This window comes from Flavobacterium flabelliforme, from assembly GCF_017948675.1.
GTDB lineage: Bacteria > Bacteroidota > Bacteroidia > Flavobacteriales > Flavobacteriaceae > Flavobacterium > Flavobacterium pygoscelis.
Map to the genome: position 1 here is coordinate 1153429 of NZ_JAGFBU010000001.1, position 57671 is coordinate 1211099.

Genomic DNA, 57671 nt, shown 5'->3' on the forward strand with positions numbered 1-57671 from the left:
ATATCCCAATTTAAAATATAAACCAAATCAGCCGCACTGGTAAGCACATTTGCTTTTTGGGTTTTAATTAAATTATTACAACCTTGACTGTACTTATCGGTAACTCGACCTGGAACGGCAAATACGTCACGGTTGTAATCATTTGCCATAGTTGCAGTAATCAAGGAACCTCCTCTATCCGCCGATTCGATTACAATAGTTGCTTCGCTCATTCCCGCTACAATCCGGTTTCTTTTCACAAAATTCTCTTTCTCAGGATTTGAGGAACTCCAAAACTCCGTCATAAAACCACCATTTTCCTCGATCTTTGCCACGTATTTTTTATGCGTTTTGGGATATATTTGGTTCAGTCCATGTGCCACTACTCCTATAGTTTGTAAATTATACTCCATTGCTAGTTGATGCGCAACAATATCAACACCGTAAGCAAATCCGCTGACGATTATAGGATCTAATGGAGCTAAATCTTCAATTAATTTTCTACAAAAATCGGTTCCGTATGAAGTGATTTGTCGCGTTCCTACAATGCTAATTATTTTTCTGTTTTTTAGATCAATATTTCCAGATATAAATAATAAAAGAGGTCCATCGATACAATGTTTCAACCGTTCTGGATAATTCTCGTCTTGAAAATGGGAATCACTAATATTATTTTCTTTGATGAATTCAATTTCTTGATTAGCTTTTTCAAATACCGATTTGTCTTTTAAATTTCTCAACAGCACTGCTCCTACTCCATCAATTCCAGCAAGTTGTGATGACTTTGCTTTAAAAACAGCTTCGGCACTTCCTAGATAAGTCACGAGTTTTTTGGCCATAATATCACCAACTCCCTCTATTTTTTGCAAAGCCAGTAAATAAAATAAATCTTGTTCGTTCATGCTAATTATTTGAGTGTGAAATGTATAAATTTTTATGCGAATTGTTAATAAAAATTGTGAATAAAATTTTGATAACTATTTTGCTTGACTAACTTTGTATCTATGAAAATTGAACTATACATCGCACAACTTCTATACCGTTATCAATGTGTAACTGTTCCTGGTTTTGGAGCTTTTTTGACCGAAATACAATCGGCTCAATTAAATCAGAACTCGAATTCTTTTTCTCCGCCTAAAAAGAGAATTGCTTTTAATGCTAATTTAAAAAATAATGATGGTTTGTTAGCGAGTCATATCGCACTAGCAGAGAAAACCTCTTATGATTATGTGTTGAGTGCTATTCAGCGCGAGGTTTTTAATTGGAAGATGACTTTAGAGAAAAATGAAATCCTTGCAATTAAAAATGTAGGCTCAATTCGTTTGAATGCCGATAGAAACATGATTTTCACTCCCTACGATCAAGCGAATTATCTAACGAGTTCTTTTGGTTTAGCTCCTTTTATTTCTCCACTTGTTAAGAGAGAAAATTTTGAAAAAGAAATACAAAAAACAGACAACTCTACAACAATCTCTTTGAGAACAGTAGATTCTAAAACAGATCCATCATATTTAAAATATGCCGCTATTTTTGTTTTAGGTATAGGCATTGCTGCTAGCCTAGCTTATCCTATGTATCAAAACCAAATCGCATCAGAAACGATAGTGGTTAAAACAGCTGTACAAAAACAAGTTCAAAATAAAATTCAAGAAGCTACTTTCTTTATAGAAACTCCAGTTCCTGCCGTTACTCTTTCTGTAAAATCAGATAAAGAAGTAAAAATGCCTTATCACATCATGGCTGGTGTGTACCGTGAGGAAAAAAATGCCGACAAAACTTTGCGAAATCTGACTCGTTTGGGATACAACGCCAAACGTATTGCTGCAAATAAAAATGGTTATTATCCTGTTTTATACGGAAGTTACGCGACTTTTGCAGAAGCAGAAAAAGCGAAAAAAGAAATCAACGAAAAGCATAATCCTGATGCTTGGATTTTGATAGAATCGCTATAAAAAATTCAAGTTAAAAAAACACCTTCAAAAATCTTTTACTTTTGAAGGTGTTTTTTTTGCTCAAACTATTTTAAAACGTGAATAAAATTAGAAACATGATTTAAAATTCAAAATAAAGCATTTTTAATCCCGCAGGGGGCAAAAAACCAACATCTTTATTACTTAGTGGCTTTTAATAAATTTTACCCTTAAAACAGCTGTTTTGAAGCTTATCGTATACCTAAAGGACTGCTTTGTTAGACTCAGCAGTTATTTAAAAAAACACTACCGAAATTTACTTTGTAATTGTAGCTTACAGCGTCTCATATTTCAATTGAAAAAAAAGTAAATTAACTTTATTAGTATTCATTAGTTGCAATAAAATATTATTTTAAAAAAAACCAAGTAATTCTTTTTGGATCTACTTTAAAATTTAATTCAAACTCGCTTTGTACATTCTGGCTTCGTTCCAGGTAAATTTTTCACTATTATTTTCCATTAAAGTATTAAGCGATTCTTCTTTATAACCTTTGAAAGCGGCGGCTAATGTTTGAATTTTATCAGCAGGCAAAACCTCAGAAATCGATACCGCTTTAGTTTGTATCAATTGTACAAAGTGAGAATAGATCGTTTGTTTAGTCAGCACTCTAATTGTCGCAATATCATCTATAGATTTCTTCTCTACCCATAATTCATAGGTTTCTTGAACCGTTGACTTTTTAGGCACTTTTGTTTTAGATTTTTTCGACGTATAACGCTCTAAATCTTTGTCATCATCAATCAAAGTAATATTCAATTTTTTGAATTGCTCCTGAATAGCAGTTGTTTTATGGCTTATGTATTTTTTTATTTCTTCTGAGGTCAATTTCTCTTTAGAAATCGTTTCACCTGCAACTACAGTTTCTATCAATAATTTAGCTTTCATTAACTGCAAAACGGCTTTGGTTTGCCATTCTTCCAAAATGATAAGTTCCTCGTAATACGTTTTTGCTTTTTTAGTTCGCTTTACTTCTTCAATTTTCCATAAAATTTCAAAAACCAAATCATCCATAGGTTTCATAAAATAGCTTAACGCTGCTTGAATGCGTTCTGAAATATGATTCATATCGACTGTTTCCTGACTAAAAAGTTTATTTAATTGAGAAACAAATTTTCTAGAAGGATCCAAAAGTTGTTCTATAACTTCTAACTGCTTGGCTGCCCAAGACGCTTGTTTAGATTTAACGGAACTTTCACCGTTTTCGTTATAACTAAATTTGTGATTGCGCCATTCCTGGGCTAAATCGATCCAATTAAAACTATTAATCAAGTAATTATGAATAAAATTTTTGGTTTCAAAGTGCAGTGCATTCTTTAAAAAATCATCAGAAGCTTTGTTTAGCGAATAGTCCATTACATCTTGATCGTTTGAAATACCATTCATTTGCAAAGGAGAGAGCAAAATAAGCCCTTCTAAGGAACGCAAACGCGATAATGCCACGTATGCCTGTCCTGGAAGAAAAACCTGCGAAACATCGAGCGCAGCTTTGTCAAATGTTAAGCCTTGACTTTTATGCACTGTAATGGCCCAAGCTAATTTTATTGGATAATGTACAAAAGTACCTAAAACTTCTTCTTCGATTTCCTTTGTGGCTTCATCTACTTTGTAGCGAATATTTTTCCACTCGTATTTTCCAACCTCAATTGTTTTATTTTCTTCTGGAAAATGAACTAATATTTCTTCATTAGAAAGTGACTTGATAACACCCATCTTTCCGTTGAAATAGTCTTTTTCTGCTGAAAGATCATTTTTGACAAACATTACTTGTGCTCCCACTTTTAATTGTAATTGTTGTTCCACGGGGAAAATTTTATCAGGAAAATCACCAACAATATCAGGATTATAAACGACTAACTTTCCCTCTAAATCAGCTAAAGCCTGCGCATTCATCGTGTCAGCTTTATTATTATGGGTTGTCAAAGTAATATAGCCTTTATTAGCTTTTAAGTCAAAATCGGGTTTTACATATTTGTTTAATGTTAAAATATCCTGTTGCGAAATTTGATTGTTTCGCAAATTGTTTAAAACCGAAATAAAAGTATCGTCTGTCTGACGGAAAATTTTAGACAATTCGATATACAACGGTGGATTTTGTTGAATTACGTGGGAATGGAAAAAGAATTTTCCGCGGTAATAAGTTTTCAGAGTGCGCCATTCCTCGTCTCGAATTACAGGCGGTAATTGTAACAAATCACCAATAAACAAAACCTGAACACCACCAAAGGGCGTCGATTTTTTGCGAACGGTTTGCATCATAAAATCCATGGCATCCAGCAAATCGGATCGCAACATACTTACTTCATCAATAATCAATAATTCCATGTTTCGAATTACCGATTTCTTTAAGCCACTCATTTTAAAATGCCTGCGCAAAGTGGCTTTGGTTTCAAATTTGGTGCTATCCGAAAATTGCGGTGCCGAATTATCTGGAATAAATCCACCGAAAGGCAACTGAAACATCGAGTGAATGGTTACTCCACCAGCATTTAATGCGGCTATCCCAGTTGGCGCTACCACAACAGTATTCTTGTGTGTAGTCTGGATAATTTCGCGTAAAAGTGTTGTTTTACCAGTTCCTGCTTTTCCGGTTAGAAAAACAGAGCGATGGGTTTGATTGATAAATTGTAAGGTGTAAGCTGCGGCTTCTGAAATGGTTTGCATTAGGCGTATATATAATTAGCTAAAGTATTGAAAATAAGGAATTAAATTAGCATTCTATGTAAAATATTTGTGTTTTGTATTCGAGTTTTTAGCCCCGATAGTAACGTAAATCCTCGAAATTTAGAAATTTATTTTTTCTAGACAGAAAAGAGCACTTATAGAAGCTCCTTTTATGGCTAAGAAAAAAAATTTCTAAAAGAGAGATTGAAGTGAATAGCGGGAAATAGCTTCAAAAAAAAACCTTCAATCTAACTATAGATGAAGGCTTTTTTACGAATTAATATAAAAACTTATTTTTTAACTTCTTCCTTTTTTTCTTCTGACTTGTATTTGTCATTCAAGGACTTAATCACTTCTTTGGTAATGTTAAATTTATCCTCTGCGTATAAAATTGAAGCCGCATCGCCCGTACCATAGATGTAAGCATATCCTTTTTCTTTTCCGTATGCTTTGATGAATTTCTTCACGCCACTTACTAGAGAATCCATTTCTTTACCACTTTCTTGTTGCAACTCTTGAGATAATGCTTGTTGTGCATATCCTAATTGTTGCTCTCTTTTTTGTAATTCAGCACCTTTCTTTTGTGCCCATTCTTGACCGTTAGCTTGTGCTTGTGATTGAAAATTGGCTGCTTCTTGTTTGAATCTTTTTATTTCAGCGTCTAACTGTCTTCCTTTTTCTTCTGCTTTGGTTTTATATTTTGCTTCAAGGTCTTTTGCCTCTGTATATTCTTTCATTAATTCAGAAGTATCTACGTAAGCCGTTTTTACTTCTTTAGCTGCTTCTGCAGGTTTGTTACAAGCAACAACTGAAATTGCTAATGCGATAAGGATTAATGCTTTTTTATTCATGTCTTTATTATTTGTATTTTGGTATTTGTGATTAATCAATTTCATTTTTGATGAATTTCTGGTTTTTTATGTATCGTTGACAAAAATATAAAAAAATAGATAGTATTAACAAAAACTTTCTAAAATGGTGTTTATTTATACTATAAGATTTTATTATTATAAATCAGAAAAACATAATTTTTTATTATTAAAAACGGCTTTTTTAGCGCTTAATTAAACGATTTATTTAAAAAAAACATATCTAATACTGACCAGTGAGCCGAAAAGCCCTTAAATGGTCTTAAAATCATTTTAAGTCGTTTTTTAAGACATAAATATGCGATGAATATTCAAAATTCTTCTTTGCTTTCCAATTAGACTGTAATCCGATGATAAATGCTTTTATAAAATTCATTTTACCATTTTTATACTTTTCCGAAAGTAGACTCACATAATAGGAATCAAATTTCATAGGAAGTGTTTTTACTAATTTCATTTCCTCCTGTTCGAACAATAATTTTATTGCTGTTTTAGAGAAATGCCAAAAGTGAATTGGTACATCAAAAGCGGCCCAAAACTTTCCGTAATGTTTTGCGTCGAAAGATTTAAAATTAGGTACAGCAATTATTAAAGTTCCATTGGGTTTTAATAATCGTTTTAATTCTTTGATTTGAGAATCTAAATCTGGTACGTGTTCTAAAACGTGCCACATCGAAATTACATCAAAAGAATTATTTTCTAATTCGCTAGTATTACCAACAAATGAAACCCCTTTCTTTTTTGCAATTGCTTTTGCCTTTTCACTTGGCTCTACTCCTATTGCTTGCCAACCCTCTTGTTGAACGAATGATAAAAAATCTCCAGTTCCTGCACCAATATCCAAAATACTTCCTTTGGCAGGTTGTACTGAATTGATCAAATTTAATTTATTTTTTAAAGCAATACTCTTAATGAAATGATAACATTTTTCAAATAAAGATCTTTTGCTATCGGTGTGCGAAATATAGTCGACACTCTCATAATACTTACCTAAATTTTCTAAACTAGGTTGCGGATGTGTAATTAACATATCCAACTTCTCATCGTAATATAAATCAAAATCTTCTTGAGATACTGAATAATCTTTGACCGATAAGAAATGCTTTTTACCTGAAATGTCCATTAATTGCTACGGATTTTAAAATTTGTTTTTAAAGTAAATCCCGAAAGCATATTAATGCTTTCGGGAAAAAATTATTTATTTATTATGCTTTTATTTTTAAAGTTTTTGAAGATAGTTTCACGTGGAACAAAATGATTAGAGATATAAAAAAATTAAAATCGGAATGAAGAAAAAAAATCATAATTATTAATTATATTATTTTAAATCTGATATTAAATCAAGAATCCAAAATCAAAAATCCAAAATCAAAAATCTGCAATCTACAATTCCTATCTTCCCATATAAATCAACAGCACCGAAACATCACTAGGCGACACTCCACTTATTCTTGAAGCTTGTGAAATAGTAACCGGTCTAATTTTACTTAATTTTTGTTTGGCCTCTATAGACATAGATTTGATTTTATCATAGTCAAAATTCTCAGGAATTTTTACATCTTCCAATCGGAGGAGCTTATCGGCATTATTTCTTTCTTTTTCAATATAACCCGAATATTTCACTTGAATTTCTGCCTGCTCAATTATCTCTTGATCCAAATCATTTTCGGCAATATAGGTTCTTACTTTATCAAACTTCAACATATCGTCTATGTCAATTTGTGGACGCGAGAAAACTTTAAACATCTTATCACCTTGCGTGATCAATGCGGTTTCTTTGGCTTCTAAAATTGGATTGGCTTCGGCAACCGTTACACTGGTATCTTTAAAAAAGGCAACCATTTTTTCGGACTCCTTTAATTTATGCTCCATACGACGCAAACGCTTTTCTGAAGCTAAACCAATTTCATAAGACATTGGCGTTAATCTAAAATCAGCATTATCTTGTCGAAGTAACGTTCTATATTCTGCACGTGACGTAAACATTCTATAAGGCTCTTCAGTTCCTTTGGTAATTAAATCATCAATCAAAACTCCAATATAAGCTTCATCTCTTTTTAAAATCAAAGGTGCTTTTTCATGTAATTTTAAATGCGCATTTATACCTGCCATCAAACCTTGAGATGCAGCTTCTTCATATCCCGTAGTCCCATTAATTTGTCCAGCAAAATATAAACCCTCAACCAATTTAGTTTCTAAAGTATGTTTCAATTGTGTTGGTGGAAAATAATCGTATTCAATCGCATAACCAGGACGAAAGAATTTGACATTCTCAAAACCTACAACTGTACGAAGCGCTTTGAATTGAATATCTTCAGGAAGTGAAGTCGAAAATCCATTTACATAAACTTCGCAAGTTTTCCATCCTTCTGGTTCTACAAACAATTGATGTCTTTCTTTATCTGCAAAACGATTAATTTTATCTTCAATAGAAGGGCAATATCTCGGACCAAGACTTTTTATTCTACCATTAAACATTGGCGATCGATCAAAACCTTCTCTTAAAACATCATGAACTGCTTGTGACGTATAAGTCATATGACACGATCTTTGATGAATCAACGGAGAGGTTACATCCGAATAAGAAAATTTATCTGGCTTAGCATCTCCCTTTTCTTCATTCATTTTAGAATAATCTAAAGATCGTCCATCAACTCGTGGAGGCGTTCCTGTTTTCATTCGTCCAGATTCAAAACCTACAGCAACCAAATCTTCGGTAATTCCGTAAGCAGCACTTTCCCCTGCTCTACCACCCCCAAATTGCTTTTCACCAATATGAATCAATCCATTCAAAAAAGTTCCATTAGTTAACACAACTGACTTTGATCGGATTTCCAATCCTAATGAAGTTTTTATACCTTTTACTTTACCATTTTCGATAATCAAACCTTTGACCATCTCTTGGTAAAAATCCAAATTAGGCGTTCCTTCTAACATCATTCTCCATTCTTCAGCAAAACGCATGCGATCACTTTGAACTCTTGGAGACCACATTGCTGGACCTTTTGACTTGTTTAACATCTTAAACTGAATAGCCGTTCTGTCTGAGACAATTCCAGAATACCCACCTAAAGCATCAATCTCTCTTACTATTTGTCCTTTTGCGATACCACCCATTGCAGGATTACAAGACATCTGTGCAATGTTTTGCAAACTCATCGTAACCAACAAAGTCTTTGAACCTAAATTTGCGGCTGCCGCCGCAGCCTCTGAGCCAGCGTGACCAGCGCCAACAACTATCACATCATATTCCTCTAAAAACATCTGTTATGGATTTTAACCTTATTAAACCAAGGTTGTAATTTTGAAATTATTATCATTGTTCCACGTGAAACATAAAGCATTTAAAAAGGTAGAAATTCATTACATGTTCCACGTGAAACAAAGAATAACTATCTATGAAATTATGTTCCACGTGAAACATAATTAAAAAAAGATTTGATTTCTATTTACTGTTTCACGTGGAACAGCGCGATTGTATCATCTTCCTTTTGTCGCATTATTGCTTCGTCAGATTCTGTTTTGTCTTTATATCCGCAATAATGTAAAATACCGTGGGCTAAAACTCTCTTGATTTCTTCGTCGAAAGTAACGTTAAAATCTAGAGCATTGTCTTTAACTCTTTCTACAGAAATAAAACAATCACCGTTTATTTCATTTCCTACTGAATAGTCAAAACTTATAACATCTGTAAGCGTATCGTGGTTTAGATATTCAACATTGATTTTGTGAAGGTATTCATCATCACAAAAAATATAATTTATCTCTCCTTCTTTTTTGCTTTCAGATGCAATAACACGTGACAACCACAAAGCAATAGCTTCTTCATTGTCTAAACTAAATTCTGTTTCGTAATTAAAATTGATCATTTTTTATTAAAATATTCTTGAACCTTTTGATTAAAATTCGAGCGCAAAGGTAATGATTGTCTGTTTAATATCTCTATACTGTTTAAATATTCTAAAAGCGCAGGTGGCAAAGCATTAGATTGATTATAAAACTCTTTTTTATTGGTTTCCGATTGCCTTTTGTTTTCTTCTCCTTGTTGTTGTACAGCCGTATTTAATTTTAATAAATCTTGCTTTAGATTAATTATTTTTTGAAGGGTTTCGTTTTTAAAACCTTTGTTTAAAAGTTCTTTTTCAATTTGCTTCATCTTATCAATGCTGTTTTGTCCAGCACCATTTAAACCTTGTTTGTTTAATTCCTTTTCTAAAGCTTCACGCAATTGCTTTTGCTCTTTATAGATTTGCATGATTGCTTCTGCATCTCCTTCGCCATTTTCTCCCTCTTTTCCTTTATTGCCATTATTACCTTTATTAGAATCTGACGGATTATTTGATTTATTTAATCCATCTTTTATTTTATCACCTAACCCTTCTTGCTTTTTAATAATATCTGATAATTGCATTCCTTGTCCTTGCCCCGGTTTTGGAGATCCTGAACCAGGCATTTGCATTTGCATAGAACTTAATAAATCACTTAAAAAATCAGCAAGTTTATTGGCTGCAGCAATACTATATTGTTGGTGTGATAATCCTTTTGGAAGTTGCGCATCCGTAAAACTCGTTAGCGCCTTGTCAACATTATAAATCACATTACCTATTTCCTTGGTAATATCATCCGCTATTTTGGGATTACGCAAAGACATGGCAAATAAACTATCATCAACATGTTTAAACTGCATTTTTAAATCTTGTTGAATCTTTATGTTTTTGTTAAAAGAAGGTGATCCCGATTTATATTTTTTAAATTGGTTCATTAAACTTTCCTGCGATAAAGAATAAGCTAATAAATTATCTAATACTTGACGCAACATTACAATATCTTCCTGTAATTGTTCTTGTTTAGAATCGGCTAAACCCTCAGCCATTTTTTGCGCCATTTCTTTCATCTTTTGAGCAGCATTTTTTTGGTTTGATTTGGCTTTGTCTTTCCTCTCATTCTTTAATTGATCAAGTGCTTTTGACAACTCTTGTTCTATACTCTTTTCTTTATTTGTATCATTAGGCAATTCAATTGGTGCTTTCAAATCCTTGTTGTCTTTAGTTAAGTCTTTAAGATTTTCAAGGATTTTATCGAAATCATTATTAATTCCTTTTTGTTGATCCAGATTGTTTTCCTTGTCATTATTAAGCATCTGCTCCTGTTTCTTAGCAAGCGTATCTAACTTCTTTGCTAATTGTTCCGCTTTCTTTTCGACATAAAACTTCTTGGTTAACTCGACCAATTGCTCTAAATTCTTGTTTTGATTTTTGGTGTTTTGTTTGAACTTATCCAATTTAGATAAAAATTCTTCGTTTTGGATTTTATCATTTAAGTCTTTTAATTCATCCAGGAGTTTTTTATTTTTTTCTAATTCCTTTTCTGTTTGATCCATTCTTGATTTCAATTCTTCCTTAAATTCATCTTTAGGATTTGTTTTGAAATTATCTAAATTCTCATTTAATTTTTTGGTAAAGTCTTTCATCATTTCATCTTGTTTCATTTGACGTTTGATGAAATCATTAATTTTTTGTTGTTCATTAAAATCAAGATTTACTTTTTCTTTACCAGATTTTTGCAATTTGTCCATTTCTAAAATCTGCTTATCTTGATTTTTTAAAGACTTTTCTAAACTGTTTATATTATCATTTTGCTGTTGCAAAACTTGATCTTCCTTTTCTTCTTCTGTAGCAATTCGGTTAGAAAATACTGTTGATTTAGAACTTTTGAAATTATGTAAAACATCATTATCAAAAACTTCAAAATAATAATCATAAGACACTCCTTGTTCCACTGGTAAATTACTTGGGAAAGAAAAAACAAATTGATCAAAATTTGTTTTCTTGGTTGGCAAAGTTCCCCGTTTTATAGTTTGCGGTTTATCTCTTTGATAATACACTACCTGAAGTTTAGAAAAACCATAATCATCTGAAATTTTTCCCAATACATAATTCTTAGAAACCTTTAAACTGTCTGGAGCATTGCTAACATTGATCATAGGAAATTGATCTTTTACTATAGAAAGCTGATAATTTAGCTTTTCATAGTTTTTTACATTGCTATTCGATGTAATAATTTGATAATCTGTATTTTGAATAATATTTTTAGATAAAACAAACCGATTCTCTAGATTAGAAAAAGAAATCTTAGTATTGTTACTAATCCAATCGGCATTTTGGGTAGCAACAGTATTAATTTTCCATGTAACACGAGTTCCCTCGGGAATAATAGCATTACCAGTTCCTTTAATAATTTCCGATTTCTTATTTAAATAAGCTGGAAAAGTAAGAAGCATTTCAAAATTAGCAATAGCCGGAACAGTGATTACTTTTAAAAGATAATCAGGGCTTTCGACTGTATTCGCTTTTAAATAAAAAGAAGTATTTTTTATTGGTTTGTTAATTTTAAATTCAAAAATACCTGACTTATTAGATTCCATAAAATAACTTTCATCATCGATAAAAATCATTACATTTTCTGGAACAATCTTTCCTAGGGTTTCTACACGAATAGTAAAGTCTTTTCCTTCTTGCATTGATAAACTAGAATTAAGTAGAACAAATTGGAAAGGAGCTGGTGGCAAAAACACAGAATTAAAATGCACCACCCTATTTAAACTTTGAGAAATTATAGTCGTGTTTCCAGAAAAATAGAAAAAGGATAAAAGAAGAATTGGAAGAATAGCTAAAGGAAAAAATTTCTTGTTGTTATTAAAATTAATAGCGTTACCAAAAGGGATTGGTTGTAGCAGATTTGCTTTTTGTTCTATAGAAGCTAATAACAATTCAGATTGCTCTTGCTTTGGAGATGCATTTGAAAGTTGCAAAAAATTAGTCAACTTATCATTCACTTCTGAGAAATGATTTCCAATTATAGAAGAAGCTTGTTTATAGTCTATACCCTTTTGAAGTTTAAATAATTTAAAAACTGGGAACAATATAAAACGAAAAAGAAGATAAAGTTCAACTAACACAAAAGTCCAAAATAAAACAGTCCTTCCTACTGGTTGTAACCAAAGAAAATACTCAATAAAAAGAGTGAAAAGGAAATACAACAATCCTAAACCAACAAACAAAATAGTTCCTCGAATTAATTCGTTGGTATAAAACTTCCTAATGAAAGCTTCTAATTTTTGATAAATAATATGCTGTTGTTCCAAAATAGTTGATAATTATATATAACCAATAAAAGTAATAATTTTAATTAGATATTGAACAAATAAGAAAAACTGTAAAATTTAAAAAATACAACAAATTAGTATTCTATTAGAAATGAATTCATTTTACAATTTTATACTTAGAATCGTATCTTTACACCAAAATTATCAAAGATGTCTCAACAAGTTCGTGTGCGTTTTGCACCTAGTCCAACTGGACCTTTACATATTGGCGGAGTTCGTACCGCATTATTCAACTATTTATTTGCCAAAAAAAACAATGGTGTTTTCTTCTTGCGAATAGAAGATACAGATCAAAACCGTTATGTTCCAGGAGCAGAAGAATATATATTGGAAGCCTTAAAATGGCTTGGAATTTCTCCAGACGAAACCATGGGTGTAAATGAAAAATTTGGTCCCTACCGTCAAAGCGAAAGAAAAGATTTATACCAACAATATGCTAAGGATTTAATTAATTCTGGAAATGCGTATTATGCTTTTGATACAGCTGAAGCGCTTGATGCTATTAGAAAAGAAGAAGAAGAACAAGGAAAAACTTTTATATACAATCATCATAATCGTGAAAAACTAGATACTTCATTAATAATTTCTAAAGAGGAAACAGCTCAAAGAATTGCTAATGGAGAACATTATGTAATTCGTTTTAAAACTCCAGTAAATGAAACATTGCATTTACATGACATTATTCGTGGAGATATAAAATTTGAAACGAATCTTTTAGATGATAAAGTATTGTTTAAAAGTGACGGAATGCCAACATACCATTTGGCTAATATTGTAGATGATCATTTAATGGAAACTTCACATGTAATTCGTGGAGAAGAATGGTTACCGTCAATGCCTTTACATGTTTTATTGTACAGAGCTTTTGGATGGGATGCTCCCATATTCGCTCATTTACCATTAATAATGAAACCAATTGGTAACGGAAAATTATCGAAACGAGATGGTGATAAATTAGGTTTTCCTGTATTTCCATTAGATTGGAAAACCGAAGAAGGAATTTCTTCTGGTTACAGAGAAAAAGGATTTTTCCCTGAAGCAGTGCTTAACTTTTTAGCTTTATTAGGTTGGAACGACGGAACCGAAAAAGAATTGTACAGTCTAGAAGAATTAGTAAATTCTTTTGATTTGAATAGAGTTCATAAAGCGGGTGCAAAATTTGATCCAGAAAAAAACAAATGGTTCAATCATCAATATTTAATGAAGCAAAAACATTCTGATCTAGCAAAAGCCTTCGCTCCTATTTTAGCAGAAAAAAATATCCAGGTTACAGATGATAGTTTGATTAGAATAGTTTCTTTGATAAAAGAACGTGCACATTTCGTATCGGAATTTTGGGAAATGAGTGATTTCTTTTTTGAGGCTCCAACAAACTATGAGGAGAAAGCAACTAAAAATTGGAAGTCAGACACTCCAGCTTTAATGCAAGAGTTAATTTCAGTTCTTGGAGAAATCACAGATTTTACATCTACTAATATTGAAACGATAGTAAAAGACTGGATGACAAAAAATGAAATTGCAATGGGTAAAATAATGCAACCTTTCCGATTGAGTTTGGTAGGTGCTCTCAAAGGTCCTCACCTATTTGATATTGTAGAAATCATAGGAAAACAAGAAACCATTAAAAGAATAGAAAAAGCAATTACTACATTATAACAATATTAGCCCTGAAATTCAGGGCTTTTTTTTGGATTTAAAATGGATAAAATCGAGCTAATTTTTTAAATAATTATTAACATCAGAAACCTAGTTTTAATTTTGTAAATTGTCAGTTAATTTTTAACTAAAATAAAAACAATATGAATGTCGCATTAATTATCCTATTTGTGTTTGGGTTGTTTATTCTGTTATCTTCTTTTTTCACAGTAAGACAACAAACAGCTGTTGTTATAGAACGTTTTGGTAAGTTTTTAAGTATCCGACAATCTGGTTTACAATTAAAAATTCCCGTAATAGATAGAATTGCAGGACGTGTGAATCTTAAAATTCAACAATTAGATGTGATCATCGAAACTAAAACTAAAGACAACGTTTTTGTGAAACTTAAAGTTTCCGTTCAATTTATGGTTGTAAAGGAAACGGTTTATGATGCATTTTATAAATTAGAATATCCACACGACCAAATTACCTCTTACGTATTTGATGTTGTTCGTGCAGAAGTTCCAAAATTAATCTTAGATGATGTTTTTGAAAGAAAAGATGATATTGCAGTAGCAGTAAAAAGAGAATTAAATGAAGCAATGACTACTTATGGTTATACAATCATCAATACTTTGGTAACTGATATTGATCCCGATATTCAAGTAAAAAATGCGATGAACAGAATAAATGCAGCCGATAGAGAGAAAACAGTTGCTGAGTTTGAAGCAGAAGCTTCGAGAATTAGAATTGTGGCTAAAGCGGAAGCAGAAGCAGAAAGTAAACGTTTGCAAGGTCAAGGTATTGCAAATCAAAGAAGAGAGATTGCAAAAGGATTAGTAGAAAGTGTTGATGTATTAAACCGAGTAGGAATTAATTCTCAGGAAGCTTCTGCTTTAATTGTTGTTACTCAGCATTATGATACACTACAAGCTATTGGTGCTGATGCTAATTCTAACTTGATTTTACTACCTAATTCCCCACAAGCTGGTAGTGACATGCTAAATAATATGATCGCGTCATTTAGTGCTTCTAATCAAGTGGGCGAAATGATGAAAATTAGAAATGACAAATCTAATCCTAAAAAACAAAATAGAACTGATTACAAGTTGCCAGAAGCTCCTAGTAACCCTGAAACAGAAGAATAAATTAAAATAGTATTTAAAAAGAAAATAGAGGCTTATAAGCCTCTTTTTCTTTTGGTAAACCAATTCTTTATAAACGGAATTGCTTTATTAAGTACAAACGGAACACTTGCAGAAACAAGAGCTCCATAAGGAATAGCTGAACTGTAAGTACTAATTAAATCACTTACAATATTTTGAGGTGTTAAGTTTTCCTTTGTTTTCTTTACACCAAAAACCAATTTTTCATAACTAATTTCCTTTTCAATCTTTAAAATTTCGAGTTCTCTATCTATTTGAGAATAAGACGTATATTTTTTGATTCCCATAATTTAGTCGTTAAAAAATATTTCTGAAAATTTCTCTAAAATAGGTCCTTCAACAATTTTGTCTTTTATTAAAAATAACAAACTAGTAATTAAAAGATATATACCACCAATAATTAAAAAACCTAGAGGATAATTATCTAAAGATTTTCCAATTGCCAATGCTCCTGCTATCGAACAAAATAATAATACCATACTCAAACACAATAAAATCAAGGAGAATTTAAGAATCATTGTAGTTGATTTCATCGCTACTTTAAAACCCCATAACTTATAGTAGGAAACATTAGTTTTAATATAAGCATGAATTTGTTCCTGAATTTCCTCTGTATTTTCTTTTAATTCTTCAAAAGCCATATAGTTTGTATTGGGTATATTAAAATAGTTAAATTAAATTATTTTTGAAGTTTTGCATTTTGCTTTTTCAAATCCGATAATTTATTTTCAAGAAAAGAAATTACATCTTCTGTTTTATGACTCATGTTTGAAACTAAATCTTGATATGTATCTTCAAGATCAAATTTGGCAGCATTTAATTTTTTACTAAACTCTGACGTTACCGAATCTAATTTGTGATGCAAATCACTTTTAGCATCATCAAAACCATCTTTAACTTTTTTTCTAGTTTTAGATCCTTTATCTGGAGCATATAAAATTCCTAAGCCTGCTCCAACGGCTACTCCTACTAAAATTGCTGCTAATGTATTTCCTGAATTTTTAGACATAATTATATATTTTAAAAGTTTGTTCTATAAAGTTACAAAATTATTAACAAGTTCCCGTTAACAAGTCGTTAAAGTATATATATACAAACTATAAAGCCAATACAAACCGTTTAATAAACGCAATTTACAACACGATATTCTTTGCTAATTATTTTAAAATAATGCTTTAAATTTAATCTATGAAGGTCGTTTTTAATCAAAACTACTTATTAAAAATAAAATAGTAATAATAAATTACAATAATAAAAAAAAGCTTTCTTAAAGAAAGCTTTTTATAAATAAAATCTATTTAATAGATAAACATTATATTTTAAGATGTGTTAATAATTGTAACACTTTTTCATTTTTTTCAATCTTTTTTAATTCCGAAAGTTGGTTTTCAAAAAGATTAAAATTAGTAAGATCAACTTGTAAATTTTCAATCGCTAAAATTCGAACAGCAGCCAATTGACTTTTTAAAGACATCGTATATAACTTAGTCAACGTTTCCGCATCAATATCTTTTACTTTTACTTTATCAGAATGTTGTAAAATCAAATTAGAAAATAATAAAGCGTTGTTATCATTCTTAATATTTTTGACAACAGTTTGAATAATTAAACTGTAATTATCGATACTTTTGATGTTAGCAATAATAGAATTTAAAATCAAAAGTGCATTATTCTCCTCTTTTTCTTTAACGTATTTATTGATTTCTTTTTGGGTATTCATCAATAAATTTTCTTCTTTCTTACCTTTTTCCTCCCAAGCATCCTTTAAGCCAACCGTTTTATTAAAGATAATTTTATCTTCGGTCGAATCTTTATCCACATTAAAATATCCTAAACGTTGAAACTGGAATTTTTCTCCTGCTTGTACAGTAGCTAAACTTGGCTCTACAAAACCTTTTATAACTTCCAGAGAATTTGGATTCATAAATTCTAAGAAATTTTTCTCTTTATGACTGTCTGGTGCTTCATCAATAAACAAACGATCATACAAACGAACTTCAGCTTCAATAGCATGTTTTATAGTCACCCAATGCAAGGTTCCTGCAACTTTTCTTTGGCTTGCTTCGCTCCCACTTCCACTTCTACTATCTTCATCGTAAGTAACATGAATTTCTGTAATAGTACCTGATGCGTCTTTTACAACATGTTCACCTTTAATAATATAAGCATTTTTAAGACGGACTTCTTTACCCAAACTCAAACGGAAAAATTTAGCTGGAGCTTCTTCTAAAAAGTCTTCTCTCTCAATATATAACTCTCTTGAAAAAGGAACTTTTCTAAAACCAGCACTTTCATCTTCTTGATTATTTTCTGCTTCAAGCCATTCTTCTTTATCTTCAGGATAATTAGTAATTACAAGTTTAATTGGATCTAAAACAGCCATTACTCTTGGAGCCGTTTTGTTTAAATCTTCACGCAAACAAAATTCTAATAGGGAAAAATCGATTACATTTTCTCTTTTGGCCACGCCTATAATTTCACAAAATTTACGAATAGAAGCTGCAGTGTACCCTCTTCTTCTTAATCCAGAAATAGTTGGCATTCTTGGATCATCCCAACCATTTACTATATTTTCTTGAACTAACTGCAAAAGTTTACGTTTGCTCATTACCGTGTAATTCAAGTTCAAACGGGCAAATTCGTATTGATGGGGACGCACTTTATTTGCATCATAAATTTGGTCTAAAAACCAATTGTATAGTTCCCTGTGCATTACAAATTCTAATGTACAAATAGAATGTGAAATTTGCTCTATATAATCACTTTCGCCATGCGCATAATCGTACATAGGATAAATATTCCAATCATTACCAGTTCTATGATGATGACGATGTAATATTCTGTACATCAAAGGATCTCGCATCAACATATTGGTTGATTTCATATCAATTTTAGCACGTAAAACGTGACTTCCTTCTGGATGATCACCGTTTTTCATGGCTTCAAATAAAGCTAGATTTTCTGCTATAGTGCGATTTCTATAAGGACCATCAACACCAGGTTGTGTAGGCGTTCCTTTTTGAATCGCCATATCTTCAGAAGATTGACTGTCTACATACGCTTTACCATTTTTGATCATTGCAACAGCCCATTCATACAACTGCTGAAAATAATCGGAAGAATATAATTCTTCTGTCCAATCAAATCCCAACCATTTCAAATCTTCCTTAATAGCGTCAACATATTCCTGCTCCTCTTTGGCTGGATTGGTGTCATCAAAACGTAAATTAACTGGCGCATTGTACTTTAAACCTAAACCAAAGTTCAAACAAATGGATTTGGCATGACCAATATGTAAATATCCATTAGGTTCTGGTGGAAAACGGAAACGTAATTTATCTTTTGGAAAACCATTGGACAAACTATCCTCAATGATTTGTTCTATAAAATGGAGTGATTTTTCTTCGGTTGACATATTTTTTTCTTAATTTTAGCAAAGATAAAAAAGTTTACAGTTATCACTTTACACTTTGCAGTTTTCTTTCAGAACTGAATTTTTCAACAAACAATATATTAAATAAAAAATGGGAATTATTAAACTAAAAAATATTAGAACCTACTCCTACCACGGTTGTCTAATCGAAGAAGGAAAAATTGGATCTGATTATATAGTCAATCTAGAGGTCAAAACGGATCTAAGAAAATCAAGCATATCAGATGATTTGAAAGATACCGTAGATTATGTGCTTTTAAACAGCATTGTGGTAGAAGAAATGGCAATTCGTTCTGATTTATTAGAACATGTAGCGCATCGAATTATCAACCGTGTTTTTAATGAAATTCCAGAAGTTTCTAGAATAATTGTTGGAGTTTCTAAATTGAATCCTCCTATTGGTGGTGATGTTGAAGCGGTTACGATTGAAATGGAAGAATACAGAAGTTAATATTAATTATTGTTGAGTAGCTATTTTAGATTTCATATTTTAAAGGAAAATAATTATCTGTTTTATTTAGAATTTGAAATTTGGAATTTGATTTTTTTATAGTACATTTGCAAACCAATAAATAATTGGCGTCGTGGCCGAGTGGCTAGGCTGGGCTCTGCAAAAGCTCCTACTCCGGTTCGAATCCGGACGATGCCTCTAAAACCTTCAAGGAAACTTGGAGGTTTTTTTTATGTCTAATTTTTAAGAAAAATTAATTAAAAATAGTGTTCGAATCCGAACGATCCCTCTGAAACCTTCAAGGAAACTTGGAGGTTTTTTTATGTCTAATTTTTAAGAAAAATTAATTAAATATAGTGTTCGAATCCCGACGATGCCTCTAAAACCTTCAAGGAAACTTGGAGGTTTTTTTTATGTCTAATTTTTAAGAAAAATTAATGAAAGATAGTGTTCGAATCCCGACGATGCCTCTGAAACGTTCAAGAAAACTTAGAGTTTTTTTATGTCTAATTTTTAAGAAAAATTAATTAAAGAAAGTGTTCTAATCCCGACGATGCCTCTGAAACCTTCAAAGAAACTTGGAGGTTTTTTTAGGTCTAATTTTTAATAAAAATTAATGAAAGATAGTGTTCGAATCCGGACAAAGCCTCTGAAACCTTCAACGAAACTTGGAGGTTTTTTTAGGTCTAATTTTTAAGAAAAATTAATGAAAGATAGTGTTCGAATCCGGACAAAGCCTCTGAAATCTTCTATTAAACTTGGAGGTTTTTTTAGGTCTAATTTTTAAGAAAAATTAATTAAAGATAGTGTTCTAATCCCGACGATGCCTCTGAAACCTTCAACGAAACTTGGAGGTTTTTTTTATGTCTAATTTTTAAGAAAAATTAATTAAAGATAGTGTTCGAATCCGGACGATGCCTCTGAAACCTTCAAGGAAACTTGGAGGTTTTTTTTATGTCTAATTTTTAAGAAAAATTAATTAAAGATAGTGTTCGAATCCCGACGATGCCTCTAAAACCTTCAAGGAAACTTGGAGGTTTTTTTTATGTCTAATTTTTAAGAAAAATTAATGAAAGATAGTGTTCGAATCCCGACGATGCCTCTGAAACGTTCAAGAAAACTTGGAGGTTTTTTATGTCTTATTTTTAATAAAAATTAATTAAAGATAGTGTTCGAATCCCGACGATGCCTCTAAAACCTTCAAGGAAACGTGGAGGTTTATTACTATATTTTAGATAATTTGAAATAAAACTTTTTTAAGTATTTTTCACCTTACAAGCTTATTAAAAAGAGTATATAAATTGTTAGTAAGTTCCAATATTTCGATTATAATTAATTAAGTATCTAATATTCAACTATTAAATAGTGAGTATAAAAAAATCCTAATTCTGAATAATTATTCAGAATTAGGATATAGTGTTATTAATAAAACTTTTAAAAGCTTATTTATCAATTTTTTCTAAGGCATGTTTTACCATTTCTTTTTCTTTTGGAAACCAACCTTGTGTGATTAAAACTGTTCCAAAAACCATTAAAACAATACTGATTCCTTTTTTAATTTTTAAAATATTTACTGGTGTCAATTTATTCTTTAACTGTTTTGCCAAGATTATTTTGATACAATCAACAATTAAATAAGACAAAATTACGGTTACAAAAAAAGTTATCATTCTTGAGTTTTGCATTTCTAGTTTTGGTCCTACCGAGATAATTACTGCCAACCAAAAACCAAGAACTCCTATGTTTATAATATTCAAAAAGAAACCTTTTACGAATAAACTTCCATAGTTCTTTTTTATAATCTCTTTATCAATCAAATCGGTATTGATTTTCTGTTCATTTTTTAATTTAATAAAAGATATCAAACCATAAACTAACATTAATATTCCTCCAAAAATAAAAAGAGCAGGCTTGTCTTTTAAGTTTTGAATTAATCTGAAACTACCTAAATAAGCAATTCCGATAAAAACAATATCTCCTAAAATTACACCTAAATCAAAAACTAAAGCGGCTCTAAATCCTTTTAAAATACTAGTTTCTAGCAAAATAAAGAATACAGGACCTATCATAAAACTTAAGAAAATTCCCCAAGGAATACCTGCTAAAATATCGTTTACCATCAAAAATGTACATTTATTACCAACAAATCTAATGTAATTTACTAATTTTTCTCCAAAATTGTTCCACCAATAAAAATTTCTTGGTTAATTTGTTTTGGTTTTCCATAGATAAAAATAGAGCCTCCAGCTTTTACTTTAGCCTCAACCAAAGTACTAGCATTAATTTCAGCTTGTCCTCCTGCAGAAACTGTAATAGTAGTTTGAGAAGTATTTAAATCTTTAGCATTTAGAATACCTCCAGAAGTAATAGCTACATTTTGATTGGTAGATTTACCTGAAAGAGAAATAATTCCGCCTGAATTTACTTTTACACTTACCTTTTCAACATCAACATTTAAGCTTAATTCACCACCCGATTTTGCATTCAACTCTAAACTAGTTTGTTTAAAATCATTCGCACTAGTTATAGAACTTCCCTCACTTACTGCAATACTTTCTAGATTTTTATAATATAATTTCACCACAATATCATTCCCAGATAATAGCTTTGGAAAAGGCATTCTTATTTTTAAATCTCCATTTTTATTGACCGTTTCAACTTCTGCAGCACGTGATCCAGTAATTTCTAATTTGTTTTCGTTTGCAGCTATCAACTGAACTGAAATTTTATCAAAAACTTTGACTTGATCAAAATCACCTAGGTTTCTACTTACTTGTGCATGTGTAAATTGTGCTAAAAGCACCAATGCAATAATTACTACTTTTTTCATTTTTTTATTTTAATGGTTCTTCCACTCTTCTTAAAAAATTAAAGTCCAATTGTTTTTTTACTAAATCGGCATTTTTTACTTTAACGTAAATTTCGTCTCCTAATTGTAATAATTTACCAGAAGTTTCACCTTTTAGCGCATATTGTTTTTCATCAAAGGTGTAATAATCATCTTTAATATCTCTAATTCTACACATTCCTTCACATTTATTTTCGATAATTTCGACATAAATACCCCATTCCGTAACACCAGAAATAACACCCAGGAATTCTTCATCTTTATGATCTTGCATGTATTTAACCTGCATGTATTTGATAGAATCGCGTTCTGCATTGGTTGCCAAACCTTCCATGGTTGAAGAATGCAAACATTTAGTTTCATAGGTTTCTTCATCTACAGATTTTCCTCCATCAAGATAATGCTGTAACAATCTATGCACCATAATATCTGGATAACGACGAATAGGCGACGTAAAATGAGAATAATAATCAAATGCTAAACCATAATGACCAATATTATCTGTAGAGTATTTGGCTTTACTCATACTTCTAATAGCTAATGTATCAATAAGATTTTGCTCTTTTTTACCATTTACTTGCTCCATTAAGCTATTCAATGATTTAGAAATATCGCCTTTATTACGGAAATCTATTTTATAACCAAACTTTGCAATTACCGTTTGCATGGCAATTAACTTGTCTTCGTTGGGCTCATCGTGAATTCTATAAATAAAAGTTTTCTTTTGTTTTCCTATATATTCAGCTACTTTTCTGTTGGCCAATAACATAAACTCTTCAATTAGATGATTGGCATCTTTAGAAACTTTAAAATAAACACCTTGAGGTTCTCCGTTTTCATCTAAATTAAACTTCACTTCTACTTTATCAAAAGTGATCGCTCCTTCGGCCATTCTCTTTTTTCTAAGAATTTTAGCGAGCGCATCTAATTTTAGCGTCGCTTCTACAATATCTTCAGAAACTTTATAAGAACTACCTGTAATAGAAATTTCTTCTGGAATTGTATCGTCTTTAGTCTCTATGATGTATTGTGCTTCCTCATAAGCAAAACGTTGATCAGAAAAAATAACTGTTCTTCCAAACCATTGATTCATTACTTGCGAATCTTCATTGATTTCAAACACTGCAGAAAAGGTATATTTCTCTTCATTTGGACGCAATGAACAAGCAAAGTTTGATAATACTTCGGGTAACATGGGCACTACTCTATCTACTAAATATACAGAAGTTGCTCTTTGATACGCTTCATCATCTAGGATTGTTCCTTCTTGAAGATAATACGAAACATCGGCAATGTGAATACCAATTTCATAATTCCCATTTTCTAATTTTTTGAAAGATAAGGCATCATCAAAATCTTTCGCATCTTTTGGGTCGATAGTAAAAGTCAACGTATCGCGCATGTCACGACGTTTGGCAATTTCACTTTCGGTTATAGAGGTATCTATTTTTTGTGCAAAGGTCTCTACTTCAATAGGAAATTCTGATGGCAAACCATATTCGGCAAGAATAGCATGAATCTCAGTATCATGTTCTCCTGGTTTTCCTAACACTTTTATAACAGATCCAAAAGGACTGTCTGCTTTGGCTGGCCAATCTTCAATATGAACTAAAACTACATCTCCTTGCTCTGCCTCACCTATTTTATCTTTTGGAATAAAAATATCAGTATACATTTTTGGATTTGCAGTAGAAACAAAAGCAAAATTGGCTTGTATATCAATTACACCTACAAAATCAGTTTTGTGTCTTTCTATAACCTCAATAACTTCACCTTCTGGTTTTTTACCTTGTCTTTTATTGTAAACATAAACTTTGACAATATCTTTATCTAAAGCATGATTCAGATTATTGGTCGGGATAAATACATCTTCGTCAAGATCAGCACAAACAAAATAGGCTGTTTTACGACCAGTCATATCAATTTTACCTTCGTAATAATCTTTACTAACTGCTTTAATTAAATATTTTCCTGGTTCTGATTCAATAATTTTATTTTGTGAAGCTAAAATCTTTAAATCTTTTATAATTTGATTTCTACTTTCGGTATCATCAAGCTCTAGCTTTGCTCCTATTTGTTTATAATTGAATGCTTTATTAGCACTTTGCGATAATATTTTTATTATTTTATCGGAGAAATCTTTCCCTTTTTTTATCGGCTTTCTTAATCTTTTACTCATAAATTCTTTTCTTAAAAGTCTAAAATTACAAAATAGTAAACTGTTATCGATAAAGATAAGCCATATTTAAAGAAAATATAACTTTACAGAATAGTTGTATCTTTATAAAAAGTATAAATATGGAAGAATTCAAAACAGTGGCAATTTTCAATTATTCACATGAAATCGTTGTCCTGAAACATTTATTAGATCAAGAAGAAATTCATTATTTTTTTGAAAATGAAATTATGTCCTCTTTTGCACCAATGTATTCAAATGCTTTGGGCGGAATTAAACTTAAAATTCATCCAAACGATTTTGAAAAAGTGCAAGAGTTATTGGATAACCTAAATAACAATTTGACCATCGTTTAAAGTAGTGCTCATTCTCAAATAATTTTTTTGAAAGTTTATTTTTTTTGAAAGTTGTCAACATATATTAATATAAACAAAAAGAAAATTTAAATTTAAAATCTTTCTTGGTTGTTATTATAGCTTGTTAATAGTTGCAATAAATTTATTTTAAAAAGCATTGAAATCAAGTTTCAAGAGGTTATATTGAGTTATCAACATACTTATATTTTTATAAAGTATTCGTTTCTAAGCTTTTTTCAATAGTAATTAACAATCGTTGATAACCCTTTTTATATTGAATTTGTAAATAACTTCAACTATCATTTTTTGTTGATAACCTACTTTTTAATATTGATAACTATTCTAAAAAATAAGCTAACTAAATTAGGATTTCTAATGTCGGTTTTGGATTAGGTATTTTTTATTGATATCCAAAAAAAACTTCTAATATTCTATCCTAAGTTATGAACAATAAATGTTAATTTAAGGTTAACTGAATATCAAGTAGTTAGCTTTCACTATTAACAATGCAAAATTTTAACATATTTATTTTATAATTAACATTGATTATCAACTATTTATAGAACCGATATAATTGTTGATAACTCATAATCTAATGGTTTACTGCTGCTTAAGTTGTTTATTATAACTAAATAATATTATTGTACATATAATTAAAGTCTTGCTTAAAATAACCCTCATTTTTATTGAATAGTATAGACTTACTTTATTTAAATTTGCAGCACACAACTTAAAAAATAGAGTATGAAAATCTCAATAGGAAATGATCACGCAGGACCAGATTACAAAAAAGCAATTGTAGATATGCTTCAAGCAAAAGGATATGAGGTAACTAATTACGGAACCGATACTACAGCAAGTGTTGATTATCCTGATTTTGGTCATCCCGTTGCAACAGATGTTGCCGAAGGAAAAGCTGATTTTGGAATTATTATTTGCGGAAGCGGTAACGGAATTGCGATGACGGCTAACAAACATCAAAAAGTTCGTGCTGCTTTGTGTTGGATGAAAGAAATTGCAGCTTTAGCGCGTCAGCATAACGATGCCAATATTATTAGTATTCCTGCACGTTATACTTCTATTGCACAAGCAGTAGAAATGGTTGAAACTTTCTTAAATACTGATTTTGAAGGCGGAAGACATCAAACTAGAGTGGATAAAATTTCTTGCTAAAAAAATTGCGGTGCTTCGCACCAAATAAATAGGAGCTCAGTTGATAAAACTGGGCTTTTTTTATGCTCTTTCAATGAATTAAAAATATAAGTAAAACCAATAAACCCTTTTGTTTACAATTATTTGGATAATAGATAATTATAGACAAAATATGTTAAAAGCAACTGCATTAAAACAATAAACCAAAACTTTAGTAAGTAACTTTTTTTAGAAGTTTTATGTCTAAAAATAAGCATTGCTAATCCAGAACCAATTGTTCCTCCAAGAAAAACAAATGAGAGTAGTGCTTTTTCAGAAATGCGGCTTTTGTTTTTTTTAGCTAAATTTTTATCGTAGCCAATTTGTATAAATGATAAAGTACTAATTACTAATAGATATAGAATAAATACAAACATTTTTGTTCTTTTTATAAAGTTTAGAATATTTTAAAAATAGCTTTAATTTAAGAATAGTAGATGGTTTATTTTAAATATCCCATAAAACTTATTGTTACAGGAATCTTAATTTAAATAATAAGCATTTTTTAAATTAAGGAACGCTCTTAATTTAAAAACAGTGTAAAAATTAAATTAAGAACTATATTTGTTTTAAAAAAGTTTTAGAAATGAAGAATTACAAATCAGGCAATTTTGAAAATCAAGGCTATTATAAAAGTTTTCAACCCTCCTTTATTGATAAAATTTGGTTGCTTGAAGATATGGAAATTCAACAATTACTCTCAAAAGCTGATAGACAATTAGGAAGATTGGATATGTATTCAGAATATATTCCAAATATTGATATGTTTATCAGCATGCACGTCCTTAAAGAAGCTACACAAAGTAGTAAAATTGAAGGAACACAGACCAATATTGAAGAAGCGTTATTAGATATAGAAGATATAGTTTTAGATAAAAGAGACGACTGGGAAGAAGTTCAAAATTATATTGAAGCTATGAATACTGCGATCAAACAGCTGGAGACTTTACCGTTTTCTACTCGCTTGATTAAGGAAACTCATAAAACATTGCTTCAAGGAGTTAGAGGTCATAATAAACAACCTGGTGAATTTCGAACAAGTCAAAATTGGATTGGTGGTGCTTCTATAAATGATGCTACTTTTATTCCGCCAGTTCATAATTCGGTGTCAGAACTAATGAGTGATTTAGAAAAATTTGCACACAATGAAGATTTTTATTTTCCTGATTTACTTAAAATTGCTTTAATTCACTATCAATTTGAAACTATTCATCCTTTTTTGGATGGTAACGGAAGAGTTGGACGGTTGTTGATAACACTTTATTTGGTTGATAAAACTATTCTAAAAAAGCCAATTTTATATTTATCTGATTTTTTTGAAAGAAACCGACAGTTTTATTATGATAATTTGATGAATGTAAGAACCAAAAATGATTTAAAACAATGGTTTAAATTTTTCTTGGTTGGTGTTATTGAAACGGCTAAAAGTGGAATTGAAACCTTTGATGCTGTTTTAAAATTGAAAAAAGAAATAGAAGATAAAATTAAAAAAACTGGGAATAGAAGCCATCACTTACTGAGTATTATGGAAGTTCTCTATCAAAAACCAACAGTTAATGTATTTAAAATTGTAGATATTACAGGTGTTTCACAAGCTACAGCTTATAAAATTTTAGAAGAATTAGTAAGTATGGATATTCTAAAAGAAATAACTGGTGGCAAAAGAGGCAAAGTATATGTATTTAAAAATTATATAAAATTATTCAATTAAAATTCTAATGACTAACATACAATTTATAGCAAAGTTTGTAGCTACCACAGCTATTAACATCCAAAATACGGTTCAATTATTACAAGAAGATTGTACAATTCCCTTTATTTCTCGCTATCGAAAAGATACAACAGGAAATCTAGATGAAGTTCAAATTGAAAATATAGCTAAGTTTCAAAAGGAATATGAAGTTATTGTAAAACGTAAAGAGGCTATTTTAAAATCTATTGAAGAGCAAAAAGCACTTTCCCCTGAATTAAAATCTAAAATTGAAACAAGTTTTGATTTACAGGAATTAGAAGATTTTTATTTGCCTTTTAAAAAGAAGAAAAAAACAAAAGCTGATGTGGCTCGTGAAAACGGATTAGAACCTTTAGCTAAAATTATTATGGCTCAACGAAATGACGATATCGATTTCTTGGCAACAAAATATTTGAATGACAATGTAATTAATGAAGAATTGGCTTTGCAAGGAGCTAGAGATATTATTGCAGAATGGATTAACGAAAACATTTATGTGCGTAAGCAATTGCGTAGATTGTATCAAAGGAAAGCTAATATTACCACAAAAGTTGTAAAATCTAAAAAAGAGGACGAAAATGCTCAAAAATTCAATCAGTATTTTGATTGGTCAGAGCCTTTAAGTAAAACACCTTCCCATCGATTATTAGCGATGCTTCGAGCTGAAAACGAAGGTTTTGTAAAAATGAAAATCGAAGTAGATACGGAGGAAGTTTACGATTTAATTGATGAAATAATTTTAAAAAAACAAAGCAATTCAACTTCTCATGTGCAGCTTGCTATTGAGGATAGTTTTAAACGTCTTTTAAATCCTGCTATTTCAAATGAAAGTTTGCAAGAAGCAAAGGTTAAGGCTGATGCCAATTCTATTCAGGTTTTTGCTAATAATTTAGGACAGTTATTATTGGCACCGCCCTTAGGAGAAAAACGAATTTTAGCGATTGATCCAGGATTTAGAAGTGGTTGTAAAATTGTTTGTTTAGACGAAAAAGGAGATTTGTTATACAATGAAACAATTTATCCGCACGCACCACAAAAAGAGGAAGCGATGGCGATGAAAAAAATTCGTTCGATGGTGAATTCCTATAAAATTGATGCTATTTCTATAGGAAACGGAACCGCATCTCGTGAAACAGAATTTTTTATTAAGAAAATTGCTTTTGATAAACCCGTACAAGTTTTTATTGTCAGTGAAGCTGGTGCTTCAGTATATTCAGCCTCTAAAATTGCCAGAGACGAATTTCCTAATTATGATGTTACGGTTCGAGGTTCGGTTTCTATAGGTAGACGACTTTCGGATCCGTTGGCTGAATTGGTAAAAATTGACCCAAAAGCGATTGGTGTTGGACAATACCAACATGATGTAGATCAAAATAAATTAAAAGAAGAATTGGATAATACCGTAATTCGTTGCGTGAACTCGGTTGGAATTAATATCAATACTGCCAGTAAACACTTATTGAGTTATGTGAGTGGAATAGGAGAGAAGTTGGCCGAGAATATCGTTCAATATCGATCGGAAAATGGCCCATTTACAGACAGAAAGCAACTTAAAAAAGTGCCTAGATTAGGAGAAAAAGCATACCAACAAGGTGTTGCATTTATCCGAATTTCGAATGCTAAAAATCCGCTAGATAACTCGGCAGTCCATCCTGAGGCTTACGGAATTGTTGAAAAAATGGCTAAGGATTTAAAATTGACAGTCAATGATTTAATTGCTAATCCTGAAAAAACAGCTTTAATAAAACCAGAAAATTACAGTACACCAGAAATAGGGTTACTAGGGTTAAAAGATATTATTAAAGAACTCGAAAAACCAGGATTAGATCCTAGAAAGTCGGCTAAGGTTTTTGAATTTGATCCCAATGTGAAATCAATAAAAGATATAAAAACAGGAATGATTTTGCCAGGAATTGTCAATAATATTACCAATTTTGGATGTTTTGTTGATATTGGTGTGAAAGAAAGTGGCTTAGTTCACATTTCACAACTCAAAGCGGGTTTTGTAAGCGATGTAAATGAAGTAGTAAAATTACACCAACACGTTCAGGTAAAAGTTACTGAGGTTGATGAGGATAGAAAAAGGATTCAGCTAACGATGATACTATAACCAACAAAAAAATCCAAATTACATAAGTTTATCTTATGTAATTTGGATTTTTTAAGTATTGAAATTAAAGAAATTTATTCTTTTGTTTCGTCTTCTTTTTTATTTGCTGGTTGGTCATCCTTAGCGGCATTCTTGAATTCTTTAATTCCGCTTCCTAAACCTTTCATTAATTCTGGAATTTTTTTACCTCCAAAAAGTAATAAAACAACAGCTAATATAACCAGGATTTCTGTAACACCTAATCTTCCCATGATTGAATAATTTATTGCCGCAGCAAATTTGTACTAAAACGTTGGGCAAAGGTATATAGAATTCCTTAATGGAAAAGTATTTTAATGCATTTATTTGGTTTCAAAAGCGTTAAAAATTTATTAAAAATAAATTTAGGTAAGAGCATTGTGACAAACACTTACGAATACAATCAACAACAATAATTGTTATATTTGTTCAATAATAAAATACGATGCCTAAAAAGAAGCTCAAGAGACGTAAAATCAAAGAAAATTTATTCAATAAAAGACGTTTAATTATTTTAAACGAAGATACTTTTGAAGAAACATTTTCTTTTAAACTTACCTTGATGAATGTGTTTATATTTGCCACTTTAGGAGCGGTAATTATTATTACGGTGACTACTTTTATTATTGCTTTTACACCTCTTAGAGAATTTATACCCGGTTATTCCTCTTCTAAACTAAAAAAAGATGCTACTGAATTGGCTTTAAAATCGGATTCTTTGACTACCGCATTAAAGAAAAATGAAGCCTATATTTTATCGATTAAAAAAGTACTTACAGGTCAATTAGAATATGCCAAATTTAATAAAGATTCAATACTAGCCTCTACTGATGAATTGGTTGAACCCGAATTATTAAAAGCCTCTAAGGAAGAATTAGAATTAAGAAAAGAGGTTTCTGAAGAAGAAAAAACTAGTTTATTAACTAAAAAGCCAGTTTCTAAGAAAGAAAAGAATAAGAAATAAAACAAGCAATATCCTCTGCCTTTGTGCCTTTTTGGCAAAACTAAAATAACTATGTCTATAAAATCTATCGCAGCAAAATTGTTTGCACAAAAAATATACAATAAAACACAAGTTTGGGTTAATAATCCTGTGGAAACACAAAAAAAAGTTTTTTTGCATTTAATCAAAGAGGCTAAAAACACACAGTTTGGTAAAGATCATGATTTTGAAAAAATAAAAACTACAACTGATTTTGCTCAACAAGTTCCCGTTCGGGATTACGAAGCATTAAAACCTTATGTAGATCAAGTGGTTAACGGAGCTGAAAATATTCTTTGGAAAGGCAAGCCGTTATATTTTGCCAAAACTTCAGGAACTACTTCTGGTGCCAAATACATTCCGTTAACAAAGGAATCCATGCCATATCATATTGAAGCGGCTAGAAATGCCATTCTGCACTATATTCATGAAACGGGAAAATCTGATTTTGTTGATGGAAAAATGATTTTTTTACAAGGAAGTCCAATTTTAGAAGAGAAAAATGGAGTGAAACTAGGTCGTTTATCTGGAATTGTAGCTCATTTTGTTCCCAAATACCTTCAAAAAAATAGAATGCCTTCATGGGAAACCAACTGTATTGAAGATTGGGAAACCAAAGTAAATGCAATTGTAGAGGAAACTTTTGACAAGGATATGTCTGTGATTTCAGGAATTCCTTCTTGGGTTCAAATGTATTTTGAAAAATTGCAGGAAAAAGGAGGGATGCCTGTTGGTGAAATTTTCAAAAACTTTAATTTATTCATTTATGGCGGTGTCAATTATGAACCCTATCGCGCTAAATTTGAAAATTTAATTGGAAGAAAAGTAGATAGCATCGAGTTATTTCCAGCTTCTGAAGGTTTCTTTGCTTATCAAGATTCGCAGAAAGAAAAAGGAATGTTATTGCTTTTAAATGCTGGTATTTTTTATGAATTTATAAAAAGTGATGAATTTCATTTAGATAATCCTAAACGGTATACGATTGGCGAAGTAGCATTAAATGTGAATTATGTTTTAATTATTTCAACCAATGCCGGACTTTGGGGTTATAATATTGGTGACACCGTTCAATTTGTATCTTTAAAACCGTATCGAATCATCGTTTCAGGTAGGATTAAGCATTATATTTCGGCTTTTGGAGAGCACGTTATTGGTAAAGAAGTAGAAAGTGCTTTGCAAGAAGCTATTTTAGGAACTACAATTCGTATTAATGAATTTACGGTTGCTCCTCAAATTACACCAACAACTGGTTTGCCTTATCATGAGTGGTTTATTGAGTATGAGAACGAACCAGAAGACAGCGTAACTTTTGCGCAAGCGATTGATAATGCGATGCGCAAGCAAAATATGTATTACGATGATTTGATCGTTGGTAAAGTGTTGCAAAAATTAGTGGTCACTCCAGTGGTTAAAAATGGTTTTCAAGACTATATGAAATCCATCGGTAAATTAGGTGGCCAGAATAAAATTCCTCGTCTTTCAAACGATAGGAAGATTGTCGATTTATTAAAAAGAAAATAAATGTCTTACCTTTGAAGGTTAGAAAATAATTAGAAAATGAAAGAAACAAAAAATATATCTCGTTCGAGAGCACAAGAATCATCAGCAGCTATTGAAAAAATGTACATTACGATGCGTCATCTTTTTAATAGAGGATTTTACAAACCTATGGGAGTTTCTGGAGATACGTTGCGTGAAGCTTTACTGGCATTGCGTCCAGAAATTTACGGAAACATTGGAGAAGAAAAGGTAGAGTTAAATGGTCTTTTATATGTAATTGAGCGTCTTCCGGTAGGAATAGAGGAATGCCGATTTATTAATTTAACTTCGGATGAAGGCTATTCTAAATCCCATTTTCAGGCTATTGTACCGCCTAAAAGACGTCGCAATTGTTACCGTATCGATGAGGAACAAATGAATGTTGAAATTACAAGAGGTCGATCTGATATTTATGATATTCTAACGCATTTGACATTTATTTTTATTGAATCTCATAAAATCAGAAATAGAGTTTTACTAGATGATGCAGGCGAAGTTTCTCGTGATTGGTTTAAATTAGAGCAAGCTGTTTCGCAAAAGAAAAAACTGACTCTTGTAGAAAAAGAAAAAGCAATTTCGCATGCGGCAAACATTTTAGGTAGAACTTTCGAGGAAGTTTTAAATATTTATGATGCTTTTGGTTCAACCGCTTCGCCAGACCGATTTTTGCACGTTATTTTTTGGTTGGGAAAATTAGCAATAGAGGAAATTGTTGATGATAATAAACGAACAATCACCTTTAGTCCTATTCTAAGAGAACGCTTAGGACATCACATTCACGGTGAAGTTTGGGCTACAAATATTAAGAAGGTTTTAGAAGAAAATAAACTTTTAGACCGTCCTATTCATGTTATTAGTGCTAACATGCACTCGGTTATGAACTCCATTTTTGCAACAGAGGTTTTAAAAACGAAGTTCAAAGACAAATCAGATTTCTTTATTTATGAGGAATTGAGTAAATCTGGAGCAGATGTTCTAAGAAATGAAGTTTCGGATGTAGCCTTAAAGCACGGAATGATCTCTTTGCCAGATACTTCTGGAACTAATATTGACGTTCAAATTTTTGATACAGCAAAATTAAACTGGTCTAAAACATCATTTGCAAACGCAACTATTGGTGATAAAAAACCCGTACTTATTGTTATGGATTATGCCTTTGGTGAACAAGCCTATGAAACGATTGACGAATTATTAAAGCCTTATAAAAAAGACATTCTTTTGAACGTGGAGTCGGTTTCTATAATGGGGAAAGCAGGAATTCTAGAAGGTGGAAAAGGAGATATAATGATTCCGAATGCCCACATTAACGAAGGTACTGCAGACAATTATTTTTTCGAAAATGAATTATCAGCAGAAATGTTTGAAGGAAATGACATTGCCGTTTTTGCTGGACCAATGGTTACAGTACTTGGAACCTCATTACAAAATAGAGATTTACTAAAATTTTTCCATGAATCTACTTGGGGAATTATTGGTCTTGAGATGGAAGGTTCTTACTATCAAAAAGCCATACAATCGGCATCTAAAATCAGAAAAAGTGTTCCTCATGACGTCAAGGTAAGATACGCGTATTACGCCTCAGATAATCCATTAGAAACCGGAAGTACATTGGCTTCGGGTGGTTTAGGGACAACAGGAGTAAAACCAACCTATTTGATTACTATTAAAATATTGGAACAAATTTTCCAGGTTAAATAGTAACATTCAAGTCGCTGTATTAAAGAAGTAAAATAACAGAATATCGCAAACTTACCCTAGTTTGTAAAACCTTTATTGGAGAATCAAATCCTAGTAAATTAAGGAAGAAATCCAACATAATAATCAATATATGAAAAGAATACTTATTACTGGAGCTGCAGGATTTTTAGGCTCTCATCTTTGTGACCGTTTCATAAAAGAAGGTTATTTTGTAATGGGCATGGATAACCTTATTACAGGAGATTTAAAAAACATAGAACATCTTTTTAAATTAGAAAACTTCGAGTTTTATCATCACGATATTACGAAGTTTGTTCATGTTCCTGGAAATTTAGATTATATTCTTCATTTTGCATCGCCCGCAAGTCCGATAGATTACTTAAAAATACCGATTCAAACCTTAAAAGTGGGTTCTTTAGGCACACATAATCTTTTAGGATTGGCTAGAGTAAAGCAAGCAAGAATTCTTATTGCATCGACCTCTGAAGTTTATGGTGATCCACTAGTTCATCCTCAGACCGAAGAATATTATGGAAATGTAAATACGATTGGTCCAAGAGGTGTTTATGATGAAGCCAAGCGATTTCAGGAATCTATTACAATGGCCTACCATACTTTTCATGGTGTAGAAACTAGAATTGTTCGCATTTTTAATACCTATGGTCCAAGAATGCGACTCAATGATGGTCGTGTTATTCCGGCATTTATAGGGCAAGCCATACGAGGTGAAGATTTAACCATTTTTGGTGACGGAATGCAAACGCGTTCTTTTTGTTATGTAGATGATCAAGTAGAAGGAATTTTTAGATTGTTACATTCAGATTATGTATATCCTGTAAATATTGGAAATCCAGATGAAATTACGATTAAAGATTTTGCCGAAGAAATTATAAAATTAACCGGAACCAATCAAAAAGTAGTCTATCATGAACTTCCTGTAAATGATCCTTTGCAACGCCGTCCAGACACCACTAAGGCTAAAGAGTTACTAGGATGGGAAGCTAAAGTTGGTCGTGAAGAAGGAATGAAAATAACGTATGATTACTTTAGATCTTTGTCAAAAGAAGAATTATCTAAGGAAGAGCATAAAGATTTTTCAAGCTATATCAAGTAGTGAAAACAAAAGTAGGAAGATATTCAGTTTACATTCGCCCTTTTTCATATTGGATTGATTTAATAATCATTAATGTTTTGAGTATTTATTTAATACCTCACGACAATCAGTTTTGGTATGTTATTTTGATAAGCGCAGCATGGATACTTACTGCCATTTATCTCGGTTTTTATGAAATATATCGCTATACAAAGAGCATTGCAATTGCAAATAAAACCATAAAACAGGCTGCTTTGTTTGGTTTATTTTGTTTGATTCTGGAGTTGTTTGATTCAGAATCTAATCCTCCAAAAAGAGTTGTTTTTTACATAGTTGTAGCGGTTAGTCTTGTTTTTTTTGTCAAAGTATCTATTTATTATTTTTTAAGAAAATATAGAGTATGGTACGGCGGAAATTTTAGAACTGTTGTATTGTTGGGGAATGAGGAAAGGATTAATCCTTTGAAACATTTCTTTACCGATAACCCAGATTATGGCTATAACTTAACCCAAGTTTTTTTATTGAAAGAAGCAAATGAAGAAAGTATAAAGAGATGTCTTTCTTTTGTAACTGAAGAAAATATTGATGAAATTTATTGTTCTATCGCCGATTTATCGCCAGAGCAAATTGCTGATGTTATTGATTTTGCTGATAATAATTTTAAAACATTAAAATTTATTCCCGACGAAAAGCAAATCCTATCCTCCAATGTAAAGTTCGAATTTTACGATTACATTCCTGTCATGTCCTTGAGGAATATCTTGCAGGAAGAAGATTTTAATAAAGTAATAAAACGAATTTTTGATCTTGTTTTTTCTTGCTTTATAATAATAACCGTATTGTCATGGTTGCTACCTATAATGGCTGTTTTAATAAAATTAGAATCGAAAGGACCATTATTTTTTGTTCAAAAAAGAAGCGGAATCAATTCTAAGAATTTCAATTGTTATAAATTCCGATCAATGGAATTAAACGATGCAGCCGATATGAAATTGTCATCTAAAAATGATGTTAGAATCACTAAGGTGGGAAAATTTATTCGTAAAACAAGTATCGATGAATTGCCACAATTTTTTAATGTTTTCTTGGGAGAAATGTCTGTTGTTGGTCCAAGACCACATATGATCAGTGTTACTGATTTATATGCTACCAAAATCGATAAATTCATGGTTCGACATTTTGTAAAACCAGGAATCACAGGATTAGCACAAACCAAAGGATATAGAGGCGAAGTAGAAACCGATACTGATATAATTAATAGAGTAAAATATGATATTTTTTATATTGAAAATTGGTCTATTTTGTTAGATATAAAAATCATTTTCATCACGATATTCCATATTTTGCGTGGCGACGATAAAGCTTATTAAACATGAAAAATCCATTGGTTTCTATAATTACGCCTGCTTTTAATTCTGAAAAATACATTACAGAATCAATTCAATCTGTTTTAAATCAAACCTATCAAAACTGGGAAATGATTATTGTAGATGACGCTTCTAGTGATGCTACAATCTCAATTATAGAAGAATTTATAAAAAAAGACAATCGGATAAAAATTTGTAAACATCATGAGAATGCAGGAACCGGAATTGCTAGAAATACAGCTTTGAATGAAACTTCTGGAAAATACATTGCTTTTTTAGATGCGGATGATGTATGGAAACCAACAAAATTAGAAAAGCAAGTACATTTTCTCCAAATAAATAAAATCCCTTTCACTTTTTCTTTTTACGAAATTATAGATGAAAACGGAAAAGCATTGAATAAAAGAATCGAATCACCTTTAATCTTGAGTTACCAACAATTGTTTTTTTGTAATTATGTTGGAAATCTCACGGGAATTTATGATGTTGATTATTTTGGAAAAATAAGTATTTCGTCTATCAGAAAGCGTCAAGATTGGATGTTGTGGCTCAGGATTTTACAAAAAATTAAATCAGCTCCAGTAATTCCTGAAAGTTTGGCCTATTATCGCATTCGAAAAAATTCGATCTCTGCTTCAAAATTTGATTTAGTGTACCATAATTTTAAGGTTTATAGAACCTTTCATGGGTATAATTTATTCGTTTCATTATTGTGTATGACTGGATTTTTATTTACACAATTGCTGATAAAACCACGATATATTAAAGCAATGATTTAAATTGTTTTAATTTTCCTCTATTGCTTCGATCTAGAGTTCGTTTTCTGGTAAATTTAAATTTTAAATCAGGCTCCAGATACAAATCAATAGCTTGTTTAATTTTATTTATTTGTTCCAAATTCAATTCTTTTTCGCTAACATATTCAATTTCGAATAAATCTAATTTGGTTTGTTTAATCACGAATTCCTTTACGTTTCCATCATCTTCAATAATACTTTTTGTAATGTAATAGAAAGTTAAACCAGGCGTTTTTTTGCCGCTAGGTAAAACGGCAAAGTCATTGGTACGACCCAATAATTTCTTTAAAATAGGTTTTTGTAAGGTGCTTTTTTCATCTAGTATTCCAATATCACCAATATCATAACGAATAAACGGATGTGCTTTATTAAATAAGGAAGTAATTACGATTCGGCCCGACACACCATAGGGAACGGGTTGATCATTTTTGTCTATTATTTCTACAAAAAGTGTTTCTGCATTTACTTGCCATTGCTGTTCCGTATTTTGAAAAGCTATTAAATCCAGTTCTGAAGCTCCATATTCATTGACGATAGGAATGCCAAATTGCTTTTCTAATAGGATTTTATCCTCTTCAAAAAGCATCTCAGATGTTACAATACAAACTTTTAAAGTGGGACAAATATCCGATAAAATTATATTTTTTTTCTGAAGGAATTTTGCAAATAAAACGATAGAACTCGTATAGCCATTAATATAATCAAATTTCTTTTTTTCAAACTCTTTCAACATCACTTCTAATGCTCGATCTGATAAATCAAAAATAGAGAAACGATAGCGATTGCTTAAAAAGTCTTTGACTCTTTCCTTTTTGTTGCCTAAAAAATCCAGCGGAATTCCATAAAAACGCGCTTGAAAGGAAGTGTTAAAATCAATTCCGTACCAACTAAAACGGTATATATTTGAAGCCCAAGTCAAAGCGTGGCTGTATTTATCTTTTGCAAAAACAAAAGGCTCGCCACTAGAACCTGAAGTTTTATTGATGTAACTATTTTTTGAAGAATATCCTTTAGAAAACCTTTCTAATAATGGTTTTTGTAAATTTTTTTTATTTAAAATGGGTAAATCATTCCAATTTTTAAAAGTTTTTATACCCACTAATTCCTGATAAAAAGAATTGTTTTCTAAATGAAAAGTGACAATTTCTTGTTTTTTATTTTCTATAAAAAGGGCATGTTCTTGTTCAGACAATGCTAGAATTTCTCGCAATTCCTTTTTAGCTTTCTGTATAGGAAAACCATTTAATAAAAGCGATAAGTCAAAAATTCGAAACATTTTACAAGGATATTTTATCAAAAATAATATATACCACCAACTAATAATCAGGAAGTGGCAAATTTTTGAAAATTAATTATTTTTTACGTCCAAAAGCAATTATTTTTGCACCTCCTTGAAAAAGGGAAACACACAACTAAAAAACACACAAAATGAGAATTTTACTATTGGGTTCAGGAGGTAGAGAACATGCCTTTGCATGGAAAATGATTCAAAGTCCACTTTGCGAGACTCTTTTTGTAGCACCCGGAAATGCTGGAACTGCTACAATAGCCACAAATGTTGCTTTGAGTCCTACAGATTTTGATGCTATTAAATCATTTGTGATCCAAGAAAAGGTAACTATGGTAGTAGTAGGTCCTGAAGATCCTTTAGTAAAAGGGATTTATGATTTCTTTTTGAATGATACTGCCTTAAAACACATTCCAGTAATTGGTCCCTCTAAATTAGGTGCGCAATTAGAAGGAAGTAAAGAATTTGCAAAGGAATTTTTAATCCGACATAATATTCCAACAGCTGCTTACGATAGTTTTACTGCTGAAACGGTAGAAAAAGGATGTGAATTTCTAGAAACATTGCAACCGCCTTATGTATTAAAAGCAGATGGATTAGCAGCAGGAAAAGGAGTTTTGATCATTCAAGATTTAGCTGAAGCCAAAGAGGAATTAAGAAATATGCTCGTGCACCAAAAATTTGGTAATGCGAGTTCAAAAGTGGTAATTGAAGAATTTCTAGACGGAATAGAACTGAGCTGTTTTGTTTTGACAGACGGAAAAAATTATAAAATTCTACCTACTGCAAAAGATTACAAGCGCATAGGCGAAGGCGATACAGGATTGAATACAGGCGGAATGGGAGCCGTTTCTCCAGTTCCTTATGTTGATGCTGTTTTGATGGAAAAGATTGAAACACGCATCGTAAAACCAACAATTGATGGTTTTAAAAAAGATGGTATTCCGTATAAAGGTTTTGTTTTTATCGGATTAATCAATGTCAATGACGAACCTATTGTGATCGAGTATAACGTGAGAATGGGTGATCCAGAAACAGAAGTAGTGATTCCGAGATTGAAAACCGATTTAGTCGAGTTATTTTTGGCTGTAGCCAATGAAAAGCTGGATGAGATTACACTAGAAGTAGACGAAAGAAGTGCCACTACAATTATGGTTGTTTCTGGAGGTTATCCGGAAGATTTTGAAAAAGGAAAAGTAATTTCGGGATTAGAAACCATCCAAGATTCAATTGTTTTTCACGCAGGAACCAAATTAGATAACGGAAATGTTGTTTCTAATGGAGGAAGAGTTTTAGCAATTACATCTTACGGAAATAATTTTGAAGAGGCCATAAAAAAATCTTACCAAAATATAGATAAACTAAATTTTGATAAGATGTATTTTAGAAAAGATATTGGAAACGATTTAAAATAGTTTCGAGCTATCGTTCACTTTTTGTTTAAATCTTATTTAAAGAAAGAGTGAGCGGTAGTATCTTGCTTTTCAGTACCTGCATCTTCAAACATTTTTAATTGTTTGATCCAATATACCATTGCAGCCGCACAAATAATCATGAAAATCCAGTTAATTGTATTTGCTGCAAACCAAGATCTTAACTCTAATGAGCGTAAAAAATCTTGAGGAGCAAATAAGATGTCTACAAATAAGTATTGTATTGCTTCGAAAAATGCTTTCATAATGTATAAAATTAATTTTAGTAGTTGTTTTTTGTGGTAGGACGAGTTAAAAAGGGACTTTTTAGGAATCTTTTCAAACTAGCAGGGCTTACTTTTTAAACAAGTCTTATATTTACCGACACAAAAGTATAAAATATCCGTATGATAACAAGTGTTTTTAGAAAATCTACACCATTAAATTTTTTATTTGTTGGAATTTTAATGTTGTTCTTCTTTTTAATATTTCAATTTCAAGATTTGTCATGGACAAAATCCATTTTTTCAATACTAACAAAGATAGGATTGTTTTGTCTTTTGTTGGCTTCTTTATTCGTATCCAATTTTATAGCAAAGCGAAATGTACTGACCAAGGACAGTACCTTTACGATCTTTTTTTCCTTTCTGTTTCTGCTTTTCTTTCCATCCGTATTTAGCAATACGAATCTAATTATTGCTAATTTTTTTATTCTGCTTGCCTTACGAAGATTACTTTCTTTACAATCGCTAAAAGCCTCTAAGGAAAAAATATTTGATGCCTCTTTTTGGATCTTTATGGCCTCCTTATTCTATTTTTGGAGTGTTCTATTTATAATTTTAGTTTTTATATCGATCATTTTTCATGTTTCCAGAGATTATAGAAACTGGATACTGCCATTTATTGCTTTTTTTATAGTCGGAACATTATACTCCCTCTATGTTACTCTTTTTAATCTAAGCGGATTTGATTATTTTATTAAAACCGTACATACCAATTTTGAAATCTCCTATTTTACTAATAATTACCAAAACGCGGCATTTTCTATATACGCTACAATTGCGCTGTTTTTCTTAGTATCAATGTTTTCAACAATGTCTAATAAACCTCAAGTTTCTCATACCTCTTTCAAAAAAATAATAGCATCCTTTTTCATTGGAGTTATAATTTTTTTGGTTGCACCAGAGAAAAGCAATGACTTGTTAATTTTCACGATTGCTCCTTTGGCCATTATGACCACCAGTCATATAGAAATGCCACAACTTAGATTGAATCAGGAAATAGTGTTATATGTACTTATTATTTGTAGTGTTTTTGCTTTCTTTAGCCAGTTATAATTTCGGACCGTAGGCTAAATCACCAGCATCTCCTAACCCAGGAACGATGTAATTTTTAGCATCTAGACTATCGTCTAAAGTAGCAATCCAAAGATGACAATTTTCTGGTAAATGATCTTCTAAATGGGCAATACCTTCGGGGGTTGCAATCACAACAGCAATATGAATTTCCTTTGGATTTCCTCTTTCCATTAATTTATTATAAACAGCAATTATAGATTGACCAGTTGCTAACATTGGGTCAAGTAATAATACATTCTTTTTATTGATGTCTGCTACGGCTTGATAATCGACTTTAATTTCAAAATAATCATCGTTGTTTGGATGATGTCTGAAAGCCGAAATAAAACCATTTTCGGCACTGTCAAAATAATTTAGAAAACCTTGGTGCAAAGGCAAACCAGCCCGTAGTATAGAACATAAAACTATTGGGTCATTAATTTCGGTAGTCTTTTTTATACCAAGTGGGGTTTGGATTTCCACGTTTTTATAAATCAATTCTTTGCTTAATTCATACGACATGATTTCACCAATTCGCTCAATATTTCTTCGAAAACGCATGCTGTCCTTATGAACATCAACATTTCTAATTTGTCCTAAAAAATGGTTCAGGATACTATTGTTTTCTGATAAAATATGAATTTGCATGATTTATTTTTTGATATTAAACTTCTACAGTTTTTGTTAAACCATAAAAGTATAAAAAGTATCTTTGTAATTATTAAATATAAAAATATGTTTTCAAAATTAGCTTATTCCGTATTCGAACAAAGTATTAAGGATTATCATCAATTTGATAATGTAGATCAACCCATCAACAATCCGTTTCCAAAAGATAAATTTGAACATTTGTTGTATCATAAAAACTGGATTGATACCGTACAATGGCATTTTGAAGATATTATTAGAGATCCAAACATTGATCCTGTTGCAGCTTTGACTCTAAAAAGAAGAATTGATGCTTCTAATCAAGAACGTACCGATATGGTAGAATATATTGATAGTTATTTTTTGCAAAAATACAGCACGGTAGTCATCAAAGACAATGCAAAAATTAACTCTGAAAGTCCGGCTTGGGCTTTTGATAGATTGTCTATTTTAGCGCTTAAAATTTATCATATGAATGAAGAGGCGACTCGCGCAGAAGCTTCTCAAGACCACAGAGACAAATGTCAAGTAAAACTGAATATTTTGTTAGAGCAAAGAACTGATTTATCAACAGCTATCGATGATTTATTGACTGATATCGAAAAAGGTGATAAATTCATGAAAGTGTACAAGCAAATGAAAATGTACAATGACGACGACTTAAATCCCGTTTTGTACCAAAATAAGAAGTAATTTCAGGAGCTTTTTCCAGCTTTCCATTACAATTCCTCACAAAAAAAGTACCGTTTCTATGGTCCTAAAAAGAGCTTCCGCTAGTCGCTTTTTTAGAACCAGAAACGTTACTTTTTTTGTTCCGGGATTTTCATTTCAATCTGGGCTAAGATCCTAAGAATAAATATTTATACTTGTCAAAAAACACCAAACATATCGCTGTCATGAGACTTTCCGCAATGGGAGATGTGGCTATGACGGTTCCTGTTTTACGCGCTTTTGTAAAACAATATCCATCGGTTCAAGTCACCGTAATTTCGCGACCTTTCTTTAAGCCTTTTTTTGAAGGAATTCCTAATGTTTCCTTTTTTGCTTTCGACGAAAAAGAAAGGCACAAAGGTTTTTTGGGATTACTTCGATTATTTCAAGATGTAAGAGCGCTTCACGTTGACGCTTTTGCTGATTTGCACAATGTATTGCGTTCTCAAATTATCCGAAATCTTTTTCTAGTAACAGGAAAAAAAGTAGCTGCGGTAGATAAAGGTCGTGCTGGTAAAAAAGAATTAACGCGCGCCGACAACAAAGTATTCCAGCAATTACCAACGATGTTCGAAAGGCATGCTGAGGTTTTTAAAACACTTGGTTATCCAATAGATTTATCTCTTGAGCTAGAATTTCCCCAAAAAACGGTCTTAAGTGCAGAAATTACAGACTTAATTGGCGAAAATTATCAAAAATTAATCGGAATAGCTCCTTTTGCACAATACGATTCTAAAGTGTATCCTTTGGATTTAATGAAAGAAGTCCTCGCAAAATTGTCCGAAAATAAAGAGCATACTATTTTGCTTTTTGGTGGTGGAAAAAAAGAAATCGAAATTTTAGATTCACTTGCCACTCCTTTTAAAAATGTAATAAATGTAGCGGGAAAAATTAAATTTCAACAGGAATTAAAACTGATCAGTAATCTAGATGTAATGCTTTCTATGGATTCTGGTAATGCTCATATTGCAGCAATGCTTGGTGTAAAAGTAGTAACACTTTGGGGTGCAACTCATCCTTTTGCTGGTTTTTCCCCTTTTAATCAACCCATAGAAAATGCTTTGGTTTCAGATAGAGAAAAGTATCCTATGTTACCAACATCAGTTTATGGCAATAAAAAAGTAGAAGGATATGATGAGGTAATGCGAACTATTTTACCAGAGAGTGTAGTTTTTCGTATTCAGTCGTTACTGTAGTTTTTAAATTATTATGAAGGCAATTTTATTTGGCTTACAGCCAAATCCCATTTTCTCTACATCTAACCTGCAAATATCGTTTTAAATTAGAAATAGATACTTCAAAATCAGGAGATTCTAAACCAAAGCGTATCGATTCTTTTTGTTGTTTTTCGGTTTCTTCACACGCTTTTACAATTTCTTTGAGCATGTCCAGCATGATTAATTGCTTGTTTTCGTTTTGATGAAATTTTAAATCGACTAATTCGTCTTGCAACTTTTCACAGTAGTCCAAAAGTTGTTCGACTTCTGTTTCTTCCAGAAGATTAGGTTTGTTTTTAAAAATTTCCCGTGGTTTTTTCATTTGGTTTGAAATAAAAAATTCCAAATTCCTATTTTTAAGTAGGAGTTTGGAATTTTAAATTAGTAGTTATTTATTGATTAAACATCATCATAATCAATATAAATGCTTTCTGATGTGGGATGCGCTTGACAGGTAAGGATCAATCCGCTAGCAATTTCTTTATCAGTAAGAATGGAGTTTTTACTCATTTCGGCAGTTCCAGAGGTAACACGAGCCAGACAGCTGCTACAAATTCCGCCTTGGCAAGAATAAGGTGCGTCGATTCCTTGTTTTAATGCCGCATCCAAAACGGTTTGTTTCTGAGACATTTCAAAAGTCGTTTCCTCATCATCAACCATAATGGTGATTTTGGAGTGTCCGCTTAAGGATTTTTCTATAGTGTTTTCTACGATAGAAGCTGCGAATAATTCAAATTTTATAGCAGTATCCTTCACGTTGTGTTCTTTTAAAACATCAGAAACTAGGTTGATCATTGGCTCAGGACCACACAAGTAGAACTTATCAAATTCGAGTTCCTTGTGCTTGTTTTTCAAAACAAAGTTTACTGCTGCTTTCTCAATTCTACCAAATAATGCATTGTCTGTTTTGGCTTGACTGAATACATAATGTACAAAAAGACGACCTACATATTGCAATTGCAAATCGTGTAATTCTTGATGAAAAATCGTTTCCTCGGGAGATTTGTTGCCATAAACCAGTACAAAAGAGCTTTTAGATTCGTTTTTCAATACTGATTTCAATATCGACATTACGGGTGTTATTCCGCTTCCTGCAACAAAAGCAACATAATTTTTTTGTCTGTCTGCTTGTGGTTCAAAAGTAAATTTTCCTTCAGGAGCTCCTACTTCAATGGCGTCACCGGCTTTTAGTTTTGTATTGGCAAATTGAGAAAATGCACCATCTTTTACCGCTTTGACTGCAATGCGAAGTTCACCACTTTCGGGTGATGAACAAATAGAATAGGCACGGCGAATTTCTTGACCATCTAGCGTTAGTTTCAAATTTAGGTATTGACCTGCAATGAATTTATAATTTGCTTTTAGCTCTTCCGGTACGTTAAAAAGTATAGAAACGGCATCTTTAGTTTCGCGTTTTACTTCTTTTATAATTAGTTTTAAAAAGGATGACATGGGATTTTTTTTTTGACAAAGATAATAAACAGATTAGGTTTCTTAAATCAAAGTGTTTGAAAATTTATAATAGAGGAAAACTAGTGGATATTTTTTGACACGAATGACACGAATCATATTTTTTTTAAAAATTTAATGTCCCCAATTTTAGCTTTCTAAAAAGTATTAAAATGAGAAATAGTTTTCATAAGTGTTAATTAGGCTATTTTTTGTTTTAATTTTTAGTTAAATGATCCGTTTACTTTAAAAATTACATACCTAATAGTATTATGTATAAGATTCTTATGTATATTTGTTTTTAGAAATTATAAAAAAATGAAAAACTCACAATTATATAAGGGAAGTTTAAATACGATCATCATGAAGTTGCTGGAGGAAAACGGCAAGATGTATGGTTATGAAATTACTCAAAAAGTAAAAGCAATTACATCCGGTGAACTTAATATTACCGAAGGCGCTTTATATCCAGCTTTACATAAATTGGAAGCAGAAGGAATTCTAGATGTAGAGATGGAAAAAGTAGACAATAGAATGCGCAAATATTATAAACTTACTGAAAAAGGAACTACCGAAACCGTAAACCGACTTTCAGAACTGGAAGATTTTATTAGAAACATGCAGAGTTTAGTAAACCCAAGTCCAAAATTAGAATTTTAATCTTAAGGAGATGCAGTTAACCGCCGAACAAATAGAGTGTATAGACCAGACTTTAAATGAAAAAGGGATAAAATTTGACGATATAAAACTTGAAGTTTTAGATCATATTGCTAGTGAAATTGAAAATGAAATGGAAGTTACTAACAATGAATTTCCTGTAGTTTACAATCAGGTTCTTAATAAATGGGGTGAGGATTTCAAATTGACAAGAGATTTTTTTTCATTGCAATCAACATATCCTAAACTAGTTCATAGTAAATTAAAAAATCAGTTTAAAAGGGAAGTTATTATATCAGTAGTATTGTCTATAATATTAATTATTATTTTTCAATTGGTCGATAACACAAAGGAAAAATTAGAATTTATTCGTCTAATGAAAGATTTCTTGTTTTACGCCTTTTGCACAACGGGAGCTTTAGCACTTTTGACCAAATTTTGGAATTTGAAGTCTAAAGCCACTACTACATACAAGCATTTGTTTGATAGTCGTTTTACCGTTCTTATTATTTGCTTATCATTTATTATCAATCCAAATATTCCTCATGATTTAAGGAATCAAAACTTATTTGTAGCAACAATAGGTTGTTTTTTTGTGTTTTTGTTTTCGATATTATATTTGGGAGTGAAGCATTTACAATTTCAAAGAAAATTACCAATTCAATAAATTATGCAATTAACAAACGAACAAATAAAATACGTCTCAGATTACATTGAATCCAAAGATATCAAATGGTATGAGTTACAAGTAGAATTAACGGATCACATGGTTTCTAGCATGGAGGAAATTTGGGAGAAAGATCCTGAACTCACTTTTCATCAAGTAAAACAATATGCTGAGAATAAGTTTACTGGAGATTCTAGTTTTAAATCTATTGAAAAGGAACAAACAAAGGTTCTTAGAAAAGAATATAACAGAGAGCAATGGAAAATGATTGCAGCGTATTTAAAATTCCCTAAAATCATAAGTAGTATTTTATTGCTTGCTTTGACATTTAAAATTTCTTTGTATTTTGAAGAGCCAAGAAAGTTTGTAGCAGTATTATTTCTTTTTTTACTTTTTGCAGCTATACCCATGTTATATACTTATTTGAAGAGTAGAAAAATAGATGGTAATCGCTTTTTGGAAATTGAGATGATTAATCCAATTCCAATAATTTTTGGTGGTTTTATTAATTTAGGACTTAATTTAGCGAATGTTTTTAAAGAAGAAATTGATGAATATCCTTTAGTACTTTTTCTCTTTTGTTGTTTGTGGGCATTAACTGTTTTATGTGTAATAACTGGAATCCAATTGCAAAATAAAACAATCAAAAGGATTAAAAAACAATATCAATTAAGCTAGAATTATCAATTCATTACTTTGTCATGCTGAGGAACGAAGCATCATCACAATTATGAAATCATGTTTAAAACAAAAAACATGATAGGGTTTTATTACTCATACCATATTCTTTGTCATGCTGAGGAACGAAGCATCTCCACTAATTTTGAAATCATCTTTAAAGCAAAAAACATGATAGAATTTCAGGAAGGGTACCATACTTATTATGTTTATATTCTGACCAATAAAGCGAAAACAGTTTTGTACACTGGAGTTACTAATAATTTAAAAATTAGACTACAACAGCACAACGATGCCTTAAATCCGAATTCATTTACTGCTAAATATAACGTTCATCATTTATTGTATTTCGAAAAATTTACATGGATACAAATAGCAATTGCTAAAGAAAACGAAATTAAAGGATGGAAAAAAGACAAGAAAATCACACTAATAAAAACAATTGATCCTGACTTGAATTTTCTTAATTACTTGTTTGAATAGTAGGAAGAGATGCTTCGTTCCTCAGCATGACAAATAACGTAGAAAATTGTATTTACTGAAATGTAAGTTCAAAAGAATATTTTAAAAAATTAAAAAACATCATCACTTAATTTAAATTTTCCACCGTGAAACTAACCAAAGACCAAATCCAATTAATAAATGAATCCTTAATTTCAAAGGATGTCATTTATGAAGATGTAAAATTAGAATTGATTGATCATATTGCTTCAGAGATTGAATTAGAACAAGAATCTACTTTTGAAGAAGCCTTTGCAAAGAGTTTAAAAAAGTGGGAATCACTGTTGAAACAAACAAAAAGTTTTGGATGGGGAATTATTGGACCAAAAATAATTGTCGACAGATATGTTATTGCGGCATCAAAAATTTATAAATCGAGTTTATTTTCAACTCTTTTTTTTAGCATTTTGATGACAACGATCACAATAATGTATCCACAAGAATACGTTTATACTATTTTGAAATCCTTTTTAACGTCAGTATATATTTTATCTTGTGCGGTCATACTAACCATTATGTTTTTTGTTTGGAAATTAAAATCTAAAACGGTTTATGGATTCTTTTTTCTAAAAAGTTCCTGTTTGCTACCGTATAATTTTTATATGATTTACACACTTTTAAATGGAAATTATCGTCACTATCAGAGAGGCAGTTTGTTTAGCAATTTTATGGAGTGGTCTATTACTAGTTTTTTCTTTTTTATAAGTGTCTATTTAATTGCGCTTGCAGCAGAGCATTTCAGAATAGTAAAAAAATACAAACTAATTTAAAACATGAACTTAACCAACCAACAAATAACCCAAATAAATGAAATTTTAGTTTTGAATGGTCTTGATTACGAAGATTTAAAACTAGAAGTTACGGATCATATTGCTTCAGAAATTGAAGTTTTGATGGAGGAAAATACACTTTCATTTGAGGATAATTTAAAGACTATTTTTGAGAAATGGAAGCCAGAATTACAGCCGTCGTTTTCTGGATTAGTTGGCTTTACCAATCCCAGAATAATGACAAATAAATGCCATAAATTATTAAGAAAACAACTTTTAAATTTTATTTCAATATCTTTTTTGATGGCAATAATATCAGTACTATTTTTTAGAAATTCAAACAATACTAGTTTATTAATAAATATTCAAGCAGTTTTAAAACCGTTTATTCTAATAGAGCTTTGCTTGGTACTTTCAGCTTTATTTTTTGTCTGGAAATCAAGACATCAAACGACTTACAGTTATTTAATGAAGAAAAAAAGTATAAATCTCATCATTTTTCTTTTTTTGCTTGGCATTGGTGTATTTCCAGTACGGTTAAATCATGCTGATATTAAAATTGCTTTTATATCTATTTTTTTTGCAATTAGCTACACGGTGTATACGGGAATTTATCTGCAACTTGCCTATAAACATTTTCAATTCGAGAAAAAACTATCAATTTCTAATTCATGAAACTAACCATTTCACAAATAGACCAACTTTTCATTTTTACTCAACAACATTATGTGGAATATTATGATTTGCAATCAGAACTAGTCGATCATTTGGCCAATGCTATTGAAACCCAATGGCAGGAAAATCCCAATCGTTCTTTTGAAGAAGCTTTACATATTGAGTTCAGCAAATTTGGGGTTTTTGGATTTATGGATGTGGTTGAAAAAAGACAAGTAGCACTTGGAAAAAAATACGACGGTTTGGTTTGGCAACATTTTAAAGATTTTTTTGGTATCCCAAAGATTGTCTTAACTATTGCAATGACTTTATTGCTTTTTAATTTCATAAAATTAAGTTTATATAAAGTATGGATTCTAGTTGGTTTTTATATCCTCTTATTAGGCTTTACATTTTATGAAATGTTTAAAAACCGAAAAACAAGAAAGGAAAAAAAGAAATTAAATGAGAAAAAGTGGCTGTTCGAAGAGATTATCAATCAATATGGCACTTTTTCTGCAACAATAATACTGCCTCTTAATTTGTTGTTTCAATTAATCAATCTTGGTGATAACTTTTTAACGAACGACTATTGGATATTAGGAATTAGTTTTCTTTTTGTATTATTTAGTTTGGTACTTTTTATCGTATTCAAAATTATTCCTGCTAAAGCGTCTTTTTATTTACAACAAACCTATCCTGAATATAAATTAGAAAAACTGTAACGTTTTCTTACTTTATCTTACCTACTAAAAAAACTAAACAACCAAAATATGATTCAAAAATTCCTTTATCTCGAATGGAAAGCATTTTTTAGATCGGCTTCCTTCGCTACCAACTTAGCTTTGAAAATCCTCATTGGTTTTCTTGCCGCCTATTTTATTATAGTCTTTTTAGCATTAGGAATTGGTGTTTTCTATTTCTTAAAGAAAATGAACATGGACCCAATCACAACAGTGAATAAATTCATGATTTATTACTTAGCAATGGATTTACTCGTTCGAATATTGTTGCAGAAAATTCCAGTAATGAACATTCGTCCGATGCTAATTTTTCCTATAAAAAAAGCTACGATTGTTCATTTCTCAATAGGAAAAACAATTTTATCTTTCTTTAACTTAGTTCATGTATTTTTCTTACTTCCATTCAGTATTGTTTTAATGATCGAAGGATATGATGTTGTGCATGTACTATTATGGTTTACTGGTATTTATTCTTTATTGTACATCAACAACTTTATTAATATTATACTAAGCAATAAGGATAATTTATTTGGAATTTTCCTTCTATTCAAGACTGTATTAGCGGGTTTACAGTATTATGGATTATTTAATATTACTGATTATACAGCACCTCTATTTAATGCTATTTTCAACACGTATTGGGCTATTGCAATTCCAGTTATCGCTTTAATAGTTTTGTATTACTTCACATTTATCTATTTTAAAAATAACTTATATCTAGATGCAGGACTTACAAATAAGCATGATGTTGCTAAAACAGAAAATTTAAATTGGTTAAATCAATTTGGAACTATTGGTACCTTCTTGAAAAATGACATTAAATTAATAAAAAGGAACAAAAGATCGAAGACTACTGTCGGGTTAAGTGTTATGTTTCTTTTTTATGGACTTCTGTTTTTCTCAACAACTGCTTTTTACGGACCAGTAATGCACATATTTGCAGGAATCTTTGTTTCAGGAGGATTTCTAATCACTTTTGGTCAATTTGTACCCAGTTGGGATAGTGCCTATTACCAATTAATGATGACACAAAATATTCCGTATAAAGAATATTTGAGTTCTAAATGGTGGTTGATGGTTATTGCTACTATACTAACCACTATTGTTGCGTCATTTTATCTTTATTTTGGTTGGGAAACGTATTTAGTGATTATCGTAGGTGCTATTTATAACATTGGCGTTAATTCGCATTTAGTTTTATTAGGTGGAGCTTATACTAAAACGCCAATTGATTTGAGTTCTGGAAAAGGCGCTTTTGGAGATAAAAAAGCGTTTAATATTAAAACCATGCTAATCTCCGTTCCACAATTAGGTTTGCCTGTTTTACTCTATTGGTTAGGTTTAAAATATGCCACTCCTAACGTAGCATTAGCTTTAGTGGCTAGCGCAGGAGTAATTGGTTTTGCTCTTAAAAATAAAGCTTTTTCTTTGATTGAAAGAGTCTATAAATCAGAGAAATATGCAACAATAGCCGCTTACAAACAAAAAGGATAACGGTACTATTCATCAAACTATTCATCAAATTAATTTTTTATAAAATGATACAAGTAAACAATCTTTCAAAAACATATAACGGAACAACCGTACTTAAAATAGATTCTTTAGAAATTAAAAAAGGCGAAAGCTTTGGTCTTGTGGGAAATAATGGAGCAGGAAAAACTACTTTTTTTAGCCTTTTATTGGATTTAATCCAACCTTCAACAGGTCATGTAATAAACAACGGAGTTGAGGTAAATACTAGTGAAGCTTGGAAACCTTTTACGGCTTCTTTTCTAGACGAGAGTTTCTTGATTGGTTATTTAACTCCAGAGGAATATTTTTATTTCATAGGCGATTTACGCGGACAAAATAAAGCGGATGTTGATGCTTTACTAGCAAAACATGAGGAATTTTTTAATGGAGAAATTCTTAAAAACAAAAAATATTTACGTGACTTGTCAAAAGGGAATCAGAAGAAAGTGGGAATCATTGCTACATTAATTGGAAATCCAGAGGTAATTATTCTTGATGAGCCTTTTGCTAATTTAGATCCAACAACGCAATTTCGATTAAAAAAAATCATCAAAGATCTCGCTGATAATCCTAATGTGACGGTATTGGTTTCCAGCCACGACTTACTGCATACCGTTGAGGTTAGTAACCGAATCGTTGCGATGCACAAAGGCGAAGTAGTCAAAGACATTCAAACTTCTGAAGAAACATTGAAGGAGCTTGAACTGTTCTTTGCTGTATAATAAAAAATTAGAGAACCGCTACTTTATAGATTGCAAATGCTTAATAAGCAACAGTAATTTATAAAGTAGCGGTTTTTCCTTTTAATGAAACCACTCATTTATAGCGCTATAATTACCACGATATCAAAAAGAAATGTATTTTTACCAGTCATTATACTAAATTCTATATTTAATAGTTAATTGATAAAAACGTTTTCCATTGAAAATCAATATATTTAAATCTTCATTTTTCTTACTGTTATTCGCTTTTTTAGTAGCCTGTTCTACTAAAAAAGACACTTTTATGTCTAGAAATTCGCACGCACTCAGCACTAAATATAACATTTTGTATAATGGAGGTGTTGGTTATGATAAAGGAGTAAAGACAATAAAGTCTAATAATGAAGATGATTTTTGGCAGTTGCTTCCGATTGAAAAAATGCTTATCAAAGACGAAATCAACACCAGCAAAAAGTCAAGCAATCCCGATTTTGAATTGGCCGAAAACAAAGCGACAAAAGCCATTCAGAAACATTCAATGAATATTGAAGGAAGAGAGAAAAACACCCAAATTGATGAAGCTTATTTGATGCTCGGAAAAGCGAGGTATTACGATCAACGTTTTATTCCTGCGCTTGATGCTTTTAATTACATATTGTATAAATATCCCAATAGCAGCAATATTTACGAAGCAAAAATATGGCGCGAAAAAACTAATATGCGTTTAGGAAACGATGCTTTAGTAATAAAAAATATTAGCAAGTTAATCGAGGATTACAAAATGAGTCATCAGGTTTTTGCTGATGCAAATGCACTATTAACAGCTTCATTTTTAAATTTAGAAGAAAAGGATAGCGCTATTGCAAAAATAAAATTAGCTATCGATTTTACCAAAATTAATCAAGAGAAAGCGCGTTATCGTTTTATTTTGGGACAATTATACCAACAGTTGGGATATAAAGATAGTGCGGTTGCTATGTATCAGTCTGTCATAAAAATGAATAGGAAGGCAGATCGGAAATTTGTGATCCATGCACAGGCAAAAAAAGCAGACCTATTTGATTACAATAATGGAGATTTTGTTGCGTTTCAAAAAACATTTGATAAACTTATAAAAGACAGAGAAAACCGTCCTTACAAAGACCTTATTTATTACCATTATGGACTTTTCTTTGATAAACAAAATAAGCAGAAAGAAACCTTACATTTATATAATGCCTCTTTACGGTCAAACTCTAAAGACACTTACTTAGTAGCTTCAAATTACAGAAATATAGGTAATATGTATTTTAGAGAGGCACTATATACTAAAGCTGCAAAGTACTACGATAGTACCTTAGTAAAACTGGATAGAAAGTCAAGAGAGTTTTTAAAAATAAAAAAAATTAGAGGAGATCTTAATGACGTAATTTTATACGAAGCGATAGCTCAAAGAAACGATAGTATATTAAATGTAGTTGCTTTAAATCCCGCTGATAAAATTGCTTATTATGAAAATTATATTACGCAACTAAAACAAAAAGACAATCAAAAACGTATTTTAGAAGAGAAAAATCAAACGATTCAAGATAATATTAAACGAAATAATACAACTGGCGCTAATGATATTGTTTCACAACAAAATCCTTCAATAGGCAAGACAAAATCTATAATGATGCCGCCATCAATGCCAGGAAATCCTAACGCTACGGTAACAAGTGCTTTTTATTTTTATAATCCAACTACGGTTGCTTTTGGTAAATTAGAATTTAAAAAAATATGGGGTGATCGAGCTGCAGAGGGAAATTGGAGAATTTCATCTGTTAGTACTACCAATATAAATGCTGATTCCTCAGAAGATGGGAATACAAATCTTGAAGAAAAGCCATCTGAAGTTGCTAAAATAGTGCCCGAATATACGGCCGAATTTTATTTGAAAAAACTGCCACAAAAAGATACAGCAATTGATAGTATTCAAAAAGAACGTAATTTTGCTAATTACCAACTTGGAATTATCTATAAAGAAAAATTCAAAGAAAATCAGTTGGCTATTGCAAAATTAGAGCATTTATTAAACAATAATCCAGAATCCAAATTAGTACTTCCTGCCTTGTATAATTTATATAAATTATATGAAATTACGGATAGTAGTAAAGCAGTTGCTTTAAAACAAAAAATAACGGCCGAATATCCAGAATCGCGTTATACTCAAATTTTGAATAATAATGATTTAAATGTTTCTCACGAAAATTTATCTCCAGAAGGCATTTATACCAAATGGTACAAGCTTTATGAGCAACAGCAATATGTATTAGTTTTAGAAAACATAGATCAATTGATTACCCAATTTTCTGGAGAAACGATTGTTTCTAAATTTGAATTGCTCAAAGCGAATACGATTGCCAAACTGCGAGGAGTAACTGCTTACAAAGAAGCATTGCAATTTGTAGCGGACAATTATCCAAATACAGAAGAAGGTAAAAATGCACAAGTTATAATTACGGAGCAGATTCCGCTTATTGACAAAATGGAATTGGTTGAACAAAACTCTAAAAGTTGGAAGATTTTGTTTAAAGTAGGTTCACGTGACGATGCAAACACAAAAGAAATTGAAGATAAAATTAAAATTTTTAACACAGAAGAAAACTACCAACAATTGCGTTATTCTTATGATGTTTATACAGAAAAAGAAAATTTTATTACCATTCATGGTATCACATCAAAAGCTTATGCAGAAGATATTTTATATGTTTTGCGTGAAAAACCTAAGTTTAAAATTGCAAACCCAGCAATCATAATTTCTGGAGAAAATTACAAAGTAATTCAAATCAAGAAAAATCTAGAAACCTATTTAGCACTCGAAAAGAAATAATTATGTTTGATAAAAAAAAGAAGCCCTACACTGATTTACTTGGTAAAACCAACAGAATTGTTGGTGGAACAACAATAAAAGGCGATATTATTTCAGAAGCCGATTTTAGATTAGATGGAAATTTAATTGGGAATTTTCAATCTACAGGTAAACTAGTTATTGGCGCTTCAGGAAGTGTATCGGGCGATATCATTTGCAATAACGCGGATATTGAAGGTAAGTTTAATGGAAGTATCAAAGTAGCTGAGGTTTTGAATGTAAAAGCTACAGCAAGTATTCAGGGAGAAGTTAGCGTGGGTAAGTTATCTGTAGAACCAGGTGCTGATTTTAGCGCTTCTTGTGTTATGAACACAACTGTTGTAAAAAATCAAATCGCTACCAATGAGCAAAAATAACAATCTTAAACAAACCAATAAATGGTTGGTGATGATGAACATCCCTTTTCAGATGGGCGTAATTATTTTTTGTTTTACCTATCTCGGAATGTGGCTGGATGAAAAATATACTAATTCCTCCGTTTTTACAATTATACTATCACTTTTAGCTGTTTTCATTGCATTGTATAATGTAATTAGGCAAGTTAAAAATTTAAACAAAGAAGAATAATGCAGCAATTTTATAAATTTTTAAAGATAATAATTCCTTTTTCAATCGTATTATTTATCTTACAATACTATCTAATAGAGACTTTTTTTAAAAATATTTCTTTTTATTATTCAACTTGGAGTATTTATGTTTTTCATCTTGTAGTTACGCTATTAAGCTATAGTTTCTTACTCTTTGTTAATAAAACATTTGCTGATAAAACGGGATTTGCCTTTATGGGATTTAGCTTAATTAAAATGATGGCTTCTATCGTTTTTCTAATTCCTTTGCTTCAATCAGACCTTAAGAGCCAAATTCCTGATGTTAGTGCATTTTTTATTCCCTATTTTCTGTTCTTATTCTTCGAAACTTTTTTTGCTGTTCGTTTAATAAGTAAACAATAAATGTTTTTTTTATGAAAATCATAATTAATTACAATATGACTGCTAAAAACAAAATGATATATTTTCAGTTGTAAATAAATTATGTACCTTTGCAAAAAATTTTGAAACGTAAAATTAGACACACAATTTAATAATGGTATTTTCAAATAAACCTGTTCAGTTCTTATTAGTTGCCTTAGTAGCCAGTATTCCTTATTTCGGATTTGCAAATCCTGCGGTTGATAGTCTTTCTATTGCTAATGTAGCAGTAACAGAGCATCATGCAGAAGCGACTCCTGAAAAGAAGCCATTCGACGCTACAGAATTAATTAATACACACATTGGGGATTCTCATGAATTTCATATTGCAGACTGGGGCGGACATCCCATTTCTTTTTATTTGCCTGTAATTTTATGGACCAACACTGGTTTAGAAATTTTCTCTTCTGAGAGATTTCATCATGACAATGAAGCGAAACATGTTATTGATGTAAATGGTCAAAAATTAGTTCGTTCAAATGAAGTGATTTATTACGCTGATAAATTTGAAAAACTAACTGTAGAGGAAAGAAAAAATGGTGCATTTGAATTTGATGCAAGACCATTAAACTTTTCGATTACTAAGAATGTTTTTTCAATGTTCATCTCTGCTATAATAATTTTTTTATTATTTTTAGCGGTAGCGAGATCATACAAGAAAAATCAATTAGCACCAAAAGGGATCGCTGGTTTTCTAGAACCATTAGTAACATTTGTTAGAGATGATATTGCTAGACCAAATATTGGAGAGAAAAAATATGAAAAATACATGCCGTATTTATTAACTATCTTTTTCTTTATTTGGATTAACAACCTTATTGGTTTGATTCCGTTTTTCCCATTTAGCTCGAACTTAACTGGAAATATATATTTTACTTTTGTAATGGCGTTGATTACATTCATCATTACAACATTAAGTGGAAATAAAGATTATTGGGGACATATTTTTAATACACCTGGAGTTCCGTTTTGGTTAGCGCCAATTATGATTCCTGTTGAATTAATAGGAATGTTGACTAAACCTTTTGCCTTGATGATTCGTTTATTTGCTAACATTACAGCAGGACACATCATTATTTTAAGTTTAGTTTCGTTAATCTTTATATTTGAAACGGTAGCGGTTTCTCCTATTTCTGGAGCGTTTGTTTTATTTATGAGTGTATTAGAAATGTTAGTAGCTGCCTTACAAGCGTATGTGTTTACGTTGTTATCAGCATTGTTTATTGGTCAGGCCGTTGCAGAGCACGATCATCATTAATTAGAGTTTTAATAATTATTAACTATATAAATTTATCATTATGGTATTAGCTGGAATCGGAGCTGGATTAGCAGTAATTGGAGCAGGTCTTGGAATTGGAAAAATTGGTGGATCTGCTATGGATGCAATTGCTCGTCAGCCAGAAGCTGCTGGAAAAATCCAAACTGCTATGATTATCGCTGCTGCACTTATTGAAGGTGTTGCACTTTTCGCAGTAGTTGTTGCTTTAATTGCAAAGTAATTAAAAGTTAAAATTTCCTGTAGCGGTTGGCTGCAGGAAGTTTTTCTTTCTAAAACAAAAAAAACTATTTTAAATATATACCTATGAATTTAACAGCACCGGAGAGTTTAATTTTTTGGACAACGATAA

At 31.1% G+C, this 57671-nt stretch carries 55 protein-coding genes and 1 tRNA gene (2 of these 56 only partly in view); 35 read left to right on the forward strand and 21 right to left on the reverse strand.

Going from position 1 to position 57671, the window contains the following annotated elements; all coding sequences use genetic code 11:
* On the reverse strand, positions 1–881 hold the 5' portion of the coding sequence (dprA, locus tag J3S90_RS05040) for a DNA-processing protein DprA (RefSeq protein ID WP_210645168.1). 220 nt of this gene lie to the left of the window's left edge; only the first 881 of its 1101 coding nucleotides appear in the window; it begins with the start codon at positions 879–881; the stop codon falls past the left edge of the window.
* A 102-nt stretch (positions 882–983) separates the two neighbouring features.
* Here dprA and J3S90_RS05045 point away from each other — a divergent pair, with 102 nt between their 5' ends.
* Positions 984–1931, forward strand: a complete 948-nt coding sequence (locus tag J3S90_RS05045; RefSeq protein ID WP_210645171.1) for an HU domain-containing protein — start codon at positions 984–986, stop codon at positions 1929–1931.
* Between the two features lie 412 nt (positions 1932–2343).
* Here J3S90_RS05045 and J3S90_RS05050 read toward each other — a convergent pair whose 3' ends face one another.
* The 6 genes from J3S90_RS05050 to J3S90_RS05075 form a co-directional block, all read right to left on the reverse strand.
* The gene (locus tag J3S90_RS05050) at positions 2344–4611 is read right to left on the reverse strand and encodes a helix-turn-helix domain-containing protein (protein ID WP_210645173.1); all 2268 of its coding nucleotides are present in this window, start codon (positions 4609–4611) and stop codon (positions 2344–2346) included.
* A 290-nt stretch (positions 4612–4901) separates the two neighbouring features.
* Positions 4902–5507, reverse strand: coding sequence for an OmpH family outer membrane protein (locus tag J3S90_RS05055; protein WP_236023883.1), 606 nt, complete (start codon positions 5505–5507; stop codon positions 4902–4904).
* A 241-nt stretch (positions 5508–5748) separates the two neighbouring features.
* Positions 5749–6603: a class I SAM-dependent methyltransferase gene (locus J3S90_RS05060; RefSeq protein WP_210645176.1), complete on the reverse strand. Its 855-nt coding sequence runs from the start codon at positions 6601–6603 to the stop codon at positions 5749–5751.
* A 269-nt stretch (positions 6604–6872) separates the two neighbouring features.
* Positions 6873–8744: a tRNA uridine-5-carboxymethylaminomethyl(34) synthesis enzyme MnmG gene (mnmG, locus tag J3S90_RS05065; protein WP_210645178.1), complete on the reverse strand. Its 1872-nt coding sequence runs from the start codon at positions 8742–8744 to the stop codon at positions 6873–6875.
* Between the two features lie 185 nt (positions 8745–8929).
* Entirely contained in the window at positions 8930–9349 is a 420-nt protein-coding gene (ybeY, locus tag J3S90_RS05070; RefSeq protein ID WP_210645180.1) for an rRNA maturation RNase YbeY, read from the reverse strand.
* Positions 9346–12624, reverse strand: coding sequence for a hypothetical protein (locus J3S90_RS05075; protein ID WP_210645182.1), 3279 nt, complete (start codon positions 12622–12624; stop codon positions 9346–9348). Before J3S90_RS05075 ends, ybeY begins: the two co-directional genes overlap by 4 nt.
* A 171-nt stretch (positions 12625–12795) precedes the next feature.
* On the opposite strand from J3S90_RS05075, the gene gltX reads away from it, so the two are divergent.
* Both gltX and J3S90_RS05085 read left to right on the forward strand, forming a co-directional pair.
* On the forward strand, positions 12796–14301 hold the full coding sequence (gene gltX / locus J3S90_RS05080; RefSeq protein ID WP_210645184.1) for a glutamate--tRNA ligase: 1506 nt from the start codon (positions 12796–12798) through the stop codon (positions 14299–14301).
* A gap of 143 nt (positions 14302–14444) precedes the next feature.
* Positions 14445–15431, forward strand: coding sequence for an SPFH domain-containing protein (locus J3S90_RS05085; protein ID WP_210645186.1), 987 nt, complete (start codon positions 14445–14447; stop codon positions 15429–15431).
* A gap of 32 nt (positions 15432–15463) precedes the next feature.
* On the opposite strand, the gene J3S90_RS05090 is transcribed toward J3S90_RS05085, so the two are convergent.
* The 4 genes from J3S90_RS05090 to J3S90_RS05105 all read right to left on the reverse strand — a co-directional run bounded on the left by J3S90_RS05090 (position 15464) and on the right by J3S90_RS05105 (position 18864).
* On the reverse strand, positions 15464–15736 hold the full coding sequence (locus J3S90_RS05090) for a DUF6327 family protein (protein ID WP_210645188.1): 273 nt from the start codon (positions 15734–15736) through the stop codon (positions 15464–15466).
* A gap of 3 nt (positions 15737–15739) precedes the next feature.
* Positions 15740–16090, reverse strand: a complete 351-nt coding sequence (locus J3S90_RS05095) for a competence protein (RefSeq protein WP_210645190.1) — start codon at positions 16088–16090, stop codon at positions 15740–15742.
* 38 nt (positions 16091–16128) lie between these two features.
* Positions 16129–16458: a YtxH domain-containing protein gene (locus J3S90_RS05100; RefSeq protein WP_210645192.1), complete on the reverse strand. Its 330-nt coding sequence runs from the start codon at positions 16456–16458 to the stop codon at positions 16129–16131.
* A gap of 303 nt (positions 16459–16761) precedes the next feature.
* Positions 16762–18864, reverse strand: coding sequence for a glutamine--tRNA ligase/YqeY domain fusion protein (locus tag J3S90_RS05105; protein WP_210645194.1), 2103 nt, complete (start codon positions 18862–18864; stop codon positions 16762–16764).
* A 109-nt stretch (positions 18865–18973) separates the two neighbouring features.
* On the opposite strand from J3S90_RS05105, the gene folB reads away from it, so the two are divergent.
* Together folB and J3S90_RS05115 are read left to right on the forward strand one after the other, a co-directional pair.
* Entirely contained in the window at positions 18974–19333 is a 360-nt protein-coding gene (gene folB / locus J3S90_RS05110) for a dihydroneopterin aldolase (protein WP_188049273.1), read from the forward strand.
* A 127-nt stretch (positions 19334–19460) separates the two neighbouring features.
* Positions 19461–19531, forward strand: a tRNA-Cys gene (locus tag J3S90_RS05115).
* 1244 nt (positions 19532–20775) lie between these two features.
* Here J3S90_RS05115 and J3S90_RS05120 read toward each other — a convergent pair.
* The 3 genes from J3S90_RS05120 to rnr are packed head-to-tail and all read right to left on the reverse strand — an operon-like array spanning position 20776 to position 24360.
* Positions 20776–21453, reverse strand: a complete 678-nt coding sequence (locus J3S90_RS05120) for a LysE family translocator (protein ID WP_188049274.1) — start codon at positions 21451–21453, stop codon at positions 20776–20778.
* A gap of 41 nt (positions 21454–21494) precedes the next feature.
* Entirely contained in the window at positions 21495–22163 is a 669-nt protein-coding gene (locus J3S90_RS05125; RefSeq protein WP_188049275.1) for a head GIN domain-containing protein, read from the reverse strand.
* A 4-nt stretch (positions 22164–22167) separates the two neighbouring features.
* Entirely contained in the window at positions 22168–24360 is a 2193-nt protein-coding gene (gene rnr / locus J3S90_RS05130; RefSeq protein ID WP_210645196.1) for a ribonuclease R, read from the reverse strand.
* A gap of 119 nt (positions 24361–24479) precedes the next feature.
* On the opposite strand from rnr, the gene J3S90_RS05135 reads away from it, so the two are divergent.
* Positions 24480–24713 (forward strand): DUF2007 domain-containing protein, encoded by a 234-nt coding sequence (locus tag J3S90_RS05135; protein WP_188049277.1) that lies wholly within the window; start codon positions 24480–24482, stop codon positions 24711–24713.
* A 744-nt stretch (positions 24714–25457) separates the two neighbouring features.
* Complete coding sequence (gene rpiB / locus J3S90_RS05140) at positions 25458–25886, forward strand: ribose 5-phosphate isomerase B (protein ID WP_210645198.1); 429 nt, start codon at positions 25458–25460, stop codon at positions 25884–25886.
* 119 nt (positions 25887–26005) lie between these two features.
* Here rpiB and J3S90_RS05145 read toward each other — a convergent pair whose 3' ends face one another.
* Complete coding sequence (locus J3S90_RS05145; RefSeq protein ID WP_210645200.1) at positions 26006–26281, reverse strand: DUF1294 domain-containing protein; 276 nt, start codon at positions 26279–26281, stop codon at positions 26006–26008.
* Between the two features lie 209 nt (positions 26282–26490).
* Between J3S90_RS05145 and J3S90_RS05150 the strand changes: the two genes are divergently transcribed.
* Together J3S90_RS05150 and J3S90_RS05155 are read left to right on the forward strand one after the other, a co-directional pair.
* On the forward strand, positions 26491–27615 hold the full coding sequence (locus tag J3S90_RS05150) for a Fic family protein (protein ID WP_188049280.1): 1125 nt from the start codon (positions 26491–26493) through the stop codon (positions 27613–27615).
* Between the two features lie 7 nt (positions 27616–27622).
* Positions 27623–29746, forward strand: a complete 2124-nt coding sequence (locus J3S90_RS05155) for a Tex family protein (RefSeq protein ID WP_210645202.1) — start codon at positions 27623–27625, stop codon at positions 29744–29746.
* A 74-nt stretch (positions 29747–29820) separates the two neighbouring features.
* Here J3S90_RS05155 and tatA read toward each other — a convergent pair whose 3' ends face one another.
* A complete protein-coding gene (gene tatA / locus J3S90_RS05160) occupies positions 29821–29997 on the reverse strand; it encodes a twin-arginine translocase TatA/TatE family subunit (protein WP_188049282.1) in 177 nt (58 codons plus the stop codon).
* Positions 29998–30209: 212 nt separating this feature from the next.
* Between tatA and J3S90_RS05165 the strand changes: the two genes are divergently transcribed.
* The 6 genes from J3S90_RS05165 (at position 30210) to J3S90_RS05190 (ending at position 37222) form a co-directional block, all read left to right on the forward strand.
* Complete coding sequence (locus tag J3S90_RS05165; RefSeq protein WP_210645204.1) at positions 30210–30728, forward strand: peptidase; 519 nt, start codon at positions 30210–30212, stop codon at positions 30726–30728.
* A gap of 51 nt (positions 30729–30779) precedes the next feature.
* Positions 30780–32267, forward strand: a complete 1488-nt coding sequence (locus J3S90_RS05170) for a GH3 family domain-containing protein (RefSeq protein WP_210645206.1) — start codon at positions 30780–30782, stop codon at positions 32265–32267.
* 36 nt (positions 32268–32303) lie between these two features.
* Positions 32304–33983, forward strand: coding sequence for a DUF6909 family protein (locus J3S90_RS05175; RefSeq protein ID WP_188049285.1), 1680 nt, complete (start codon positions 32304–32306; stop codon positions 33981–33983).
* Positions 33984–34113: 130 nt separating this feature from the next.
* A complete protein-coding gene (locus J3S90_RS05180) occupies positions 34114–35097 on the forward strand; it encodes a UDP-glucuronic acid decarboxylase family protein (protein ID WP_210645208.1) in 984 nt (327 codons plus the stop codon).
* Complete coding sequence (locus J3S90_RS05185; RefSeq protein ID WP_210645210.1) at positions 35097–36446, forward strand: exopolysaccharide biosynthesis polyprenyl glycosylphosphotransferase; 1350 nt, start codon at positions 35097–35099, stop codon at positions 36444–36446. Before J3S90_RS05180 ends, J3S90_RS05185 begins: the two co-directional genes overlap by 1 nt.
* A 2-nt stretch (positions 36447–36448) precedes the next feature.
* Entirely contained in the window at positions 36449–37222 is a 774-nt protein-coding gene (locus J3S90_RS05190) for a glycosyltransferase family 2 protein (RefSeq protein WP_210645212.1), read from the forward strand.
* Here J3S90_RS05190 and J3S90_RS05195 read toward each other — a convergent pair.
* On the reverse strand, positions 37206–38516 hold the full coding sequence (locus J3S90_RS05195) for a phenylacetate--CoA ligase family protein (RefSeq protein ID WP_210645214.1): 1311 nt from the start codon (positions 38514–38516) through the stop codon (positions 37206–37208). The genes J3S90_RS05190 and J3S90_RS05195 overlap by 17 nt on opposite strands.
* A gap of 152 nt (positions 38517–38668) precedes the next feature.
* Between J3S90_RS05195 and purD the strand changes: the two genes are divergently transcribed.
* Positions 38669–39943: a phosphoribosylamine--glycine ligase gene (gene purD, locus J3S90_RS05200; protein ID WP_210645216.1), complete on the forward strand. Its 1275-nt coding sequence runs from the start codon at positions 38669–38671 to the stop codon at positions 39941–39943.
* A gap of 32 nt (positions 39944–39975) precedes the next feature.
* Here purD and J3S90_RS05205 read toward each other — a convergent pair whose 3' ends face one another.
* Positions 39976–40206, reverse strand: a complete 231-nt coding sequence (locus tag J3S90_RS05205; protein ID WP_188049291.1) for a DUF6341 family protein — start codon at positions 40204–40206, stop codon at positions 39976–39978.
* 141 nt (positions 40207–40347) lie between these two features.
* On the opposite strand from J3S90_RS05205, the gene J3S90_RS05210 reads away from it, so the two are divergent.
* Positions 40348–41277: a DUF6427 family protein gene (locus J3S90_RS05210; RefSeq protein WP_188049292.1), complete on the forward strand. Its 930-nt coding sequence runs from the start codon at positions 40348–40350 to the stop codon at positions 41275–41277.
* Here the strand turns inward: J3S90_RS05210 and upp are convergent.
* Positions 41272–41925: a uracil phosphoribosyltransferase gene (gene upp / locus J3S90_RS05215; RefSeq protein WP_210645218.1), complete on the reverse strand. Its 654-nt coding sequence runs from the start codon at positions 41923–41925 to the stop codon at positions 41272–41274. The genes J3S90_RS05210 and upp overlap by 6 nt on opposite strands.
* Positions 41926–42012: 87 nt before the next feature.
* Between upp and J3S90_RS05220 the strand changes: the two genes are divergently transcribed.
* Complete coding sequence (locus J3S90_RS05220) at positions 42013–42618, forward strand: DUF4254 domain-containing protein (protein WP_188049294.1); 606 nt, start codon at positions 42013–42015, stop codon at positions 42616–42618.
* A gap of 203 nt (positions 42619–42821) precedes the next feature.
* Positions 42822–43832, forward strand: a complete 1011-nt coding sequence (locus J3S90_RS05225) for a glycosyltransferase family 9 protein (RefSeq protein ID WP_210645219.1) — start codon at positions 42822–42824, stop codon at positions 43830–43832.
* 34 nt (positions 43833–43866) lie between these two features.
* Here J3S90_RS05225 and J3S90_RS05230 read toward each other — a convergent pair whose 3' ends face one another.
* Together J3S90_RS05230 and J3S90_RS05235 are read right to left on the reverse strand one after the other, a co-directional pair.
* Positions 43867–44175, reverse strand: coding sequence for a hypothetical protein (locus J3S90_RS05230; protein WP_210645220.1), 309 nt, complete (start codon positions 44173–44175; stop codon positions 43867–43869).
* A gap of 77 nt (positions 44176–44252) precedes the next feature.
* On the reverse strand, positions 44253–45305 hold the full coding sequence (locus J3S90_RS05235; protein ID WP_210645222.1) for a ferredoxin--NADP reductase: 1053 nt from the start codon (positions 45303–45305) through the stop codon (positions 44253–44255).
* Positions 45306–45620: 315 nt separating this feature from the next.
* Here J3S90_RS05235 and J3S90_RS05240 point away from each other — a divergent pair, with 315 nt between their 5' ends.
* The 16 genes from J3S90_RS05240 to J3S90_RS05315 form a co-directional block, all read left to right on the forward strand.
* A complete protein-coding gene (locus J3S90_RS05240; RefSeq protein WP_072989747.1) occupies positions 45621–45962 on the forward strand; it encodes a PadR family transcriptional regulator in 342 nt (113 codons plus the stop codon).
* A 10-nt stretch (positions 45963–45972) separates the two neighbouring features.
* Entirely contained in the window at positions 45973–46626 is a 654-nt protein-coding gene (locus J3S90_RS05245; protein ID WP_210645224.1) for a hypothetical protein, read from the forward strand.
* A 3-nt stretch (positions 46627–46629) separates the two neighbouring features.
* Positions 46630–47304: a hypothetical protein gene (locus J3S90_RS05250; RefSeq protein ID WP_210645226.1), complete on the forward strand. Its 675-nt coding sequence runs from the start codon at positions 46630–46632 to the stop codon at positions 47302–47304.
* Positions 47305–47475: 171 nt separating this feature from the next.
* The gene (locus J3S90_RS05255) at positions 47476–47787 is read left to right on the forward strand and encodes a GIY-YIG nuclease family protein (RefSeq protein WP_210645517.1); all 312 of its coding nucleotides are present in this window, start codon (positions 47476–47478) and stop codon (positions 47785–47787) included.
* Positions 47788–47912: 125 nt separating this feature from the next.
* A complete protein-coding gene (locus J3S90_RS05260; protein ID WP_210645228.1) occupies positions 47913–48575 on the forward strand; it encodes a hypothetical protein in 663 nt (220 codons plus the stop codon).
* A gap of 3 nt (positions 48576–48578) precedes the next feature.
* Positions 48579–49250 (forward strand): hypothetical protein, encoded by a 672-nt coding sequence (locus tag J3S90_RS05265; RefSeq protein ID WP_210645229.1) that lies wholly within the window; start codon positions 48579–48581, stop codon positions 49248–49250.
* Entirely contained in the window at positions 49247–49954 is a 708-nt protein-coding gene (locus tag J3S90_RS05270; RefSeq protein ID WP_210645231.1) for a hypothetical protein, read from the forward strand. Before J3S90_RS05265 ends, J3S90_RS05270 begins: the two co-directional genes overlap by 4 nt.
* A gap of 48 nt (positions 49955–50002) precedes the next feature.
* Positions 50003–51466, forward strand: coding sequence for a DUF5687 family protein (locus tag J3S90_RS05275; protein WP_210645234.1), 1464 nt, complete (start codon positions 50003–50005; stop codon positions 51464–51466).
* A gap of 44 nt (positions 51467–51510) precedes the next feature.
* Positions 51511–52206, forward strand: coding sequence for an ABC transporter ATP-binding protein (locus tag J3S90_RS05280; protein WP_210645236.1), 696 nt, complete (start codon positions 51511–51513; stop codon positions 52204–52206).
* 199 nt (positions 52207–52405) lie between these two features.
* Positions 52406–55036 (forward strand): type IX secretion system periplasmic lipoprotein PorW/SprE, encoded by a 2631-nt coding sequence (porW, locus tag J3S90_RS05285; RefSeq protein WP_210645238.1) that lies wholly within the window; start codon positions 52406–52408, stop codon positions 55034–55036.
* A gap of 2 nt (positions 55037–55038) precedes the next feature.
* Positions 55039–55431, forward strand: coding sequence for a bactofilin family protein (locus J3S90_RS05290; protein WP_210645240.1), 393 nt, complete (start codon positions 55039–55041; stop codon positions 55429–55431).
* Positions 55418–55642, forward strand: a complete 225-nt coding sequence (locus tag J3S90_RS05295; protein WP_188049309.1) for an AtpZ/AtpI family protein — start codon at positions 55418–55420, stop codon at positions 55640–55642. The genes J3S90_RS05290 and J3S90_RS05295 overlap by 14 nt, the downstream gene beginning before the upstream one ends.
* The gene (locus J3S90_RS05300; RefSeq protein WP_210645242.1) at positions 55642–56025 is read left to right on the forward strand and encodes a hypothetical protein; all 384 of its coding nucleotides are present in this window, start codon (positions 55642–55644) and stop codon (positions 56023–56025) included. Before J3S90_RS05295 ends, J3S90_RS05300 begins: the two co-directional genes overlap by 1 nt.
* A gap of 133 nt (positions 56026–56158) precedes the next feature.
* Positions 56159–57301, forward strand: coding sequence for a F0F1 ATP synthase subunit A (gene atpB / locus J3S90_RS05305; RefSeq protein WP_210645244.1), 1143 nt, complete (start codon positions 56159–56161; stop codon positions 57299–57301).
* A 40-nt stretch (positions 57302–57341) separates the two neighbouring features.
* On the forward strand, positions 57342–57542 hold the full coding sequence (gene atpE, locus J3S90_RS05310; protein WP_031453874.1) for an ATP synthase F0 subunit C: 201 nt from the start codon (positions 57342–57344) through the stop codon (positions 57540–57542).
* Between the two features lie 83 nt (positions 57543–57625).
* A protein-coding gene (locus J3S90_RS05315) for a F0F1 ATP synthase subunit B (RefSeq protein ID WP_210645246.1) crosses the window boundary here: on the forward strand, positions 57626–57671 show its 5' end (the start). Its footprint extends 446 nt past the window's final position; 46 of the gene's 492 nt are visible here — the first part of the coding sequence; its start codon is at positions 57626–57628; its stop codon lies beyond the right edge, outside the window.

Coding starts and splice junctions, on each gene's coding strand:
- J3S90_RS05045 (WP_210645171.1), top strand. CDS start 984: ATGAAAATTGAACTATACATCGCACAACTTCTATACCGTTATCAATGT.
- J3S90_RS05050 (WP_210645173.1), bottom strand. CDS start 4,611: ATGCAAACCATTTCAGAAGCCGCAGCTTACACCTTACAATTTATCAAT.
- J3S90_RS05055 (WP_236023883.1), bottom strand. CDS start 5,507: ATGAAATTGATTAATCACAAATACCAAAATACAAATAATAAAGACATG.
- J3S90_RS05060 (WP_210645176.1), bottom strand. CDS start 6,603: ATGGACATTTCAGGTAAAAAGCATTTCTTATCGGTCAAAGATTATTCA.
- mnmG (WP_210645178.1), bottom strand. CDS start 8,744: ATGTTTTTAGAGGAATATGATGTGATAGTTGTTGGCGCTGGTCACGCT.
- ybeY (WP_210645180.1), bottom strand. CDS start 9,349: ATGATCAATTTTAATTACGAAACAGAATTTAGTTTAGACAATGAAGAA.
- gltX (WP_210645184.1), top strand. CDS start 12,796: ATGTCTCAACAAGTTCGTGTGCGTTTTGCACCTAGTCCAACTGGACCT.
- J3S90_RS05085 (WP_210645186.1), top strand. CDS start 14,445: ATGAATGTCGCATTAATTATCCTATTTGTGTTTGGGTTGTTTATTCTG.
- J3S90_RS05090 (WP_210645188.1), bottom strand. CDS start 15,736: ATGGGAATCAAAAAATATACGTCTTATTCTCAAATAGATAGAGAACTC.
- J3S90_RS05095 (WP_210645190.1), bottom strand. CDS start 16,090: ATGGCTTTTGAAGAATTAAAAGAAAATACAGAGGAAATTCAGGAACAA.
- J3S90_RS05100 (WP_210645192.1), bottom strand. CDS start 16,458: ATGTCTAAAAATTCAGGAAATACATTAGCAGCAATTTTAGTAGGAGTA.
- J3S90_RS05105 (WP_210645194.1), bottom strand. CDS start 18,864: ATGTCAACCGAAGAAAAATCACTCCATTTTATAGAACAAATCATTGAG.
- folB (WP_188049273.1), top strand. CDS start 18,974: ATGGGAATTATTAAACTAAAAAATATTAGAACCTACTCCTACCACGGT.
- J3S90_RS05120 (WP_188049274.1), bottom strand. CDS start 21,453: ATGGTAAACGATATTTTAGCAGGTATTCCTTGGGGAATTTTCTTAAGT.
- J3S90_RS05125 (WP_188049275.1), bottom strand. CDS start 22,163: ATGAAAAAAGTAGTAATTATTGCATTGGTGCTTTTAGCACAATTTACA.
- rnr (WP_210645196.1), bottom strand. CDS start 24,360: ATGAGTAAAAGATTAAGAAAGCCGATAAAAAAAGGGAAAGATTTCTCC.
- J3S90_RS05135 (WP_188049277.1), top strand. CDS start 24,480: ATGGAAGAATTCAAAACAGTGGCAATTTTCAATTATTCACATGAAATC.
- rpiB (WP_210645198.1), top strand. CDS start 25,458: ATGAAAATCTCAATAGGAAATGATCACGCAGGACCAGATTACAAAAAA.
- J3S90_RS05145 (WP_210645200.1), bottom strand. CDS start 26,281: ATGTTTGTATTTATTCTATATCTATTAGTAATTAGTACTTTATCATTT.
- J3S90_RS05150 (WP_188049280.1), top strand. CDS start 26,491: ATGAAGAATTACAAATCAGGCAATTTTGAAAATCAAGGCTATTATAAA.
- J3S90_RS05155 (WP_210645202.1), top strand. CDS start 27,623: ATGACTAACATACAATTTATAGCAAAGTTTGTAGCTACCACAGCTATT.
- tatA (WP_188049282.1), bottom strand. CDS start 29,997: ATGGGAAGATTAGGTGTTACAGAAATCCTGGTTATATTAGCTGTTGTT.
- J3S90_RS05165 (WP_210645204.1), top strand. CDS start 30,210: ATGCCTAAAAAGAAGCTCAAGAGACGTAAAATCAAAGAAAATTTATTC.
- J3S90_RS05170 (WP_210645206.1), top strand. CDS start 30,780: ATGTCTATAAAATCTATCGCAGCAAAATTGTTTGCACAAAAAATATAC.
- J3S90_RS05175 (WP_188049285.1), top strand. CDS start 32,304: ATGAAAGAAACAAAAAATATATCTCGTTCGAGAGCACAAGAATCATCA.
- J3S90_RS05180 (WP_210645208.1), top strand. CDS start 34,114: ATGAAAAGAATACTTATTACTGGAGCTGCAGGATTTTTAGGCTCTCAT.
- J3S90_RS05190 (WP_210645212.1), top strand. CDS start 36,449: ATGAAAAATCCATTGGTTTCTATAATTACGCCTGCTTTTAATTCTGAA.
- J3S90_RS05195 (WP_210645214.1), bottom strand. CDS start 38,516: ATGTTTCGAATTTTTGACTTATCGCTTTTATTAAATGGTTTTCCTATA.
- purD (WP_210645216.1), top strand. CDS start 38,669: ATGAGAATTTTACTATTGGGTTCAGGAGGTAGAGAACATGCCTTTGCA.
- J3S90_RS05205 (WP_188049291.1), bottom strand. CDS start 40,206: ATGAAAGCATTTTTCGAAGCAATACAATACTTATTTGTAGACATCTTA.
- J3S90_RS05210 (WP_188049292.1), top strand. CDS start 40,348: ATGATAACAAGTGTTTTTAGAAAATCTACACCATTAAATTTTTTATTT.
- upp (WP_210645218.1), bottom strand. CDS start 41,925: ATGCAAATTCATATTTTATCAGAAAACAATAGTATCCTGAACCATTTT.
- J3S90_RS05220 (WP_188049294.1), top strand. CDS start 42,013: ATGTTTTCAAAATTAGCTTATTCCGTATTCGAACAAAGTATTAAGGAT.
- J3S90_RS05225 (WP_210645219.1), top strand. CDS start 42,822: ATGAGACTTTCCGCAATGGGAGATGTGGCTATGACGGTTCCTGTTTTA.
- J3S90_RS05230 (WP_210645220.1), bottom strand. CDS start 44,175: ATGAAAAAACCACGGGAAATTTTTAAAAACAAACCTAATCTTCTGGAA.
- J3S90_RS05235 (WP_210645222.1), bottom strand. CDS start 45,305: ATGTCATCCTTTTTAAAACTAATTATAAAAGAAGTAAAACGCGAAACT.
- J3S90_RS05240 (WP_072989747.1), top strand. CDS start 45,621: ATGAAAAACTCACAATTATATAAGGGAAGTTTAAATACGATCATCATG.
- J3S90_RS05245 (WP_210645224.1), top strand. CDS start 45,973: ATGCAGTTAACCGCCGAACAAATAGAGTGTATAGACCAGACTTTAAAT.
- J3S90_RS05250 (WP_210645226.1), top strand. CDS start 46,630: ATGCAATTAACAAACGAACAAATAAAATACGTCTCAGATTACATTGAA.
- J3S90_RS05255 (WP_210645517.1), top strand. CDS start 47,476: ATGATAGAATTTCAGGAAGGGTACCATACTTATTATGTTTATATTCTG.
- J3S90_RS05265 (WP_210645229.1), top strand. CDS start 48,579: ATGAACTTAACCAACCAACAAATAACCCAAATAAATGAAATTTTAGTT.
- J3S90_RS05270 (WP_210645231.1), top strand. CDS start 49,247: ATGAAACTAACCATTTCACAAATAGACCAACTTTTCATTTTTACTCAA.
- J3S90_RS05275 (WP_210645234.1), top strand. CDS start 50,003: ATGATTCAAAAATTCCTTTATCTCGAATGGAAAGCATTTTTTAGATCG.
- J3S90_RS05280 (WP_210645236.1), top strand. CDS start 51,511: ATGATACAAGTAAACAATCTTTCAAAAACATATAACGGAACAACCGTA.
- J3S90_RS05290 (WP_210645240.1), top strand. CDS start 55,039: ATGTTTGATAAAAAAAAGAAGCCCTACACTGATTTACTTGGTAAAACC.
- J3S90_RS05295 (WP_188049309.1), top strand. CDS start 55,418: ATGAGCAAAAATAACAATCTTAAACAAACCAATAAATGGTTGGTGATG.
- J3S90_RS05300 (WP_210645242.1), top strand. CDS start 55,642: ATGCAGCAATTTTATAAATTTTTAAAGATAATAATTCCTTTTTCAATC.
- atpB (WP_210645244.1), top strand. CDS start 56,159: ATGGTATTTTCAAATAAACCTGTTCAGTTCTTATTAGTTGCCTTAGTA.
- atpE (WP_031453874.1), top strand. CDS start 57,342: ATGGTATTAGCTGGAATCGGAGCTGGATTAGCAGTAATTGGAGCAGGT.